Here is a 50,897-nt window from a genome sequence, read left to right as displayed (position 1 = left end):
GCGGAGGACAACGCCCTCTTACGTGAGGGCATGGTCCTGCTGCTGACCAGCAATGGCCATGACGTGGTGGCGACCTGCGCCGCCGGACCCGAGGTGATGCCCGCGCTGCGCGAGCACCGGCCGGACGCGGCGGTGCTCGACGTACGGCTGCCGCCGACCTTCCGCGACGAGGGACTGCGCGCGGCGGTACAGGCCCGCAGCGAACTGCCGGACCTGCCGATCCTGGTGCTCTCCCAGTATGTCGAACAGACATACGCGGCCGAGCTGTTGGCCCAGGGCGCGCGCGGCATCGGCTATCTGCTCAAGGACCGGGTCGGGCGGGTGGAGCAGTTCCTTGAGGCGCTGGAGCGCATCACCACCGGCGGGACGGCCCTCGACCCCGAGGTCGTCACCGAGATCCTCAGCCAGAAGGCCGCCGCGCGACCGCTGCGAGCACTGACGCCACGTGAGCACGAGGTGCTGGAGATGATGGCGCAGGGGCTGGCCAACGGAGCCATCGCGGAGCGGCTGGTGATCACCGAACGGGCGGTGAGCAAACATATCCGAGGTGTCTTCGACAAGCTCGGACTCCCGCCCGAGGGCGGCAATGTGCACCGCCGCGTACTGGCCGTACTGGCGTATCTGGGCAATAACGCACCGGAGAACTCCATGTAGCGCGAGGGAAGAACCGCGCGAGGGAAGGACCGCGCGAAGGAAGGGCCGCGCGAAGGAAGGACCGCGCGAAGGAAGGACCGCGCGAGGGAGGGACCGAGGGATCACGCCGCGGGCAGCGGAAAACCCCGGGCATCCGGAGACGGGGGAAGACTCCGGAACGCCCGGGGCGGGATTCCACACTGCCACGACGGGGGAATGAACAGCCGCGGGAATCCCGGCTTATGGGTGCGCCTGTATCTCGGCCGCCGTATCTCAGCCGAACGAGATGCAGGTCTTGCGGATAATATTGATCCGTTTGGTGGTCTCCGAGATGACTTCGCCCACCGAGTCGGGATCACGGCCGCCGGGATCGACGCTGCGTAATTCCTTCGCCGCCTCACGGAGCTTCTCGTCGTCGGTGTCCTCCGCCAACTGGGCGATCTCGTCGGCGAGATCGTCGAGTTCCTTCTCCGCCGCCTCCGGGTCCTTCGTATCGGAGAAGTTCGAGGACTTGGCGAGGATCTTCTCGCACGCGTCGCCGCGGCTCTTGGCGTTCTCCGCCCCCTCGCACGCGGCCATGCCGAGCATCGCGGGTACGAGGACGAGGGCGGCGAGCACCGCCCTGGTCGTGGTCCGCCGCGATCCGCGCCCCGGTCGCCGCCGGCCGGGGTCACGACCGGCGTACGCGCCGCCGCCCGCTGTGGTCTGGGCTGTGTCCGCCATGGAAGTGCTCCCACTCGTGCCCGTCGTATCGCGGTCGAGCCGCGCCGTCTGCCTCCATCGTGTCGGGCGACGGGGTTCAGGTCAGTACACCGCGTACCCGGACCGGGGTGGCACCTGCACCACCATCGCGGGTTCAGCGCGCCGCGCGAACGCCCTGACACCCGTCCCCAGCAGGGCAGTTACGCCCAGGCTTAAAGGTCTGCCGGACGCCGTCGGGCGGTGAGACCATGCGGCCATGTCCCACCCCCGCCCCCATCCCGACCCCGGCGAAGGTGACGTACCGTGCCTCAGAACCGACCATCCGCACCTCGGCGCGCACCGCGCTGGGTGGTGTCAAGGCCGCCGCGGCCCGCGGCGGACCTCCGGCTGTTCTGCTTCCCGTACGCCGGTGGCGGCTCCAGTATCTTCCGTTCCTGGGCAGGGCACCTGGACGGGGGTGTGGAGGTGTGTCCGGTGCTGCTCCCCGGCCGTGAGGAGCGGTTCAGCGAGCCGCCGCACACCCGGGTGACGGAGCTGGTGCCGCTGCTGGCCGACCGGCTGGCCGGCTGGTTCGACAAGCCGTTCGCGTTCTTCGGCCACAGCATGGGCGGCGAGATCGCGTTCGCGCTCGCCGAGTATCTGTGCGCGCGGGGGCCGGCACGCCCCGTGCATGTCTTCGTCTCAGGATGCGCACCGCTCCCGGGGCCCGTCCTGCGGCACACCTTGCCCGACCCCGAACTGCTCGCGGAGATAAGGGAGATGAACGGGGCTCCGGCGGAGTTCCTGAACAACCCCGAGCTGATTGAGCTCATGCTGCCCACGCTGCGGGCGGACTTCACCCTGGCGGAGAACGCGGTGCCCGATTCCGCCGCGGTGCTGCCGGTGCCGCTCACCGCGTTCGCGGGGACGGACGATCCGGAGGCGGGTCCGCGGGAGGCCAAGGCGTGGTCGCGGCATGCCGGCGGGACGTTCGAGCTGTACGAGTTGGCGGGCGATCACTTCTTCCTGCATGACGCGGGCCCGCTGCTCGACATCGTCGGACGGGTGCTCAGCTCAGACTCGGGTCCTGGGAGTCATGGCGCTGGCCCTGGGAGTCATGGCGCCGGTCCTGGGACTCACGGCTCCCGTTCTCGAAGCCACGGCCGGAGCGCTCCAGACACTCGCTGATCACCTCGGGACCGGCTCCGGCGACCATGTCGACGACGCCCCCGTCCCGCAGGAACACCACGGCGTCGGCGCGCGCGGCCACCGCCGGCGCCGAGGTCGACATCACCGCCGCGACGCCATGTCCCCGCACAGCCCGGCGCAGCGCCGTCCCGGACTCCTCCGTCGCCTCGTCGGCGAGCAGCAGACGCGGCCCGAGCGCGACCGCCGCCGCGACGGAGCCCGCCCCGCCGGGCTCGGGCACCCAGGACACCAGCGGTCCGCTCCGGTCCCCGCTCCCGGCGCCGCGGCGCACCACTCCGGAGGACGGCTGGATCTCGCCGGAAAGGCACCTCAGCAGCGTGGTCTTACCGGCGCTGCCCTCCCCCATTACCGCGAGAAATACGCCTTGTCTCACGACCAGGCTGACATTCCGCAGGGCATAAACGACCCGAGGTCTCGTTTCGTAAACCATCGTGACATTTTCGAGGGCGACAACTTCGGACACGCGTTCGATTGATTCACTCGAATCCACGTGCATCATCGAAAATCTCCCCTTTATCGCGCTTCACGGCGAAGTGGACCCGCACCCCGCATCTGCCCGCCGGCGCATCACATACGGCCAAGATACCGATACCGGGCAAGGGCGGAACAGGGGGGTCCGCAAGCGAATTGAGGGTACAGCCACCTCACCCAAGAATGTAGTGCGTGCACCCGTGACAACGCGAAGAAGTCGAATTACCGGCACTATCGGCCACGCGCCATTCGCCGCTCAACCTTTCGGCCCGCATAACGCGTCCGATAAAAGCTCCCACGCCCCGAAGCTCCGCCGGGGGACAGGGCCGGCCGGCCGCGCGCACGGCTCGGCCGGCCGTACGCGGGGCCCGCCGGGACGTGACGACCCATCAGGGGGCGCACCGGGCGGCAGGGCACCGCGGGGCCCGGCGCGGTGATCATTACGATCCGGTCTCGGGATACCCCCCAGGTCTTGCCATCTCTTCGTGTAATCGATTCCAATCCTCCGTGTAATCGATTCCACGAGGAGGTGGACCGACGATGGCGGGCATCAAGGATGTCGCGGCCGAGGCGGGCGTGTCCGTCGCCACGGTGTCGCGGGTACTCAACGACCATCCGTCGGTCAGCCCCACGTCCCGCGCCCGGGTGCTCGCCGCGGTCACCGCGCTGGGCTACCGGCCCAACGCCGTCGCCCGGTCCCTGCGCACCGACCGGACCCGCACGCTCGGTCTGGTCATCAGCGATGTGCTCAATCCGTACTTCACCTCGCTGGCCCGCGCGGTCGAGGAGGAGGCGCGGACGCTCGGCTACAGCGTGATCATCGGAAACGCCGACGAGCGGCCGGAGTTGCAGGACCACCACGTCCGTACGCTGCTCGACCGCCGGATCGACGGACTGCTCGTGTCGCCCACCGACCGCGGTTCACCGCTGATACGCGACGCGGTGCGTGCCGCGACCCCGCTCGTCTTCGTGGACCGCTGGATCCCGGGCGTCGAGGTGCCCGTCGTACGGTCGGACGGCCGCGCCGCCATCCGCGATCTGGTCGCCCATCTGCTGCGGGTCGGCCATCGCAGGCTCGCGATCATCGCGGGCCCCGCGACCACCACCACCGGCAGCGAACGCGTCGACGCCTTCCGTACCGCGCTGGCCGGGCACGGGCTCGCGCTGCCCGACGCGTATATCGGCCAGGGCGACTTCCAGGCCGAGAGCGGACGCCGGGCCGCCGAGCGCTTCCTCGATCTGCCCGAGCCGCCCGACGCCGTGTTCGCGGCGGACAATCTGATGGCCCTCGGCGCGCTCGACGCGATCCGCGCCCGGGGGCTGAGCGTGCCCGACGACATCGCGCTCGCGGCCTTCGACGACATCCCGTGGTTCGTGCACACGGATCCGCCGATCACGGCCATCGCGCAGCCGACGGACGAGCTGGGCCGGGCCGCCGTACGGGCGCTGGCCGAGCGCATCGCGGGCCGGGTCCCGCCGTCCGTCACACTCCCCGCCCGGCTGGTCGTACGCCGCTCCTGTGGTGCGGGGTCCCCACCGGCCCCCCGGCGGCCGGACCCCTCGGAACGCGCACCGGCGCGACCCGCACCGTCGGAACGCTCACCGGCGGAACGCGGACCGTCAGCACAGGGCCCGTCGGCCCCGAACCCGTCAGTACGAACGCGAAGGAGCGACCCGTGAGTCATCCGGACGAGTTGCTGCGTGTCGAAGGGATACGCAAGACCTTTCCCGGCGTTATCGCGCTCGACAGCGTCGACTTCGATCTGCGCCGCGGCGAAGTGCATGTCCTGCTCGGCGAGAACGGCGCCGGCAAGAGCACCCTGATCAAGATGCTCTCCGGTGCCTACCGGCCGGACGCCGGACGCGTGGTCGTCGGCGGGCAGGAAGTCCGTATCCACGGCGCGCAGGACGCCGAACGGCTGGGAATCGCCACCATCTACCAGGAGTTCAACCTGGTCCCCGATCTGACCGTGGCCGAGAACATCTTCCTGGGCCGCCAGCCGCGCCGCTTCGGTCTGATCGACCGCAAGAGGATGGAGTCCGACGCGGCCGAGCTGCTCAAGCGCGTGGGAGTCAGCACCCCGCCGGGCACCAAGGTGCGTGAACTGGGCATCGCCCGGCTCCAGATGGTCGAGATCGCCAAGGCGCTCAGCCTGGACGCCCGGGTGCTGGTCATGGACGAGCCGACGGCCGTACTGACCTCCGACGAGGTCGACAAGCTCTTCCGGATCGTGCGCGCGCTGCGCGAGGACGGTGTGGGCATCGTCTTCATCACCCACCACCTGGAGGAGATCGCGGCGCTCGGCGACCGGGTCACTGTCCTGCGGGACGGCCGCAGCGTCGGGCAGGTGCCCGCGTCGACCCCCGAGGACGAACTCGTCCGTCTCATGGTGGGCCGCGACATCGACCAGCAGTATCCGCGCCGGGCCGCGGAGACCGGCACCGCCCTGCTGTCCGTCACCGGACTGACCAGGGAGGGCGTCTTCCGTGACGTGGACTTCGAGGTACGCGCCGGTGAGGTCGTCGGTATCGCCGGGCTGGTGGGCGCGGGCCGTACGGAGGTCGTACGAGCGGTCTTCGGCGCGGACCACTACGACACGGGCTCGGTACGGGTGGCGGGCGCCGCGCTGCCGCGCCATGACGTCAGCGCGGCGATGGCCGCCGGGATCGGGCTGGTGCCGGAGGACCGCAAGGGCCAGGGCCTGCTGCTCGACGCGTCCGTGGAGGAGAATCTCGGGCTGGTCACCCTGCGTTCGGCGACTCGCGCCGGGCTGGTGGACCGCGCGTCGCAGCGCACCGCCGCCGCTCGGATCGCCGGTCAGCTCGGCGTCCGGATGGCGGGGCTCGACCAGCGGGTGCGCACCCTGTCCGGCGGCAACCAGCAGAAGGTCGTCATCGGGAAATGGCTGCTGGCCGAGGTCAAGGTGCTGATCCTCGACGAGCCGACGCGCGGTATCGATGTCGGCGCGAAGGTCGAGATCTACGAACTCATCAATGACCTCACGGCCGCCGGTCACGCCGTGCTGATGGTCTCCAGCGATCTGCCCGAGGTGCTGGGCATGAGCGACCGGGTGCTGGTGATGGCCGAGGGGCGGATCGCCGGTGAACTCACGGCGGACGAAGCGACACAGGACGCGGTGATGGCACTGGCCGTCGGCGCCGCGCGCCCGTCAGGACCGGAACCCGGGACCGACGCGGACGACGAGGAAGAAGGGGTGGAGGGCTCCCGTGGCCACTGACACGCTCAAGAACAAGACAGACGGCGGTGGCGGTGGCGGAAGCGCCCGGTCGGTCCGCCGGCTCCTGCTCGACAATGGCGCGCTGAGCGCCCTGGTCGTACTGGTGGTGGCGATGTCGCTGCTGTCGGGCGACTTCCTGACCACCCAGAACCTGCTCAATGTCGGTGTGCAGGCGGCCGTGACCGCGATCCTCGCGTTCGGTGTCACCTTCGTCATCGTCACCGCGGGCATCGATCTCTCGGTCGGCTCGGTGGCGGCGCTCTCGGCGACCGTCCTGGCCTGGTCGGCGACGTCGGAGGGGGTGCCGGTGTGGCTGGCCGTCGTGCTCGCCGTGGGCACCGGCATCGCGTGCGGGCTCGTCAACGGCGCGCTCGTCTCGTACGGCAAACTGCCGCCGTTCATCGCCACATTGGCGATGCTCTCGGTGGGCCGCGGTCTGTCGCTGGTGATCTCGCAGGGCAGCCCGATCGCCTTCCCCGGCTCCGTCTCGCGGATCGGGGACACGCTCGGCGGCTGGCTGCCGGTGCCGGTCCTCGTGATGGTGGCGATGGGGCTGATCACGGCCCTGATCCTGGGCCGTACATATCTGGGCCGCTCGATGTACGCGATCGGCGGCAACGAGGAGGCGGCGCGGCTGTCCGGGCTCCGCGTCAAGCGGCAGAAGGTCGCCGTCTACGCGCTGTCGGGGCTGTTCGCCGCGGTCGCCGGTATCGTCCTGGCCTCCCGGCTCTCCTCGGCGCAGCCGCAGGCCGCGCAGGGGTACGAACTCGACGCCATCGCCGCGGTCGTCATCGGTGGCGCCAGCCTGGCGGGCGGTGTCGGCAAGGCGTCCGGCACTCTCATCGGCGCGCTGATCCTGGCGGTGCTGCGCAACGGTCTCAACCTGCTGTCGGTGTCGGCGTTCTGGCAGCAGGTCGTCATCGGTGTCGTCATCGCGCTCGCGGTGCTGCTCGACACGGTGCGCTCCCGCGCGGGGGCGTCGGCCACGTCCTCCGGCGCGTCCGCTACGGGGGGCGCGGGCGGGCCTGGCCGCAAGGGCGCGAGAGCGGTGACGTACACGGTCGCGGCGGTGCTGGTGGCCGCCGTCATCGGTGGTGTCTCCTTCTGGAACAACGGCTCCTCCGGCGGCGGGACCAAGGTGGGGCTCTCCCTCTCCACCCTCAACAACCCCTTCTTCGTCCAGCTGAAGGCGGGCGCGGAGGCCGAGGCGAAGGCCAAGGGCGTCGACCTCACCGTCACCGACGCGCAGAACGACGCCTCCCAACAGGCCAACCAGATCCAGAACTTCACCAGCGGCGCCCTGTCGTCGGTGATCGTCAACCCGGTCGACTCGGACGCGGCGGGACCATCCGTACGCGCCGCCAACAAGGCCGGCATCCCGGTGATCGCCGCCGACCGCGGTGTCAACAAGGCGGACATCGCCACCCTGGTCGCCTCCGACAATGTCGCGGGCGGCCGGCAGGCGGCGAAGACGCTGGCCGACAAGCTGGGCGGCAAGGGACAGATCGTGGTCCTCCAGGGCACAGCGGGCACCTCCGCCAGCCGTGAGCGCGGCCAGGGCTTCGCCGAGGGCATCAAGGCGTACCCCGGCATCACGGTCGTCGCGCGGCAGCCCGCCGACTTCGACCGCACCAAGGGGCTCGATGTGATGACCAATATGCTCCAGGCGCACAGCGGGGTGAACGGGGTCTTCGCCGAGAACGACGAGATGGCTCTCGGAGCGATCAAGGCACTCGGGGCCAAGGCGGGTACGTCGATCCCGGTCGTCGGCTTCGACGGCACACCCGACGGTCTGAAGGCGGTCGAGGCGGGCACGCTCTACGCCTCGGTGGCCCAGCAGCCGGCCGAACTGGGCAGGCTCGCCGTCCTCAACGCGATCAAGGCCGCACAGGGGGACGGGATCGCCTCGACGGTGAAGGTGCCGGTCAAGGTGGTCACCGCGGAGAATGTCGCCGACTTCTCCTGACCACTCGACGGCCTCTCGACGGCCACTCGACGGCCACTCGACGGCCTCCCGACCACTACAGCCAAAGAGACGGAAAGACTGTGATGTACGACTACGACCTGCTGGTCGTGGGGTCGGCCAACGCCGATCTGGTGATCGGTGTCGAGCGGCGCCCCGGCCCCGGTGAGACGGTGCTCGGCTCGGATCTGTCCGTCCATCCGGGCGGCAAGGGCGCGAACCAGGCGGTCGCCGCCGCCCGCCTCGGCGCCCGTACGGCGCTGCTGGCCCGGGTCGGCGATGACGCGCACGGGCGGCTGCTGCTCGACTCGCAGCGCTCGGCGGGTGTCGACACGGCCGGGGTACTGTCCGGCGGCGCGCCCACCGGGGTCGCGCTGATCACGGTCGATCCGTCCGGGGACAACAGCATCGTGGTGTCGCCGGGCGCCAACGCCCGGCTGTCTCCGGCGGACATCCGGGGCGCGTCGGGTCTGCTGCGGGCGTCGCGTGTGGTCTCCGCGCAGCTGGAGATCCCGCTGGAGACGGTCGGGGAGGTGGTGGCGGGTATGGCGCCGGGCAGCAGGTTCGTCCTGAATCCCTCTCCCCCGGTGCCCCTGCCGGCCGGCATCCTGGCGGCCTGCGACCCCTTGATCGTGAACGAGCATGAGGCGCGGGTGGTGCTCGGCGCGTCGGCCGGTGCCGGCGGTGACGACCCGGAGGAGTGGGCGAGGGGCCTGCTCGCGCTGGGGCCACGCTCCGTGGTGATCACGCTGGGCGCGCGGGGCGCGCTGGTGGCGGACGACCGTACGACGACGCTCGTGCCGTCCGTACGCGTGCGCGCCGTGGACACAACGGGGGCGGGCGACGCGTTCACCGCGGCGCTGGCCTGGCGGCTCGGCGCCGGTGAGAGCCTGGCCGGGGCCGCCGCCTACGCGGTGCGGGTGGGTGCGGCGGCGGTGACCAAGGAGGGGGCGCAGGTGTCGTTCCCCACGGCGGCGGAGGTGGCGTCGCTCACCGGAGCGGAACAGGGTGTGTCCGGGTGAAGAAGTCCGGGATCCTGAACCGTCATCTCGCGGGCGCCCTGGCGGAGCTCGGCCACGGGGACGGTGTCCTGGTCTGCGATGTGGGGATGCCCCTGCCCGCGGGCCCGCGGGTGGTGGATCTGGCGTTCCGGGCCGGGGTGCCGCGGTTCGCGGAGGTGCTCGACGGTCTGCTCGCGGAGCTGGTCGTGGAGGGCGCGACGGCGGCCCACGAGGTCCGGGAGGCGAATCCGGAGGCGGCGCGGCTGCTGACGGCACTGCCCGGTCTCGTCTTCGTCCCGCACACGGAGCTGAAGGAGCTGTCGGCGGACGCGCGTCTGGTCGTACGTACCGGGGAGGCGCGGCCGTACGCGAATGTGCTGCTGCGCTGCGGGGTGTTCTTCTGAGCCGCGTCGCATGGCTTCGATGCCGGGGCCCCGTCTCGACAGGGACCGGTCAGGAGATATCTTGATGTCGAGCAATGTTGCAGACGTGGAGCGGAGCACCCGGTGACTGACTCGACCATCATCTACACACACACCGACGAGGCCCCGGCCTTGGCGACGTATTCCTTCTTGCCTGTGGTCGAGGCGTATGCCTCGACGGCCGGGGTCACCGTGGAGAGCCGTGACATCTCTCTGGCGGGGCGGATCATCGCGGGCTTCCCCGAGCGTCTTGAGGAGGGCCAGCGGATCGATGACGCGCTCGCCGAGCTCGGTGAGCTGGCCAAGACGCCCGGTGCGAACATCATCAAGCTGCCGAACATCTCGGCCTCGATCCCGCAGCTGAAGGCCGCGATCGCCGAGCTTCAGCGGCAGGGCTACGCGCTGCCGGACTACCCGGACGACCCGAAGACCGACGAGGACCGCGACGTCCGCGCGCGCTACGACAAGGTCAAGGGCAGCGCCGTCAACCCGGTCCTGCGCGAGGGCAACTCCGACCGCCGCGCCCCCGCCTCGGTCAAGAACTACGCCAAGGCGCACCCGCACCGTATGGGCGCGTGGACGGCCGACTCGAAGACGAACGTCGCGCACATGGACGCCGACGACTTCCGCTCCAGCGAGAAGTCCGTGGTCATCGCCGAGCCGGGCTCCCTCCGTATCGAACTGACGGGTGACGACGGCAGCACCACGGTCCTGCGCGAGTCGGTGCCCGTGCTCGCGGGCGAGGTCGTGGACGCGTCGGTGATGCGGGTGGCGGCGCTGCGCGAGTTCCTCGGGGCCCAGATCAGCCGGGCCAAGGCCGAGGACGTGCTGTTCTCCGTGCATCTGAAGGCCACGATGATGAAGGTCTCCGACCCGATCATCTTCGGCCATGTCGTTCGGGCGTTCTTCCCGAAGACGTTCGCCGAGTACGGCGAGGCGTTCGCCGCGGCCGGTCTGACCCCCAACGACGGCCTCGGCGGCATCCTGGGCGGTCTCGACTCCCTGTCCGACGGCGCGGCGATCAAGGCGTCCTTCGAGGCCGAGCTCGCCGACGGCCCCGCGCTGGCGATGGTCGACTCCGACCGGGGCATCACGAATCTGCACGTACCGAGCGATGTCATCGTCGACGCCTCCATGCCGGCCATGATCCGCACCTCCGGTCATATGTGGGGTCCTGACGGCCAGGAGGCCGACACCCTCGCGGTCATCCCCGACAGCAGCTACGCCGGTATCTACCAGGTCGTCGTGGACGACTGCCGCGCACACGGCGCGTACGACCCGTCGACGATGGGCTCGGTGTCGAACGTCGGTCTGATGGCGCAGAAGGCCGAGGAGTACGGCAGCCACGACAAGACCTTCGAGATCCCCACCACCGGCACGGTGCGTGTCCTCGACGGCTCCGGCGATGTCGTACTGGAGCATGTGGTGAGCGCGGGCGACATCTGGCGCATGTGCCAGGCCAAGGACCTGCCGATCAGGGACTGGGTCAAGCTCGCCGTCACCCGCGCCCGCGCGACCGGCGTCCCGGCGGTCTTCTGGCTCGACGAGGGCCGCGCGCACGACGCGAATCTCATCGCGAAGGTCAGGACCTACCTCGCCGAGCACGACACCGAGGGCCTGCGCATCGAGATCATGTCGCCGGTCGAGGCCACCGCGTTCTCCCTGGAGCGCATCCGCCGGGGCGAGGACACGATCTCCGTCACCGGCAATGTGCTGCGCGACTACCTCACCGACCTGTTCCCCATCCTCGAACTCGGCACGAGCGCGAAGATGCTCTCCGTCGTCCCGCTCATGAACGGCGGCGGGCTGTTCGAGACCGGTGCCGGCGGCTCCGCGCCCAAGCACGTCCAGCAGCTCGTCAAGGAGAACTACCTGCGCTGGGACAGCCTGGGTGAGTTCCTCGCGCTCGCGGTCAGCTTCGAGCACCTCGCGCAGACGACGGACAACGCGCGCGCCCAGGTGCTCGCGGACACCCTCGACCGTGCCACGGCCACCTTCCTGAACGAGGACAAGTCGCCCAGCCGCCGTCTCGGTGGCATCGACAACCGCGGCAGCCACTTCTACCTGGCGCTCTACTGGGCGCAGGAGCTGGCGAAGCAGACCGACGACGGGCGGCTCGCCGAGGCGTTCGCGCCTCTCGCCAAGACGCTGGCCGAGCAGGAGAGCACCATCGTCGACGAGCTGATCGCCGTACAGGGCGAGCCGGCGGACATCGGCGGCTACTACCAGCCCGACCCGGCCAAGGCCGCGGCCGTCATGCGCCCGTCGGCCACGTTCACCCGGGCCCTCGCGCTCCTCGGCTGACGCCACGGCGTACCCGCCTACCGGTTCCGCCCCGTCCGACCTCCTCGTCGGCCGGGGCGGCGCCGTCTTCGGCGCTGCTCGGTGAAGCGCACCGGACCCGGCCCGCCGGGACACCCCGCCCTCAGTGCCCGTGACCGCCGTCGGCCTCTTCCCCGGCCGGCGAGGAGGTCGGCTCGGCGCCGGGGGCGGTCTGGGCGGTTTGGGCGGTGACGGTGAAGGCGGCCGTGCGGACGGTTCCCCGGTGCTTGAAGTCCAGGAAGAGACGGTAGGTGCCGGCGCTGGGTGCGGTGGCGGTGAAGGACACGTCGGGGCCGGGTCCGGTCTCACCGTCGCCGGGCTCGCCGTTGGGATGGACGTGCAGATAGGCCAGGTCTCCGGAGCGCAGGGCGACCAGATGGCCGTAGGCGCCGAGATACGGTTCGAGGTCCGTGACCGGCCGGCCCGCCTCGGTGACCTTGAGATTCAGTTCGCCGGCCGTCCCCGGACGCAGGGAGCCGGTGAGTGTGACGGTGTAGCCGTCGATGGTGGCGGTGGCCGAAGGGGCGGGGACCGGGGCGGGGCGGTAGTCGCCCGCGACCGCGAGATCTGCGCCGAGCGTGAGGTTCTTCGCCCCCTTGGCGGCGGGAGTGAAGTCCGCGAAGAGACGGTAGCCACCGGCGGCGGGGAGGTTCGCCGGCGTGCTCCAGGCGCCGTCGGCCGCCCGGGTGGGATGCAGATGCCGGTAGGCGGTCAGGTCCCGGGAGGCGAGGATCAGATGGAGTTCCTTGTCGTGCTCACGCTGGAAGGCGGTGACCTGGCGGCCCGCGCTGTCACGTATGACGAAGCGCAGTTCGGTGGTGCGGGCCGCGGGGACGCGGGGCGTCCTGAGGTCGAGGGTGTAGCCGCCCTCCGAGACCCGTAGGCCGCCCACCGGCGCGTCATCACCGCTCCCCGGCGCCTGCCCTCCCCCGTCGGGCGTGTCGGCGTGTTCCGCGTGCGGCGGCGCCGCGGACTCCGGATCCGTCGAAACCGGCGTGACCACATTCCCGACCCCGTACGCCGCACCGAAGGTCGCGGCGAGCGCGGCGGTGTAGGTGGCGATCCTCAACGCGGTGTTCATGGTGCTCTCCTCTGATCGTTCGGCGAAGGTCCAGCGATGATCCGACTGGCCGATTGCATCCAGCGTATACCCCCTAGGGGTACATGCAAGCCGTACGTCGCCCCTTGTCATGAATACGGGGTGGGGGTATACATGACCAGGTCATCCACGATACCCCTCCAGGGTATCCGAACGATCTGTCCTCCGGGAGGAACCATGTCCGACTGCTGTACGCCTGACGGCAGTTGCTCGACCAATACGGCCCAGGGCGGGACGACTGTTGTCACCGACAGCCGCACGACCGTCTACGCGGTCACCGGAATGAGCTGTGGCCACTGCGAGTCCACGCTCACCAAGGTCATCGGTGAACTGGACGATGTCCTGCGCGTCGACGTGGACGTCGCCGCCGGCCGCGTCGGCGTCACCACGGCCGGCGAGCCCGACGACGCCGAGATCGCGAGGGTGGTCGACAGCGCCGGGTACGAGGTCACCGGCCGGGCCGGCTGACCTGCCACTGACGCTGCCGGGCCCGTACGCGTACGGGCCCGGCGGCGTCAGTGAGTCAAAGGACGGGATGGTCGACGATGGTCAACGGGAGAGTCGCAGCACACTCCCCTCGCCGTTGGCCGAGAGGAAGAGGGAGCCGTCCGGGCCGAGCGCCAGACCCGCGAACTGGCGTGGCGGGCCAGGCACTCCGGGGACGGGGTGGCGGGTGGTGCGGGTGATGCCGGGCGGCAGGCCGACCGCGAGGTTCTCGGCGTCGATCCCGCTCTCCCCCGTGACGAGCGAGATCGACCGCAGCCGCCGGTGCGCCGTCTCCACCGTGAACAGTTCGTCGTCGCGGACGACCAGGCCCTGCGGCGCGCCGAGTCCGTCCGCGATCGTCACCGCTTCGCCGTTGTCGAGCCGGAGCACCGCGCCGAGGCGGTCGTCACTGACGTAACAGCGCCCCTCTCCGTCGAAGGCCACGTCCACGGGGTGTTCGAGCCCCGCGGCGAGCACGGTGACGGTGTCGGTCCCGTCGATCCGCAGGATCCGGCCGCCGCCGGTCTCGGCGACCACGAGCGAGCCGTCAGGCGCGACCGCGATGCCGGTGGGCTCGCTCAGTCCGGTCGTCCGTACCCGCGTGGTCTTCTCCACGGGGTCGTAGGTACGGACCTCACCGAGCTGCGAGGTGAGGTGCAGGACTCCGTCGGCCGCGGTGATGCCGTGGACGAAGGGCCGCAGATCGTGGGTGACGATGCCGCCGGACGCGTTCGTGTGGGCGTCAGCGTTCGTGTGGACGTCGGCGTTCCCGTTCGCGCCCGCGCTCGTGCTCGTGCTCGCGTCCTCTTCGGGGCCGTCCGGGCTCGCCAGACGGAAGTGGTCGGCCGCGTACACCGTCCCGCAGAGATCGACCGTCACACCGAAGGGACCGTCGAGTCCGCGGGGCACGATCTCCCGGATCCGGCCGTCGGTGTGCATCTCCGTGACCCCGCCGCTCGCGTAGCTGGAGACGAACATCCGGTTCTCGTCGTCGAACGCCGCGTTGTCCAGCCCCGCGACACCGGAGACGACGATCGACCGCGCTCCGGTGCGGAGATCGATACGGGTCACGATGCCCGCCACACCGCGCGACAGCACCACCAGGACACCGCCCTGGTCGAACCGGACCGCGACCGGGTCGTCCACGTCCTCCGCGACCAGCTCGGGCCCACCGCCGTCGGGGGATATCCGCCACACCTCATTGGCGATCATGTGCGGGTAGTAGAGCAGCCCGTCCGGACCGAGCTGCATCGCGTTGCCCCAGGCCAGTCCGTCCGTGAGCACCGTCGGCTCGCCACCGTCGGGGAACAGCTCCATCAGACGGCCGTTGCTGCGCATCTCGTTGACGAAGAGGCGATTTCCCACGCAGGTGATGCCGTTGGGCATCTTCATCGCGTCGGAGACCAGGGTGAACTCGCCCGTGCGGTCCCGGCGCCAGACCCTGCCGGGCGTGATGTCGGCGATATACATCGAGCCGTCCGCGCCGAAGGCGAGATCGTCCGGCGCCTGGACCGGGCTGTCCATGGGCACCACCACGTCGACGATCCCCGAGGCGGGATCCACGGCGCTGATCTGTCCGGCGATGAACTGCGCCACGTACAAGCGCCCGTCGGGCCCGAAGGTGACACCGTTCGAACCCCACAGCCGGTTCGGCGGGTTCAGCCTCGTCGGGTTCCAGCGCTCGCTCGTGGTCTGCCAGTGGCCGGTGCTGTCGAACCGGCTGGGCCGCCTCATCGCTCCCTCTCCGTTGACGGTGTGGTCACTGGACGATCACCTCGCCCATGTCGCCGTCCGTGCGCCAGCGTTTGATCAGCTCGTAGAACTCGATCGGCCCTCCGCCGTACGACTCGCTCCGCTTGCTCGGCATGCCCTCGTTGTTGTAGTAGCCCGGGGTGCACTCGGCGAACAACGCTTGTGTGTCCAGCGCCCTGGCCCGGATCGTGGCGACCCAGTCGGCCTGCGCCTCGGCGGTCGGCTCGATGTACCGCGCCTGGCGCTTGCCCGCCTCGGTGATGACCTCGGCGATATGGACCGCCTGCTCGTCGAGGACATGGACGAAGTTCACGGAGACCGCGTTCTGCAGGGCACCGAGATGGAAGAAGTTGGGGAAGCCGTGGCTGTAGAAACCGTGGAGAGTCCGCGGACCGTCCTTCCAGGACTCGGCCAGGGTGACACCGTCCCGGCCATGTACGTTGAGTCCGGCCCGCTCGGCCGGCGGGCCGCCGATGTCGAATCCGGTCGCGAAGATCACGCAGTCGACCTCGTACTCGACGCCGCCGACCACAAGACCGCTCTCGGTGATGCGCTCGACGCCGCGCCCGGCCGTGTCGACCAGTGTGACATTGGCCCGGTTGAACGTGGGCAGGTAGGTGTCGCTGAACGTGGGGCGCTTGCACATGTAGCGGTACCACGGCTTGAGCGCCTCAGCCGTCGTCCGGTTCTCGATGACGGCGTCCACCCGGGCACGTATCTCGTTCATCTTCCTGAAGTCGGCCAACTCGGCCATGAGACCGCGCTGTTCGGGGGGAAGGTCGTCACCGCCGCTGGCCCCGGGCACGAGGCTCTGGAGCAGCCGGGCGCTGGTGGTCCAGCCGTCGGACACCAGATCCACGTCCGCTCCGCCACCGGCGACCTGGGTCAGGAAGTTCTCCTGGCGGCGCCGCTGCCAGCCGGGGGTCAGTGTCTTGGCCCACTCGGGATCCGTGGGGCGGTTGTCACGGATATCGACCGAGGACGGCGTGCGCTGGAACACATAGAGATGCTCGGCGTCGCGCCCCAGGTGCGGCACGCACTGGATGGCGGTCGCGCCCGTACCGATGACCGCGACCTTCTTGTCGGCGAGCTTGTGCAGATCGCCGTTCGCGTCACCACCGGTGTAGGCGTAGTCCCAGCGGCTCGTATGGAACGTATGCCCCTGGAAAGTCTCGATGCCCGGGATGCCGGGGAGCTTCGGCCGGCTGAACGGTCCGCTGGAGACGACCACATAGCGCGCCCGCATACGGTCGCCGCGGTCGGTACGGATGATCCACTCGAACTCGGCCTCGTCCCAGCGGAGTTCGGTCACCTCGGTCTGGAAGCAGACATCACGGTACAGCTCGAACCGCCGCCCGATCGCCCGCGCGTGCTGCCTGATCTCCTCGCCCGGCGCGTACTTCCACTTCGGTACATAGCCGACTTCTTCGAGCAGCGGCATATAGATGTACGACTCGATGTCGCAGTGGATCCCCGGATACCGGTTCCAGTACCACGTTCCGCCGAAGTCCCCGGCCTTCTCGATCACCCGGATGTCCCGCACGCCCGCCTGGCGCAGCCGGGCGCCGGCGACCAGGCCGCCGAACCCGCCACCGATGATCGCGACCTCGACCCGGTCGTCGAGGGGCGCCCGGTCGGGCGCGGGCTCCGCGTACGGATCGTCCACGTAATAGCCGAACTCCCCTGTGGTGCTCCGGTATTGCATTCTTCCGTCGGGGCGGATCCGGCGGTCGCGCTCGGCTCGGTAACGGGCGCGCAGGGAGTCCGGGTCGAATCCGAGCGCCACCGGGTCGAGCCGGGGGTCCTCGGATGAGGCGTGGGGGGTGGGCATACGTGTCCTCTCAGGGGTTCTTGGACCGCTGCTGTGGTGTGAGCTGTGCTGTGGCATGAGCTGTGTTGTTATGCGGGCCGTGCGGTTGTGTCGGCCGTGCGGTTGCCGGTGGCGGTGTCAGGCCGTCCCGTCCTCACGTCTCCAGCAGCCGGATCGCCGCCGCCGGGCACAGGCCGGCGGCCTCGCGCACCCCCTCGTGGGTGTCGGTGCCGGGGTCACTCGCCAACAGGACCACCACGCCGTCGTCGTCCCTCTGGTCGAACACCTCGGGGGCGCTCATGACACACAGGCCCGCCGAAACACACTTCGGTTCGTCCACTTCCACACGCATGGTCGATTCCTCGTTCTCCATGTCGTCGCCTCGTTGCGGTGTTGCGGTGTTGCGTTCGTCGCGGTGTCGCGGTGTCGCGTGGCTCTCACCAGGTGACGGGCAGTGAGCGCACGCCGTAGGTGGTCCCGCTCTCCTCGAACTCGATCCGGTCGAACGCGGTGGCCAGGCGCAGGGTGGGAACGCGCCGGTAGAGCGTGCCGTAGACGACCTGGAGTTCCACCCGGGCGAGCGACTGGCCCAGGCACTGGTGGGGGCCGAAGCCGAACGCGTTGTGCAGACGGGCATTGCGGGTGAGGTCCAGCCGTTCGGCCTCGGGGAAGGCCGCCGAGTCCCAGTTCGCGGCGGAGATCTCCACCACGACCCCCTCCCCCGCGCGGATGACCCGGCCGCCGATCTCGATGTCCTCGCGGGCGACCCGGCGCAGACCGGAGTGGACGATGGAGAGATAGCGCAGCAGTTCCTCCACCGCGCCCGCGACGACCTTCGGGTCCTCGGTGTCGCGCAACACGGCCAGCTGCTCAGGGTTTTCCAGCAGGGCGAGGGTTCCGAGGCTGATCATGGTCGCGGTTGTCTCATGTCCCGCGATGAGCATCGCGACGCCCATATGGACCGCTTCGCTCCGGGTCATCTCGCCGGCCGTGACCCGGGCGGCCATCTCCGACATCGCGTCCTCGCCGGGAGCGGTGAGCTTCTCGGTGAGCAGCTCGTCCAGATATGCGGAGAGCGCGCCGCTCGCGGCCCGGGCCTCTTCCGGCGGCACGTCGCGGTCGAGTGCGACGCTGCTGTTGCGCTGGAAGAACTCGTGGTCCTCGTACCGCACTCCGAGCAGCTCGCTGATCACCAGCGACGGCACGGGCAGCGCCAGCGCGGTCAGGAGGTCGGCGGGCTTCGGTCCGGCCAGGATGTCGTCGATCAGATCGTCGACGATCTTCTGAATGGCGGGCCGCAGCGCCTCGACCCGCTTGAGCAGGAGCGGACCGTTGACCATCCGGCGCAGCCGGGTGTGCTCGGGGGCGTCCGTGTTGGTGATGAGCTTCGGGGTGACCTTCGCGATGTCCGCCCGATACGCGGTCACATGCGGGAAGGCGCCGAACGTGTCGTCGTTGCTGAGACGGGGATCGGTGAGGATGGCGCGCTGGTGGGCATGTCCGGTGATGAGCCAGGGCGTACTGCCGTCCCAGATCCGGACCTTCGTGACCGGCGTCTCGTCCCGAAGCTCCTCAAGGCCGGGCGGCGGGGCGAACGGGCAGCCCGCCGCCCTGGGCATCGGAAATTCCGGAATGCCCTGCTCCGTTTCTTCCTCGGGGTCTGTCAGTGTGTCGGCCATGTCACTCCTCGGTGGGGGCTCCGTCGGAACGGAGAACGGGGAAGGTGGCGGGACGCCTTGATGGACATATGCAACCGGAGTGCACTGACACCTTCCGGTCAATTACCTGACAGCAAGCTGACGTGAGGACGATCACACGCCCAGATCCGTGGAACGGACGGCGCTCCGGGCCGGCCGGACAACGCGCCGGGCCGGTGAGGTGCGCTCCGCGTCCGTCGGTCAGCGGCCCAGCAGGTAGCCGAATCCCCTGCGGGTATGGATCAGTTGGGGCTCCTCCTGGTCGACCTTGTGCCGGAGGCGGGAGATGAGCTTCTCGATGGCGTTGTCGGCGCGGCCGTCGCCCCAGACATGCCGGCAGATCTGTTCCTTCGTCAGCACCTGATCGGCGTTGACGAGCAGATGACGCAGCAGCCGGTACTCGGCGGGGGTGAGGTCGAGCGCCCGCGGCCCGCGCCACGCCTGGCAGGTGGCGTCGTTCAGGACGAGGTCGCCGTAGCACGGGCCCCGGCGCGCGGGACCTCGCCCGTGGCCACGGCCGCGCAGTAACACCTGTGCCCTGGCGAGGACTTCGGCGATCCGGAACGGCATGGTGACATAGTCCTCCCGGCCGGGGCCCAGTTCGGGAAGGAGGCTGTCCAGGTACTCGCACATGGTCAGGAAGAGCACCGGTGGGCGGTCGGTGACGGGGCGGCGCCCGCGGGCGAGGGCGTTCAGATCGGGCAGCGTCGTATCGAGGACCACCAGATCGAACCGGTGTCGCGTGATCCGTTCCATGCCCTCGGCGCCGGTACGCGCCGCCGTGACCCGGTAACCCGCCAGTTCCAGAGTGGTCGTGAGCAGGTCGGAGGTCTCCGGATCACCGACGATGACCACGACGTGCTGCCCGTCCCCACGAACCGCCGACGGCTTCTCGCCGACGCCCCGGCGCACCGGGCTCACGCCCCGTGTGTCGCGCACGCTCCGCATCTCGCTCACGCCCCGCATCTCGCTCACCCCGCACATTCCGTACATGGAAGGACCACCTCGCGTAAGGCTCACGCTTCACATCCGAACGGCAGAGCCGGGGCCCCAGGGCCGCGGCGTCAGGCAGGGCGCTCGGGATGGACAGCGGCTTCGGCGTCGGCATAGCCGAGGAAGTCGTCGACCATCCGATGGAACAGGGCGGCGAGCTGCCGCAGGTCCTGGGGCGACCAGTCCTCCAGGGCCGCCTGCATCCCCCGGCGACTCGCCTCGCGGATACGGTCGATCACCTGCCGCCCGACCGGGGTGAGCTGGATACGTTGCGCGCGACCGTCCTCCGGGTCCGGGACGCGGGTCACGTACCCCGACCGCTCCAGCTGTTGCACCTGCCGGGTGACATGCGATGCCTCCACGGCCAGCCGGGTCGCCAGCTCGCCGGGGCGCAGGGGTTCGGTGTCGGCGATCTGCCGCAGCAGCGCCACGGCGGCCCGGTCCAGTGACACCCCGGCCTGGACCATGAGGCGGTCGTGCTGCCGGACCCTGCTGGACAGATAGGCGATGCGGCTCAGCGCCCGCTCGATCTCGATGACATCGGCCGAGGCCGCGGCCGTGCCAACTGCTGGCGGTGACTTGGACATCCATACACTTTACCATCTATTTGCCTGACTCAAGCAACTTCACATTCGCTTGCTTGACTCAAGTAACTCATACATGCTTGCCTTACTCAAGCAATCCGTGATCCATCGCCCACCACGCCGGGGACCGGCCGGCCCGGTCTTCCAGCACGCAGGAGTTCTCCTATGACAGACACCACCGCGACGGTGGCCGAGCAGGGCCCGGACCGTACCGGTCCGGGTTCGGCGGGTTCGCCCGCGGCACCGTCCGCGCCGGGCCTCACGCTGGCCGCCCTGGGCGTTGCCGGACTGGTCGTATCCCTCCAGCAGACGCTCGTCCTGCCGTTGCTGCCCAGGCTGATGCGGACCTTCGACATCTCGGTGTCCTCGGTCGCCTGGGTGTTCACCGCGACGCTGCTGGCCGGGGCGGTCGCCACCCCGCTGCTGTCGCGGTTCGGCGACATGTACGGCAAGAAGAAGATGATCACGCTGACGATGGCGCTGCTGGTCGTCGGCTCGGTGGTCTGCGCGCTCTCCGACTCGCTCGGCGTGATGATCGCGGGCCGCGCGCTCCAGGGCGCGGCGGCGACGGTGATCCCGCTGGCCATCGGCATGATCCGGGACACGTTCCCGCGTGAGAAGGTGACGTCCGCCATCGGTGTCGTCAGCGCCACCCTCGGCGTGGGCGGCGCCCTCGGCATGCTCGTCACCGGAGTCGTCGCCGACCGCACCGAAAGCCACCACCCGGTGTTCTGGATCTCCGCCGCGATGGCCGCCGTCGGCTTGGCGTTCGTCGTCCTGTTCACCAGGGAAGCGGGCAAGCGCACCGGCGGACGACCCGATCTGCTCGGCGCCGCCACTCTCGCGGCGTGGCTCGTCATGCTGCTGCTGGCGATCAGTCAGGGCAACGCGTGGGGCTGGACGGACCGGCGGATCATCGGGCTGTTCATCGGGATCGCGATTCTGCTCCCGTTCTGGGTCTTCCTCCAACTGCGGTCCCGGGAGCCCCTGGTCCAGCTGCGTCTGCTGGCGGGGCCCAAGTCGCTCCAGGCGAACCTGGCTTCCCTGCTGCTCGGCTTCGCGATGTTCGCCGGTTTCACCCTCGTCTCCAACTTCATCCAGACGCCCGAGGACCAGGTCGGGTACGGCCTGAGCGGCTCGGTGCTCGATGTCGGGCTGTACATGCTGCCCAGCACGGTGACCATGCTCCTGTTCTCCGCGCTCGCCGGACGGTTCGAGGCGCGGCTCGGAGCGGCCTGGACGCTGGCCGTCGGCTCGTTCATCGGCGGACTCAGCTATGTGTGGCTGGCTCTCAACCACGGCAGCGCCGCCGATGTCATGATCTTCAGCGGTATCCAGGGCATCGGCTTCGGTATCGCCTACGCGGCTCTGGGCACCCTCGCCGTTCAGCACGTTCCGCTGGAGCAGAGCGGAATCGCCAGCGGTATCAACACCCTTGTCCGCACGGTCGGCGGCAGTGTGGCGAGCGCGGCGACGGCGTCCATTCTCACCGCCGATGTCATCAGGAACACGTCCGTACCGACCGTGGACGCCTACGTGCTCTGCTTCGTCATCGCCGCCGTCACCGCGGGCCTGGGCGCGGTCACCGCCGCCTCGCACGGTCTGCGGTACCGCGCTTCCGCCTGACCGCGTCCGGGCGGATCGAGGCGCCCCCGGGCCCGGCCTCCGGGCGAACGACGCCACTTCGGACTTGTTCGTCCGGGCCACCCATCGACACAGCCGTACGCGGATCCGCGTGGCAGATCCGCGTACGGCCGAAGGAGTACGCATGAGCAGCACCGGTTTTGCGGGACGCAGCGTCGTTGTCACCGGAGCGGGATCGGGAATCGGCAGGGCAACGGCGCTGCGATTCGCCGAGGAGGGCGCGAACGTACTGGTCGCGGATCTCAACGGGGAGACCGCCCAGCGGACCGTCGAGGCGGTGAGGACCGCGGGAGGCGTCGCCCGCGCGGTCGTCGGCGATCTCGGCGAGCAGCGGGTGGTGGACGAGATAGTCGCCACGGCCACGGGTGCCTACGGCGGCTTGGACGTGCTGGTGAACAACGCGGGCATCATGGACCGCATGTCGGCCCTCGCGGACACCGAGGACGCCGAATGGGAGCGCGTCATCCGGGTCAATCTGACGGCGCCCTTCATGCTGACCCGTGCCGCGCTGCCGCACATGCTGGAACGGGGACGCGGCGCGATCGTCTTCACGGCGTCCGAGGCCGGTCTGCGCGGCAGCGCGGCAGGCGCCGCCTACACCGCCGCCAAGCACGGCATCATCGGCCTGACGAAGTCCCTGGCCGTGATGTACCGGAACAACGGAATCCGCGCCAACGCCATCGCCCCGGGCGCGACGTCGACCAATATCCAGGTCGACGCCGAGACGTCGGCACATGGCCCGAGCGTGATCGCTTCCTATCCGGGCCTCTCCGGCCGGGTGGCCGACGCCGCGGAGCAGGCCGCCGCCATCCTCTTCCTCGCGTCGGACGCCGCGGGCAACATCAACGGCGCCGTCCTGCCCGTCGACAACGGCTGGTCGGCCGTCTGAGGCCGGGGCCTCGGCACAGTCGGCGTCAGGGGCGTCGCCGGCGCTGAACGCACCCTCAACTATCGGCCAGTTCTTCCTTGTTGAGGACAAAGCATGGACGGTCCGGGGCGCTGTCCCTACCCTGGGCGTCGTTCTCGCGCGGAAGTCCGCGTGAAGCGCGGCGTAACTCACTCCGCCGCCGCACCGCCGGTACGTGTACGAACTCCACTCCGCGGACGCGGGGCCGCCCCGGCCCCCGCCCGCTCGCAGCTTCCCAGCAGGAGGACGAGTGCAGCCACACGAGTACCAGAGCCCCCGCACCGGTCGACGCAGACCACGGACCCTCACCGGGTTTCTCCTCGCCGCCCTCATCACAGGAGGTCTCGTGGCACCCGCGGTCGGCGCGGAGGCCAGGGCCCCCGCGGAACTGCCGCCCCAGGAACCCGGCGTCACCCTCCGTGTCTTCGACATCCAGTCCCCGCTCAGCGAACTCTGCGACCTGAAACCGGCGCAGACCCCCAATGTCGACAAGCTGATTCCCACGGTCGACTGGTCCTCCACCGAGGGCTTCGGCTTCACGGACAACTTCGTGTCGCAGATCATCGGCAACATCGCCGTCCCCGCCGACGGTGCCTATACCTTCCGGCTGATCAGCGATGACGGCTCTCGCCTCTTCATCGGCGACCAGCGGGTCATCGATCACGACGGGCTGCACGGCGCCGAACCCAAGGACGGTGAGATCACCCTCACCGAGGGCTATCACGCGCTCCGCGTCGACCACTTCGACCGCGGCGGCGAGCAGCAGGTGACCCTCCAGTGGAAGCCGCCGGGTGCCACCGACTTCAGCCTCGTCCCGAACTCCGTGCTCAGCACCGACGCGGGCGTGGTCCGTGTCACCGCCCCCGGGCGCAAGGAGTGCGAGGGTACCTACGACACCCCCGGCGACGGGCTTCCGCTGACGTCGGTCCATCCCGGCTACACCCTCACCGACCTGCGCCCGGCGGGCTTCGAGCCGCAGGTCTCCGCCATGGACTGGCTGCCGGACGGCCGGCTCGCCGTGACCACCTGGGGCGGCAGCAACAACACCGTGGGAGAGGCGTACATCCTCGACCATGTCACGGGGGACACCGGCCCGGAGAAGGTCACGTACAAGAAGATCGCCGGCGGGCTGAAAGAGCCGATGGGCGTCAAGTACGTCGACGGAAAGCTGTATGTGTCGGAGAAGCACCAGCTGACCGAGTTGTCCGACACAAATGGTGACGATGTCACCGACACGACCCGCAAGGTCGCGTCCTGGCCGTTCGGCGGCAACTTCCATGAATTCGCCTTCGGTCTGCTCTACAAGGACGGGAACTTCTATCTGAATCTCTCGGTCGCCATCAACTACGGCGGTGCGACGACCGATCCGCAGCCGGCCGCGAACCGGGGCACCACCGTCAAGGTCAACAAGGCGACGGGAGAAGTCAGTTATCTGGCCGGCGGTCTGCGCACCCCGAACGGGATCGGGTGGGGTCCGGAGGGCGATCTCTTCGTCACCGACAATCAGGGCGGCTGGCTGCCCGCCTCGAAGCTCGTCCATGTGAAGCAGGGCCGGTTCTTCAACCACTACACCAACCCGGACGGCCCGTTCGACGACCGCGCGGTCACCAAGCCGGTGCTCTGGCTGCCGCAGAACGAGATAGCCAACTCGCCCTCCACGCCGATGCTGATCGACAAGGGGACCTTCGCCGGTCAGCTGCTCTTCGGTGATGTCACCTACGGCGGACTCCAACGCGCCGATCTGGAGAAGGTGGACGGCGAGTACCAGGGCGCGGTGTTCCGCCATACGCAGGGCCTGGAGGCGGGCATCACCCGGATCAGCACGGGGCCGGACGGCGCGATCTACGCGGGCGGCCTCGGCGCCGACGGGAACTGGGGCCAGGAGGGGAAACTCCGCTTCGGCCTCCAGAAACTCGCCCCGAACGGCGCGAACGCCTTCGACATCAAGACCATGCGCGCCACCCGCGACGGCTTCGAACTCACCTATACGAAGCCGCTGTCGGAGGAGACCGCCGCCCAACTGGCGACCGGCTACTTCGTGGAGCAGTGGCGTTACGTACCCACACCGGCGTACGGCGGCCCCAAGGTGGACGAGGAGCGTCTGCCCGTCGCCTCCGCCCGGGTCTCCGAGGACCGTCGCACGGTCCGGCTCACCATCCCCGGACTCAAGACCGACCGGGTGGTGCACGTACGCTCGCCGCGCCCGTTCGCCTCGGCCGACGGCGAGCAGCTGTGGTCCACCGAGGCCTGGTACACCCTGAACGCGCGGCCCGGCCCCGAGGCACCCGTCACGTCGTACGACGCCGAGTCCGGGCGCCTCTCCGGTGGCGCGGACATCGACACCGAGCACGCCGGCTACACGGGCGGCGGCTTCGTCGACGGCTTCGGCACCCAGGGCGCCACCGCCACCTTCGACATCGAGGTCCCCGCGAAGGGCACCTACGATGTGAGCCTGCGCTACGCCAATGGCCCCAATCCCTTCGCCGGCACCAAGACGATCAGCGCCGACGTCAACGGCGGGCAGCCACGGCAGATCAGTCTGCCCGCCACCGGCGCCTGGAACCGGTGGTCCTCCTCGACCGAGCGATTCGCGCTGAAGAAGGGCCGTAACACCCTCACCTACACCTACCGGCCCGAGGACACCGGCCATGTCAACCTGGACATGATCGAGGTGCGCAGACCCGGCAGCCGTATCGATCTGTTCTCCGGCGGCAGCATCTCCACCGCCTGGCAGCACACCGACGGGCGCGCCGTCGAATGGCCACGTACCGCCGAGAACTCCGTCGAAGTGTGCTGTGGCGACATCCGTACCAAACAGTCCTTCGGCGACTTCAAGCTGCACGCCGAGTTCCGGGTACCGAAGCTGCCGCCCGACGTCACCGGGCAGGATCGCGGCAACAGCGGTATCTACCTCCAGGAGCGGTACGAGATCCAGATCCTGGACTCGTTCGGTGTGCGGAAACTGGCCGTGAACGAGGCCGGCGCGATCTACAACAAGGTCGCCGCGAGCGTGAACGCCGGTACCGCGCCGGAGACTTGGCAGACGTACGACATCGTCTTCCGCGCGGCCCGTTTCGACGCCGCGGGCAAGAAGACGGAGGACGCCAGGATCACGGTGGTGTGGAACGGCACCACGGTCCATGACAACGTCGCCGTGGACGGCCCCACCGGCAGCGGCGACGCGGAATCGGCCGCGGCGGGCGCGATCCGGCTCCAGGACCACGGCAACAAGGTCCGGTTCAGAAACGTGTGGATCGAACCGCTGGGCTGACCGCTCGCCCGACCGCAGGACCGACCGTCCCGACGCCTCCTCCGCCGGAAACGACCGGGGGAGGCGTCAGGTCCGGATCGCCGGGGCCGTCCGGTCAGGCCAACGCCCGTGCCAGCCGGCGGTCGACCTGCGAGGGCGACATGGCGTGCTCGGTCGCGAGGATCCCCGCCCCGATGACCGCGGCGTTCTCGCCCGTGCGGCTCGGCTCGATCCGCAGCACTCGCGTGGCCAGTGGATGCGAGCGCCGGTACACCGCTTCCCTTACCCCGGCGAGGAGTTGGTCGTGTACGGCGGCCAGGGCGCCGCCGAGCACGACCGTGTCCGGATTGAAGAAGTTGACCAGTCCGGCCAGGACCTCACCGACCGCCCGGCCCGCCTCGCGCACCATGCGTACGGCGTCCCGGTTGCCGGAGGCCACCAGCCGCACCACATCACTGCCCGACGCCGCGTCCAGACCGAGACCGGCCAGTTTCGCCGCGAGCGCCGCCCCGCCCGCCACCGCCTCCAGACACCCGGTGTTGCCGCACCGGCACGGCTCCCCCTCGTCCCCGACCCGGATATGTCCGATGTCGCCCGCGCTGCCCTGAGCGCCGCGATGGAGCCGGCCGTCGGCCACGATGCCGCAGCCGATGCCCGTACCGACCTTGATGTAGAGGAGGTAGCGGGTGTCCGGAAACGCGCGGCGCTGCTCGGCCAGCGCCATCACATTCACATCGTTGTCGACCAGCGCCCGCACCCCGAAGCGCGAGGCGAAGAACTCCGGGATCGGATACTGGTGCCAGCCCGGCATGATCGGCGGATCGATGGGGCGGCCGGTCGAGAATTCGACGGGTCCCGGCACCCCGACCCCGATCGAGCGCAGTGTGCGCGGATCCCGCCGCGTCTCCTTCAGCAGCGCCTGCAGCGCCCGCTCCACCCTGCGCAGTACCGATTCCGGGCCGTCCGCGATCGACAGCGGTTCCTTGTGCGTGGCCAGCATCGCCCCACCGATGTCCGTCAGAGCCACCGCGCAGTGCGAGGCGCCGAGGTCCACACCGGCCACCAGGTGTCCTGCGGTGCGCAGTTGGAGCCGGCGCGGCGGGCGGCCTCCGGTCGAGTCGCCGGGCGCGGGGGCGGATTCGTCGACCAGTCCGTGCGCGATCAGCGCGTCCACCCGCTGGGAGACGGTGGAACGGGCCAGTCCGGTGATCCGCGCGATGTCCGCGCGCGTCGCCACGGCTCCGGAACTGATCAGCGCCAGCACCTCGCCGGGCGTATAGGTGGCGGAACCGCTGTGATCCGACGGCGCAGACATGCCAGTCACCCTAGGCACGACTTTCGCTGCTCACAAGGCATCCAGTGTTCGCCCGTCGGCACAAGTGCCGGTCAACTCATCAATAAACAAAGCCTCTTGGGCTCTTGACAGGTCAAAGGTGAGTCACGACTCTGCACAACAGACCGCTGACCGAGGAGCCGGCTGATGCTGACGATGCAGGGCGTGTCCAAGAGCTTCCTGGGGGTGCGTGTGCTCCACGACGTGGGGCTCGACCTCGAACGGGGCGAAGTCCATGCCCTGGTGGGTGAGAACGGCGCCGGCAAGTCCACACTGATGAAGATCCTCGCCGGCGAGCACATCCCCGACACCGGCACCATCACGATCGACGGCACCGCGCACACGTTCACCCATCCGGCGCAGGCGCAGGCCGCCGGAATCGGCATCATCCACCAGGAGTTCGCGCTCCTCCCCCACCGCACCGTCGCCGAGAACGTCTTCCTCGGCCGTGAACCGGTCCGCCGCGGACGCGTGGACCGCACGGCCATGGAGCGTCGTACGGCCGAACTCCTCGCCGGGATCGACGAAACCGGTATCACCCCGCGCACGCTCGTCCGGGAACTGTCCGTGGCGCGCCAGCAGACCGTCGAGATCGCCAAGGCGCTCGCCTCCGACGTCCGTGTCCTCGTCATGGACGAACCCACCGCGCCCCTCGCCGACCACGAGAGCGAACTCCTGGCCGGGCTCGTGCGCGCACTCGCCGCGCGCGGCCTCGGGATTCTCTATATCTCGCACCGTCTGCCGGAGGTCTTCGACCTCTCGGGGCGCATCACCGTCCTGAAGGACGGCCGCCGTGTCACCACACTGCGCACCGCCGAGACGAACGCCGACGAGGTCGTACGGAGCATGGTCGGGCGGGAGCTGACCGCCTATTACCCGCCGCGTGCCCGCCCGGAGGAGATCGGGGCGGAGCGGCTCACGGTCACCGGCGGCGGCAATGACCGTATTCATGACATGAACCTGACACTACGCGCGGGCGAGGTCGTCGGGGTCGCCGGCCTCCAGGGATCGGGACGTACCTCACTGGCGCGTGCCCTGTTCGGCGCGGCCCCCTTCACCAGGGGCGTCATGACCGTGGGCGGCGGACCGCTGCGCCCCCGCCGGCCGCGCCAGGCCATCCGCGCCGGCATCGCGCTGGTCACCGAGGACCGCAAGACGGAGGGACTCGCGCTGCACCAGTCGGTGCGGGACAACGCGCTGCTCGTCACCCGGGCCGTCGCCCCGCGCGGCGGGCCGCCACCGCCGAAGAGCGGCGAGATCACCGCGCTCCTGGAGCGCGTGCGTCTCCAGGCGCGTGGTGAGGACCAGCAGGCGCTGTATCTCTCGGGCGGCAACCAGCAGAAGGTCGTCATCGCCAAGTGGCTCGCGGCCCGGCCCCAGGTGCTCCTGTTCGACGAGCCGACCCGAGGCGTCGATGTCGGCGCCAAGGCCGCCATCCACACCCTGGTGCGTGAACTCGCCCGTGAGGGACTCGCCGTACTGATCATCTCCTCGGAACTCCCCGAGCTGATCGGCATGAGCGACCGGCTCCTCGTGATGTCCGAGGGCCGTCTCGTGGGCGAACTGCCCGCGGGCGCGGACGAGGAGAGCATCATGCGGCTCGCCACCAGCGGGCGCGGGGGCGGACGGGAGGAGGCCGCGTGACCGCGACCGAACGCGGACCGCTCGCCGCGCACCGAGCCGGTGTCCGCCCGCGGGGAGTCCGGCTCGGCGATCCCGTCGTCGGTGTCTGGCTCGCGGCGCTGGCCGTCACACTCCTCGGCTGGATCGTCGTCGCCGCGCGCGGCGGGGATTTCCTCACCACCACCAACGTGGTCGCGATCCTGCAGAACAGCGTCGCCCTCGGGCTCGTCGCCGTCGGTCAGTCCGCTGTCATCCTCACCGGCTCCCTGGATCTGTCGGTGGCCTACCTCATCAGCCTCGGCACCCTCGTCGCCGCCGAGACCATGGCGAGCGGCGGTGTGGTGACGGCCGTGATCGCCGTCCTCGCGCTGTCGGCCGCCGTCGGGCTCGCCAACGGACTCATCGTCACGGGCCTGAAGGTCAACGCGTTCATCGCGACACTCGGCACGGCGTTCATCCTGCGCGGCTGGATCGAGGACAACTACACCGGCCCCGCCGGGAAGGTACCGGCCTCCTTCCAGCATCTCGGCTACGACCGTGTCGGTCCGGTCCCCGTATCGGTGTTCCTCCTCGCGGCGGTGGCCGGCGCGGTGTGGTTCCTCACCCGCCGCACCCGCCTGGGCCATCACATGTACGCGACCGGGGGCGACGAGCACGCCGCGAGGCTCTCGGGCGTCCGCACCCGGCGCACCGTCGTCATCGCGCACATCATCTGCTCCCTGTGCGTCGGCGCGGCGGCGCTGTTCCTCGCGGCGCGGCTGGGCGCGGGGGCGCCCTGGGCGGGTACGGAGGCCCGCTACGACCTGGAGTCGATCGCCGCGGTGGTGCTCGGCGGCACCGCGCTGGCAGGCGGACGCGGCGGGGTGGCGGGGACCCTCGGCGGTGTCCTCGTGCTCGCCGTTCTCGACAGTGTCTTCAACCAGCTGGCCGTCGACCCGTTCTTCAAGAACGTGGTCCGCGGTGTCGTCATCATCGCGGCCGTCGCCCTCTACGCCAGGCCCCGCCGTGCCGCGAAGGGAAGGCAGACCGCATGACCACGGCAACCGTCACCCACCACGGCAAGCGCCTCGTACGGGCACTGGGCACGGGCACCCCCGTCTTCGTGCTCCTCGCCGTGCTGCTCGCCGCGCTGGCCCTCACCGATCCCGGCTTCTACGAACCCGACCGCTTCCTCTCCTTCGTCAAGCGCGCCGCGCCTCTCGTGATCCTCGCCGCCGGCCAGTATCTGGTCATCGTCTGCGGCGAGTTCGACCTCTCCGTAGGGGCGATCGTCACCGCGGGTGTGGTGGTCGCCGCCGAGCTGTACGGCTCGTTCCCCGGCGCCTCCTGGCCGCTCGTGACCGCCCTGCTGCTCGTCGCGGGCGGGGTGGCCGGACTCGTCAGCGGACTGATCACCACAGCCCTGCGGGTGCCGTCGTTCATCACCACCCTCGGCATGATGCTGATCCTCGAAGGCGCGGTGTTCTTCTGGACCGGCGGCTCACCACAGGGCGCCCTGCCCACCGCCTTCCGTCAGCTCGGGCGGGGCGCCGCGTTCGGCTGGCTGCCCTGGGCGGTGATCGTCTGCCTTGTCGTCGGCGCCGCCGCCGTGCTGCTGATGCGCTCGGACTTCGGCCGTACGCTCGTCGCCACCGGTGACAGCGAACGCGCCGCGGCCCTCGCCGGGGTGCGGGTCGCCCGCGCCCGGATCATCGCCTTCGTCCTCTCCGGGGTCGCCGCGGCCATCGCCGCCGTCCTTGTCGGCGGCTTCTCGGGGGTCTCCGCCCAGGCGGGCCGGGGCTACGAGTTCGAGGCCATCACGGCCGTGGTCCTCGGCGGTGTGGTGCTCGGCGGCGGGCGGGGCTCCGTCGTGGCCGCCATGGCCGGCGCCTTCTCGCTCCAGGCGCTGTTCACCCTGCTCAACCTCCAGGGCGTCTCCGGCGCGCTGGAGTCGACCGTTCAAGGATGCATCGTCATCGCCGCCGTCGGTCTGGGAGCCGCCGACTGGTCCCGGCTGCGACGCCGACGTACGAACCCCTCGGGAGGACAAGCCTCATGACAGCGATCCGCCCCCCGCGCGGAGGCACGCTCCGCGACCGCGCCCTCACCTCGGCCGCCACCCTGCTCGTGGCGGGTCTCCTCGCTTCCTGTACGAGCGACACGCCCCCGGACTCACCGGCCGCCCCCGGCAGCGCCTCCGCTTCCGCGTCCGACTCCGGCAGCGGCGAGCAGTCGGAGTTCTTCGAACAGGCGGAGTACGACCGTCAGTTGGCCCTCGCGAAGGAAGAGCCGCAGGGCCCGGCGGGCAAGCCGTGGGAACAGATGCTCAGCCCCGAACTCATCGACACCGCGCGCTACAAGAAGCAGGGGGCGGGCGGTATCCACCTCTGCTTCTCCAACGCCGGTGTCTTCAACCCCTGGCGCCAGGTCGGTCTGAAGAACATGACGGCGGAGGTCGAACTGCACAAGGAGATCACCGAGTTCACCGTCCTCGACGCGCAGGGCAAGGACGACAAGCAGATCTCCGACATCCAGGAGCTGACCGGCAAGGGCTGCGACGCCCTGATCGTCTCCCCGAACACCACCGCCACCCTCACGCCGGCCGTCGAGCAGGCCTGCGCCAAGGTGCCGGTCATCGTCTTCGACCGCGGTGTGGAGACGGACTGCGCGGTCACGTTCATCAACCCGGTCGGAGGCTACGGGTACGGAGCGGTCGCCGCCGACTTCCTCGTCGAGAAGGTCAAGCCCAAGGGCAAGATCCTCGCCCTGCGCATCTCGCCCGGTGTGGATGTGCTGGAGACCCGCTGGTCGGCCGCGAAGGTCGCCTTCGACAAGAGCGGACTCGACGTCGTCGACGTGAAGTTCACCGACGGTGACCCCGCCAAGGCCAAGGCGGTCGTCACGGACGCGCTGACCCGGCACGGCTCCATCGACGGCGTGTGGATGGACTCCGGCGCGACGGCCGTCGCCGCGGTGGAGGCGTTCGAGGACGCCGGTCAGGACGTACCGCCCATCACCGGTGAGGACCAGCAGGACTTCCTCCAGGCGTGGCAGGAGAAGAAGCTCACCGCGATCGCCCCCACGTATCCGACCTTCCAGTGGCGTACCCCGGTCATCGCGGCCATGAGGATTCTTCAGGGGCAGCAGGTCCCCAAGGAGTGGAAGCTCCCGCAGCCCTCCATCACGGAGGACAACCTCGACACGTACCTCGAACCGGGCATGCCGCCGCTGCACTACGCGATGTGCGGCTGCGCCGATCTGCCCGGGTTCCCCAAGGACTGGGGAGGCAAGTGATGACGCGCTTCCCGCTCGGCGCCAACCCGTGGATCTGGCACTCCCCCGTCGGGGGCGGCGCCCTGTCGGAGGTCCTGCCAAGGCTCGCCGGCTGGGGATTCGACTGCGTCGAGCTGCCACTCGAACAGACCGGGGACTGGGAGCCGGCGGCCACCGCCAAGCTGCTGGACACGACCGGGCTCGCCCCGGCGGCCGTGATCGCGGTCATGCCCCCGGACCGGAATCTCGTACGGACCGATCCGGGCACCGTACGGGCCACCCAGGACTATCTGCTGCGGTGCGTCGACGCGGCCCACGCGGTGGCGGCCCCCGTCGTGGCGGGCCCGGTGTATACGGCTGTCGGGCGTACCTGGCGCATGACCCCCGCCGAACGGGCCGCCGCCTACGCGGAGTTCAGGGAACACATCGCGCCCGTCACCGACCACGCGCGCGCCGCGGGGGTACGGATCGGGGTCGAGCCGCTCAACCGGTACGAGACCGCTCTGCTCAACACCGTCGGCCAGACCCTCACCGCCCTGGACGGCCTCGACCCCTCGGTCATCGGGGTCGCCCTCGACACGTACCACCAGAACATCGAGGAACGCACACTGCCCGGCGCCGTCCGGGAGGCCGGCTCCCGTATCGTCCATGTCCAGGTGTGTGCCAATGACCGCGGCACGCCCGGTGCCGACCATCTCGACTGGGCCGGGTTCCTCACCGCCCTGGACGGTGGCGGCTACCGGGGCGCTCTGTGCGTCGAGTCGTTCACCGCGCACAACGACGCGATCGCCGTCGCCGCGTCCGTGTGGCGCCCGCTCGCCCCCACCCAGGACGGGATCGCCACCGAGGGCCTCGCCTTCCTCCGCCGGGCCCTGGCAGCGCACACCCTCTGATCGGTACCGCACCCGCACACCGAACTCCCCCAGAGAGGACCGGTAATGAGCCGTCATGCTCGCGGCATAAGAAGGGCGGTCATCGCGTCGGCAAGCGCGCTACTGCTCGGGCTCGCCGCGATTCCCGCCGCCGCCACCACCTCCGCGACCAACGAGGAACCCGCCTTCCGTGCCCTGCTCTTCACCCGCGCCGTGGGGTATGTCCACGGTTCCATCCCCGCGGGCATCAAGATGTTCGAGGAGGAGGCGGCCGAGAACAACTTCGAGATCGTCCAGAGCGCCGATCCGGCCGTCTTCGACGACGAGAGACTGAAGGACTTCGACGCCATCGTCATGCTGCAGAACTCCGGCATGGTCTGGGACACCGACGCACAGCGCGACGCGATGGAGAAGTACGTACGGAGCGGCAAGGGTGTCGTCGCCGTCCACAACACCCTCGACATGGGCGTCGAGGAACAGTTCCCGTGGTGGGACGAGACCATCAACGGCGGCGTCCATATGCCGGCCCACTCACCGGGCGTACTCCAGGGAACCGCCAAGGTCGCCGACCGCGTCCACCCCTCCACGAAGGGCCTGCCCGAGCGCTGGGAGCGCCCCGAGGAGTGGTACAACTTCGACCGCAACCCCCGCGGCGACGTGCATGTCCTGGTCACCGCGGACGAGACGACCTACGACCCGGGCGGCTCCGCGATGGGCGCCGACCACCCCATCTCCTGGTGTCGCAACACCCAGGGCGGCAAGGTCTGGGCCACCGCGATGGGACACGACACCCCGGCCTACAGCGAGGCGTTCTTCCGGGACCATGTCATCGGCGGACTGAAGTGGGCCGCGGGCACCGAGGCGGGCGACTGCGGGGGCACCGTCTGGAGCGGCTACGAGAAGGTCACCCTCGACGACAACACCGCCGATCCGATGGAGCTCGATGTCGCCAAGGACGGCCGTGTCTTCTATGTCCAGCGGGGCGGCGAGGTGAAGATCTTCGACCCCGAAGCCCACTCCACCGTCACGGCGGGCAAGCTGGACGTCTACACCGGCGGCGAGGACGGCCTGATCGGCATGGAGCTCGATCCGGACTTCCGAAGGAACGGCTGGATCTATCTGTACCACTCCCCCGCCGGAGCCACGAAGGACATCAACCGTCTCTCCCGCTTCACCATCAAGGGCAACACACTCGACCCGGCCAGCGAGAAGAAGCTCCTCGATGTGCCCGCCTACCGGGACCGCACCTTCCCCGAGCCCGGACACACCGGCGGCGCCGTCGAGTTCGGCCCGGACGGCACGCTCTATCTCGGCGTCGGCGACGACGTACCGCCCAACCTCGACCCCGACTGGCAGGGGTACGCGCCGATCGACTGGCGCCCGGGCAAGGAGATGCTCGACGCCGCGCGCACCGCGGGTAACACCAACGACCTGCGCGGCAAGATCCTGCGCATCAAGCCCACCAAGAGCGGTGGCTACACCATCCCGAAGGGCAATCTCTTCAAGCCCGGCACCAAGAAGACCCGCCCCGAGATCTACGCGATGGGCTTCCGCAACCCGTTCCGCTTCACCGTCGACCAGAAGACCGGATACGTCCATGTGTCCGACTACGGCCCGGACCGCGGGGCCCCCACCACCGCGAGAGGGCCGGAGGGCCTGGTCGAGTACAACGTCATCAAGAAGCCGGGCAACTTCGGCTGGCCGTTCTGCCACGGCGACAACCAGGCGTACGCGCCGTACAACCCGGACACCAAGGAAGTCGGCGCCAAGTTCGACTGCGCGAACCCGACGAACCCCTCGCCCAACAACACCGGGCTCAGCACACTGCCGGACCTGACACAGCCGGAGATCTGGTACGGCTACGGCGCCTCCGAGAAGTTCCCCGAGGTGGGCGAGGGCGGCTCTGCCCCGATGAGCGGTCCGGTCTACCGGTACGACAGCGAGAACCCCTCCCCGACGAAGTTCCCCGCCTACTTCGACGGAGCCGGCTTCTTCTACGAGTGGGCGCGCAACTACGTCAAGGAGATCCGGTTCGACAAGGACGCGAAGCTCCTCAAGATCAACGACTTCCTGTCGTCGGCGAAGTTCAACAAGCCGATGGACATGACCTTCGGCCCCGACGGTTCGCTGTACGTCCTCGAATGGGGCAGTTCCTTCGGCGGCGGCAACAACGACTCGGGCCTGTACCGCATCGACTACGCCCAGGGGCAGCGCATCCCGGTCGCCAAGGCCACGGCCTCCGTCACGAACGGGCCCCTGCCGCTCGACGTCGCCTTCTCCAGCGAGGGCAGCGCGGACCCGGACGGTGACGCGCTGACATACGCGTGGGACTTCGACGGCAACGGCACCTACGACTCCACCGAGGCGTCCCCCACTCACACGTACACCACCGCGGGGGACTTCACCGCCCAGCTCAAGGTCACCGACTCCACCGGCAAGTCGGGCTACGCCAACATCCCCGTCACCGCGGGCAACACCGCGCCGAAGGTGACCATCGACTTCCCGGTGAACGGCAAACTCATCACGTTCGGCGACAAGATCCCCTACAAGGTGACGGTCACCGATCCGGAGGACGGGCCGGTCGACTGCTCCAAGGTCACCGTCAACCCGGCCCTCGGCCATGACGACCACGAGCACCCGACCACCGACATCCCGGGCTGCGAGGGCACCGTGGACACCGGTGACCTGGGCGGCCATCCCGAAGGCGCGGACCTCACCTACGTACTCAACGCCAAGTACACCGACCAGGGCGCCGCGGGAGCCTCCGCGCTCACCGGCTACGGCCGCGCCGTCCTCCAGCCGAAGCACAAGCAGGCCGAGTACTACGACGCGCAGTCCGGCACACGCGTGGTCTCCCAGGCCGGCGCCGAGAACGGCAAGCGCGTCGGCGACATCAGCGACGGCGACTGGATCGCCTTCGACCCGATGAGCGTCGAGGGCGTCAGCGGTGTCAGCTACGCGCTGTCGTCGCCGTACGGCGTCGGCGCGATCGAGCTCCGGGCGGACGCTCCCGACGGGAAGCTCCTCGCCACCACCCCCGTCCCCAACACCGGTGGCTGGGACACCTACAGGGCCACTCCGGCCGTGCCGGTCGAGGCGCTCGCGGGCGCCCACCGGCTGTATCTGGTGTTCACGTCCCCGCAGGACAACTCGTTCGACGTGGACGCGGTGGAGTTCATCAGCCCGTAGGGCGCCGGTACAGCAGGCGCCGCGCGCCCGGTGAGTCCACCGGGCGCGCGGCGCGCTCTGTCGTCGTGCGTTCGGATCGGTCCGGGTCAGTTCGAGTGGGCGGAGGCGGACGGGTCGAGCGGGCCGTTCCTGCCGCGGAGGACGGCGTATCCGACACCGATGCCGACCGCGACGGGCCATTCGAGTACGCCCACCACACCCATCGCTCCAAGACCCAGGTAGAGCGGCAGCCCGCCCTTGGCCGGCAGCACCTCGCGGGCCACCGCCACGGGGACCATCGCCGCCTTGACCGCGTCGTCGGTGACGCGGTTGAAGGAGGGGACAGTGACGGTGAAGGTGTGCCGGCCGTCGCTCGCCGAGCTCTTGGCACGCTTCGTGGTCGCCGCTTCCTTCGCGGTCTTGGGGCCGGCGCCGCTCCCGCGGCTCCGGTGTGTCGCGGCGGCCGGAGCGCCCGCCGACCCCGCGGCCCGTTTCGCCTTGGCTGTAGAGCGCGACGCCTTCGTGCTCGCCGCTCGCTTCCCCGTCGCAGTGGGCGTGGTCACCATTCTCACATCCGCACTTGGGTAGAGATAACCGCATTCGCACCTTCTGGGAGAAAGCCTACCCGCACGTTCGGGTGGCCTGCGAGCCGAGCCGGAGCCGGATGGCCCGCCCAACGCGCGGGCGCACAGCGGCCGGGTCACGATGGGTCGGGTTCGAGCCGAAACGGGTTCCTGCCGGGAGATGGGTGCCGATGCCGTCGCTGTCAGAGGTACACCTGCCGGATATGGGCCTGCCGCGCGTACGGCTGCCGGAGCTCCCCTCACCGGCGACGGTGGCCGGTGCCGTGGCGGGCGGAATTACCGCCTGCGCACGCGGTACGGCGAACGCCGCCGCCGCGCTGGCCGGTCTCGGCCGGCGCGATGTGTGGACGGGCGAGGACCACAGCCACATCGAGGTACGGGGGGTGCAGGGGCCGCGCGGGATGTGGGTGGCCCGAGCCGTCGAGGGCGCGCTCGAAGGACACCCGGGCGTGCTGTGGGCGCGGGTGAACGCGCCCTCCGAGCGGGTCGTGGTGGCGCTGGCCTCACCGCCGCCGCCCCAGCACGAGCTGATCCGGCTCATCGCGGAGGCCGAGGAGCACGGGTCCGCTGGGGCGGCCGAGCCGGACGAGCCCGGCGAGCTGGACGAGTGGACCCCTGAGCCCCACCACCCGTCCGAGGGAGCGCACCGGCGGCAGTCCCTCCCGGCTCTGGCCGCCGACGCCACGGGTCTGCTGCTCACCGCCGTGACGAGCCTGTCGCCGTGGACGCCGCTGCCGGCCGAGGTCGGCGCGCTGGCCGCGGCCGTACAGCAGCACCCCCGGCTGCGGAAGTGGACCACGAAGGGACTGACCGGGCAGGAACAGGCGGAGTCGCTGGTGCCCGTGCTCAGCGCGCTGGCCCAGGGCGTGGCCACCCGCGGTGAAGGGCTCGTCCTGGATGTGGCCCAGCGGGTGGCGCAGTGGCGGGAGGCCAACGCGTACCGCACGGCATGGGCCGAGGCCGAGGAGCGCCTGGTGCGCGGGCCCGATCACGCGACGGCCGAGCCGATCGTGGTGGAACGGCCGGGCCCCGCACGCCAGGACGTCACCTCCCGCTACGCGGAGCGGGCCATGGGGCTGGGTGTACTGGCCGGTGGCGCGGCCCTGCCGTACGCCGGTCCGCGACGCGCCCTGGCGGTCGCGCTGTCCGCCGTGCCGAGGGCGCCGGGGGCGGGCCGGGAGGGGTTCGCGACCAGCCTCGGCAGGTTTCTGGCGCTGCGCGGTGTCGTGGCCATGGACCGCGGCGCGCTGCGCCGGCTCGGCCAGGTCGACACCGTGGTCCTGGACGAGGAGGCGCTGCGCAGCGGTGGGCACGAGCTGACCGACGCGGCGCTGCTCGCCGGCGCGGAGCCCGAGCAGGTCGCCGACCGCCTCTTCGCGCTGTTCGATCCGGCGGCCCCCCGGCGCGTACACAGCGATGACGGCTGGGTGCTCGGCCCGCTGGAGGAGCTGGAACTCACGGAGCGCACCGGGCGGCAGGCCGCGGGGCGGCTGAGGAAACAGGGCAGCGAGTACGTACTCGGTCTGGCCGAGGGGCACCGGTTGCGTGCCGTGGCGGGGGTGGCCGCGCAGACGCTGCCGGGCGCGCAGGCGCTGGCGGCGGCGGCCCGCCGGGCCGGCATCCGCGTGGTGCTGGCCGGGGACCGGGCGGACTACGCCCCAGGGCCTGTACGGCGGATCTCCGCGGGCCCGCAGGGGTCCGCCGGACAGGCCCTGGGCTTCGCCGACGCGGTGGTGCCCGGGGGCGGTCGCCTGGTGGCGTCCGTACGGGGGTTGCAGGCCGATGGCGCGGTGGTGCTCCTGGTGTCGGGCAACCGCCGGGCGCTGGGCGCCTCCGACTGCGGGCTGGGGGTGTATCGCGAAGAGGACCCGCCGGCCTGGGGTGCCCACTTGCTGCTCGGTTCCGACCTGGAGTCGGCGGCGCTGATCCTGACCGGTGTGGGAACGGCCCGGCAGGTCGACCGGGACAGCGGCGTGCTGGCCGCGGGGGGCAGCGGAGTCGGCGCGGTCGCGGCCTTGCACGCCCCTCCGGCGCACGCGTGCGCTCGCGGCCAGGCCGTGAGCAATTCCGCGGGCGCGGTCGCCTTCGGCCTCGGTGTGTGGCGTGCCCGGCAGTTGCTGTCCCGCCCGATCATCCCGGCCGCGTCGACCGTCCCCTGGCATCTGATGCCCTCGGCGGTGGTGCTGGACAGGCTCGGCACGACCATCGACGGTCTGACCTCCGAGGAGGCCGCCGCCCGGGGCAAGGGCTCGCCGGGCGCGGGCGAGCCGCTGCGGGTGAGCCTCCCGTCCGCGTTCATCGATGAGCTGGCCAATCCGCTGACGCCGGTGCTGGCGGCCGGGACGGCGCTGGCCGCCGCGATGGGATCGCGTACGGACGCGGCGCTCGTGGCGGCGGTCACCGCGACCTCCGCCTTGGTGGGCGGCGTCCAGCGGGTGCGGACCGAACGAGCCCTGGCCGGGCTGACCGCGCGCTCCGCGATCGGCACACGGGTGCGAAGGGCGGGCGCCGAGAGGCTGGTCACGGCCGAAGACCTGGTGCCTGGCGATGTCATCGTGCTGCGGCCGGAGGATGTGGTTCCCGCCGACTGCCGGCTGCTGACGGTCGAGGGCCTCGAAATGGACGAGTCCTCGCTGACCGGGGAGTCGCTGCCCGTCGCCAAGGACCCCATGCCCGCGGTGGCCTCACAGATCACCGAGCGGACCTCGATGCTCTACGAGGGCACCACCGTCTCCGCGGGCGAGGCCACCGCGGTCGTCGTGGCCACCGGCGCGGCCACAGAGGTCGGGCGCAGCATCGCCACCGCCCGGCTGGCGGCCCCGGTGACCGGGGTCGAGGCGCGTCTGACGTCGCTGACCAAGGCCAGCCTGCCGGTCGCGATCGGCTCCGCCGCCGCGGTGGCCGGAGCCGGGCTGCTGCATGGCCACCGTCTGTCGGACGGCCTCGCGTCGGCCGTCAACCTGGCCATCGCCTCCGTACCCGAGGGGCTTCCGTTCCTGGTCAACGCGGCCCAACTGGCCGCCGCCAGACGGCTGGCCGACCATGGGGCACTGGTGCGCAACCCCCGTACGATCGAGGCTCTCGGCCGCGCCGACGTGCTGTGTTTCGACAAGACCGGCACTCTCACGGAGGGAAACCTTCAGCTCTCCGCCATCAGTGACGGCGAGCGGTCGCTGCCCATCGAGCGGCTGCCCGTCCCGCACAAAGAGGTTCTCGCCGCCGCGCTGCGCGCCACCCCGCCCGCCCGGCAGGCCGAGCCCATGGCCCACCAGACCGACCGGGCGGTGGTGGCGGGCGCCCGCAAGGCGCGTGTGTCCGTCAACCGTGGCGCCTCCCGCTGGCGGCGCACCGACACCTTGCCGTTCGATCCGTCCCGCGCGTACCACGCCACGGCGGGCCGTACGCCGCGCGGCCCGCTGCTGAGCGTCAAGGGCGCGCCGGAGAACATTCTCAAGCGCTGCCACTCCCTGCGCGTGGCCGGTCGGGCGACCCCGCTCGACGGTGCCACGCGCGAGGAACTCGAAGCGGATGTGGAGGAGTTGGCGAGCGAGGGGCGTCGCGTGCTCGCCGTGGCCGAACGGAGGCTGCGCGCGGACGAGGATCTCTCCGACGACGCCGTGAACGACCTCGTGTTCCTCGGCTTCATCATCCTGGCCGACCAGCTGCGCTCCGGGGCGGCCCCGGCCACCGCCCGGTTGCGGCAGGCCGGGGTGCAGACGGTGATGCTCACGGGTGACCACCCCGCCACCGCCGAGGCCATCGCGGCCCATGTCATCGGCGCGGAGGCGCGGATTGTCTGTACGGGGCCCGAACTGGACGAGCTGGACGACGCCCGACTCGACGCCCTGCTGCCGACGGTGGACGTCATCGCGCGGTGCGGCCCGCACCACAAGGTCCGTATCGTCCAGGCCTACCAACGCCTCGGCAAGGTCGTGGCGATGACCGGTGACGGCGCCAACGACGCACCCGCCATCCGGCTCGCCGATGTCGGGATCGCGCTCGGCCAGCGTGGCACCCCCGCCGCCACGGCCGCGGCCGACCTGGTCATCGGCGACGACCGGCTGGAGACCATCGTCATCGCCCTGACCGAGGGCCGCGCCATGTGGACCTCGGTCAGGACCGCGCTCGCCATCCTCATCGGCGGCAACCTCGGCGAGATCGCCTTCAGTGTGCTGGCCTCGGCCTTCACCGGCACCGCGCCGTTGAGCGCCCGCCAGATCATGCTCGTCAACCTGCTCACCGACCTCGCTCCCGCGCTCGCCATCGCCGTACGCCGGCCCAGCGAGGACACCGGGGAACAGTTGCTCCAAGAGGGCCCCCAGCAGTCGCTGGGGACCGCGCTCAGCCAGGAGATGGCGCTGCGCGGCATCACCACCTCCCTGGGCGCGGGCCTCGCCTGGGGCACCGCCCGTCTCACCGGCACCAGACGCCGGGCGAGCACGGTCGGCCTCGCCTCCGTGGTGGGCACCCAGCTCGCCCAGACCCTCAACAGCGGTGGCGTGGACCGCAACGTGCTCACGGCGGCGCTCGGCTCGGCGGCCGTGCTGGTGGGCATCATCCAGACCCCGGGCATCAGCCAGTTCTTCGGCTGCACACCGCTCGGCCCGATCGCGTGGGGCATCACCCTCGCGTCGATCACCACGGCCACGCTCCTGCACACGACTCTGCCCCCGCTGGCCGAACGTCTCGCCGGAACGGGCTGGTTGGCCGCGACGACCGGGGAACGACCACAGGACTCGGCCGCCACGGCATCGCCCGGACCCCTCGAAGCCGTGCCGGCGCTGCTGGAGCAGTTCCTCCGCTCCGTTCGCCTCGTGGACGGCCCGCTGCCTGCCCGGAGATCCGCCGACCACGCGTCGGACGACCGTGATCGGCCGGGGAAGCTCACCCTGTGACGTCGAGCGAGCCGCTCTCGGTCCACCGCCCCGTGTAACCGGAGTCCGTGAACGAGCCCCGGTGGCTGGCAGCCGGCTCGTAGCAGCCGTCGCACAGTCGGTCGAAGGGCAGCGCGGTGCCCGCGGCCCAGATCTGCCCGGTACCGCCCGTGGGCAGCACTCGTCCCTCCGCGTCGCGGACCGTCACACGGACCCGGGGCACGGCGGCACCCATGCCGACATGGCCCGCCGGGTTCCGCGCGTCCGCCGTGCAGTCGACCGCCGTCCAGGGCAGGGCGCCGTCGCGGGGCGAGAACTCCGCCAGCAGCCGTGTGAAGGGCATCAGTTCGGCATGGCGCGCCACGAGCCCGGCCGGCAACGGACCACCGGTGATCAGGACCGTGCCCGGCCGCTCCCGCGCACCCGGCCGGGATTCCGCCAGCACCGCGTCGTATTCCTCCGGTCCGTACACCGCGGCCGTACCCGGACCGCGGAGGTGGGGCACGGCCTCGATCGCACCCGGGGGAGCTCCGTGAAACCTGCTTCCCGCCGCGACCGCCCACCACATCGCGAGCAGGGCCCTGACGCCGCCCGGCTCCTGACGCACCGTCACGCCACGGGTGGGCCGGCCGGCCCGGCGCAGCCGGGCACCGACCGCGAACAGCCAGGCCCGGTGGTCGACGAGATGCCCTGTCACACCGTCGTCGGCGCCGAGTTCGGTCAAGAGGTAGGCGACATCGGCCGGGCCCGACCGCGGCAGCGAACCGTCCACCCGGAGGGGCGTGATCTTCGCCCACGTCCGCTCGTCGTCCAGCACCATCGCGGGAAGCGACCACCGCTCCTTGGTGGCACCGCTGCACAGTACGAGCGTGGCGCCGCTCAGACAGGCGATCCGCGCGAGGGAGGCGTCATCGAGCCCCCGTGGCACCGGAACGCACACCGCGCCCAGCTTGAGCACGGCCAACTGGGCCACCAGCGCCTGGGCGTGGTCCGAGCAGTGAACGAGTACGGGGTCGCCGAGTTGCACCCCGTAGCGCAGCAGCGCCGAGGCGAGGCGGCCCGAGCCGCTCTCCGCCGATTCGTAGGTGAGTACGCGACCGCCGTCGGCGACGACCACCTCGTGGGGGCGCCTGGCCGCGGCGAGACCGAACAGCCCGTCCAGGGTGCCCGAATGCGCGGCGCCCTCCCTGAGTCCGGTCAGGACCGCGCGGCCCCCGCCGCGCCGAGTCGCATCGGGTGTACCCGCGATGGTCGTGGTCGCTGTGCTCACTCAGGGCCCCCAGGAATGACGTGCTCGCTTCGTCGGAAGGGAGGCCCGGAATCCGGCGGATCAGTGATTCCCGCCCCAGGCGCCCCGCCCAGTGTCGCGGTGCCGGTCTGGGCAACTTCTTAAGACAATGTGCATTCCCGGGCACTTAAGGGGCTGTCCGGTCGAGGCGGAGGTCAGGGGCGCGTGGCCGTCGCCAGCCAGACGGCGCCGCGCACCCGGACACCGTCCGGGGTTTCGTACGGCCGGAGCGCGGCCCTCACCCGCTCGCGGGCATCGCTGACGACCTTCTCGTCCAGCCCGTCGAGGTTGAAGCGGACCGGTCCCATCGCGAAGTAGAAATCCACGGCCTCGTCGGCGTCTCGCCCCCAGTCGACGAGCCCCTCGACGGCGTCCACCCTCACCCCGGTGAATCCCGCGGCCGTGAGCACTTCATGGACACGAGCGGGGTCGGAGAGCGACACCATGCCCCGCTGCGCGGGAGAGGGCCGGCTGATGAGCGCGTTCACCGGCGCGAAGATCCGGGCCGATTCCCCGTCGGGGGAGGGCAGTTGTGGGCAGATGAAGGCGAGCCGGCCGCCGGGCCGCAGCGCGCCGCCGATATTGCCGAACGCGGCGACATGGTCGGCGAAGAACATGACCCCGCCCCGGCTGACGGCGACGTGGTAGTGGCCGGAGGGGAAGGCGTGAACCTGCGCGTCGCCCTGCTCGAAGACCGCGTTGGCGACGCCTTCCTCGGCGGCGACGGCCCGCGCCCGCTCCACCATGGGGGCGGAGATATCGATCCCCACGGCCTGCCCCGCGGTCGCCCTGCGGGCAGCGAGGCGGGTGGTCTGGCCCGTGCCGCATCCGATGTCGAGCACGCGATCGCGCTCACCGATCGCGGCTGCCTCGAACAGCGCGTCGTTGAATCCGCCGTTCAACGAGTCGTAGCGGTCGGGGTTGTCGGCCCAGTGTGCTCCCTCGTGGCCGTTCCACGCGTCTGCTTGCTGGCTGTTGGCGATCGGCTGCATGGACACTCCACGGCTCTGATTCAACTAGAGTTGCTCTCCAGTCTCCAACTCCAGAGATAGAGCGCGGTCGTGGGTGACGTCAAGCCGGCCGGGGTCAGACGCCGATCAGTTCGAAGGCTATGGCCGGGATACCACCGAACCGCTCGCCGAACGTCCGTACCTTCCTCTCCAGAAACGCACGGGCGTCCGCCATGGGATGGTCCGGGCCCAGATAGTCGAGATAGGACCGATGAGCCTCCAGGGCGGCCACGCCCTGGTCCAGGAAGCCCGTCACATCGACGGCGTGGTCGGCGAGTGGGGAGCCGCCGACGGCGGCGTACCGGACGCCCTTCCAGGGTTCCAGCCCGTCCTCGGCGAGTTCGGGGAAGATCCAGCGGTTGCCGGCGTCACCCGCCGCGTCCAGCAGGGCGCGGCCCACATGACGGTGGTCCGGGGAGTTCCAGTCGCCGCCCCGCCATCGCTCATGGAAGTTGAGCGTGACCAGGATGTCCGGACGATGCCGTCGGATGGCGGCGGCGATGTCGCGGCGCAGCGGCAGACCGTACTCGATGACGCCGTCCCGGTGATCGAGGAACTCGACCGCCTTCACACCGACGAGGGCGGCGGCCCGCAACTCCTCCTGTTCCCGGACACGTGCCGCCTCCTGGGGATCCACGGTGTCCATGCCGGCCTGCCCGCGTGTCACCATCAGGTAGACCACCTCGCGGCCCGCGGCGGTCCAGGCCGCCACGGCACACGCCGGGCCGTACTCCAGGTCGTCGGGGTGGGCGACCACGGCCAGCGCGCGCTGCCAGTCGTCGGGCATCGGGGCGTACGGTTCGGGCACGGGCGGTTCAGCCCTTCTCCGCGGCGGGGGTCCACACCGGCTCGTACTCCGCGTGGTCGATGCCGCGCTCCCAGACGGCGTCGAACGCCTCGGTGCACCTCTTCGCCAGGGCCGGGTCCTCGGTCAGTTCGTGCGGTCCCCACGAGCCGTCGCCTGCGAAGTGCGTGAAACGGACCAGCCGGCCGTCGAACACCCAGAAGTCGTTGCCCGGCAGCAGCAGGTCGGACACCTGACGGCGGGGCAGCCAGCGCACCTTCTCGCCGGCCGGGACGTTGACGATGGTCGTCGTCTCCCACTCGTAGCGTATGAAGTCCGTGACCGGCTCCGAGACGATCCGCAACCGCCGCCAGTCGACACCGCGGCCCACGGTCTCCTGCACGAGCTCGACCCAGTCGAGATGCCGGTCGTATTCGATGGGCTTACCGGCCTGCCAGTCCACGAAAAGCGCGCCTTGGGGGGTGTACATGTCGCGCATCTCAAGATGGACAGCCGAATGTTTCGCCTGGCCGATGAGTTCCTTGAAAGCGGGCAGATTACTGGACATGACTGACTCCTCTGGATGAGCCGGAAGGAAATGGCCGGGTCGAAGGCTCATTGTCGTGGCGTGGTGGTGGGCACAGCGTCGCGCAGATTGCTCTCTTCGGAATCGGAGACGCGTGTGCGCACGGCCCAGCGCACGGCCGGACCGCTGAGCGCCAGGGAGACCATGAAGAGGGCCGCGAGCAGCAGCCAGCCGGCCAGGCCGAGCCGGTCCGGCACGGTCGTCACGAGGACGGGGCCCGCGATCACCGCCAGGGCGTCGCCGGTGGCGAAGACCCCGCCGTACTGCCCCTGGGCGTTGTCGGGCGCCAGCTCGTACCGCAGACCCCAGCGGGCCGCCTCCCCCCAGATCTCGCCGAGCGTGAAGAGTACGGTGGCGATGGCGAGCACCGCGGCGGCGGCCCACCCCGGGATGCCGCCGGACAGGGCCGCTGCCGCGCACGCGACCGCGAGCACCAGGAACGCCCATCGTTGCAGGCGGCTCGCGCCGGGCACCGTGTCGGCGTCACGGGCGACATACACCTGCAGGAACACCACCATCAGCGTGTTGATGAGCATCAGCCACGCCGCCATCGCCCGCGGCGCGTCGGTATGGGTCACCAGCCACAGGGGGATGCCGAGCGCGAGCACGGTCGGACCGATCCTGGCGAGCCCGGACACCTGGGCGACCAGGATGTACGGCAGGTCACGCACCGCCGAGGGCCCGCCGTTCCGACGTGGCCTCCTGGGCTGCCGGGGCACCCGCGGCAACCGCATGTACAGGCCTGACACGACCACCATGGCGACCGCGTTGCCCCAGAACAGGGCGAGGTAGACATCGGGCGAGTCGACGGCGATGACGAAGCCGGCCGCCAACGAGGCCAGCGCGAAACCTCCGTTGAACACGGATCGCATATAGGCCGACAGTTTCACCCGCCCTTCCTTGCCCATGACCCCCGACACCAGTGCGCCGCGCGCCACATGGCCGGTCTGCTCGGCGGTGCCCAGCAGCGCCGCCATGACCACGTACATGGGGAAGGAGTGGACGAACGCCGCTGAGATCAGCATCGCCGCCTTGCACAGCGCGAGCACGGCGGTCGTGCCGCGTGGCCCGAAGCGGTCGGCCAGGAAGCCGACCGGGACACCCAGCACGAGGGCCATCACACCGGCTGTCGACAGGCCGATGCCCACCTGCCCCGGGGACAGTCCCACCACCCGGACGAAGTAGACGGCACCGCCCGCCATGTACAGGCCGTTGCCGAGACTCGCCACGGCTGTGCACAGCACTAGGAGCCGCCCCGGTCCTGGGTCCGGTAACAGCTTGGACCAGATCGAGGTACGGCCCCGCCGAATCCGCTCGGCATCGGTCATGTGCAGGCTCCCGCCCGAAATGAGGATTGACGACCTGTCAGGACGCGGGCATGATCGAAAATTCTGTGACGGCCGCGTCGAAAGGGATTTTCATGCCACATTCGTTCGTCCCCATCGGTACCGTCCGCGGATCGCGGCAGGAATCCGTCGAGGACAACTGGGGAAGCGTCGAATGCCGCATTGAATTCGATCCGGAGGAATTGGAGGCGGACGCGACGCTCGGGCTGGGCGACTACTCTCATATCGAGGTCGTGTTCCTCTTTCACCGGATCGACCGGGTCTGCCGGGGAACGCAACACCCGCGTGGAAATCCGTCGTGGTCCCGAACGGGCATACTCGCCCAGCGCGCGCCGAACCGGCCCAATCACCTCGGTGTCACCATCTGTGAACTGCTGGCGGTCGACGGTCTCACGCTCTCCGTCCGCGGTCTCGACGCGCTCGACGGCAGCCCGGTGCTCGATGTCAAGCCCTGTCTCCCGGAGTTCGCGCCGCGCGGCGAGGTCCGTGTACCGCGCTGGTCCACCGAATTGATGAGCCACTACTTCTGAGCTCCCCGGCCTCTCCACCGTCGGTGCCGCCTGTGTCGTACGTGTGGTCATCGCGTCCCTACGTCGGTTCGTGCCGGGCAGGGATCCCCGGCGGATCGGCGGGCACGTGAGCGACCAGGTCCGTGCGCCCCGAGGCGATCAGCGTGTTGATCTCGTCCGCCGAGAGGTCCACCGCCGAGAGCAGCGCCACCGGGAGGTTTCCGGCGAACGTCAGCTCCTCGGCGCGCCTGGTGCGGGCGATACGGCCCGTTCCGGGCTGGGCGGGTACGGCGAGGAAGTCGAAGCCTCGCGCCGCGGCGTCGACCGCGACGGCGGCCGGATCCCCGGCCGTCGACCCGTCCGGGGCGGACGCCGGGACCAGCAGTCCCACCGCCCGGGCACCCGCGGCCTTCACCACGCGCGGATCGGTCGCGCCGTCCACGACCGGGCAGCGCACGGCACCGTCCGCCGTGCGCAGGATCAGTCCGCCCGGCTTCTCCCAGGAGCCGTCCGCCTCCGCGACACGGCTCTCCAGGAGCAGCCCCCCGATGGTGAGCGGCACATCACGGGGCTCGGCGTCGGTGGGACGGCCCGCGAGCCGGTGCACGGTCCCTGCCACGAACTCCGGGTCGCGGTGGCGCAGCCGGTCGAAGGTGTTCACCGGCCGCCGGCTGCGCAGAGCGAAGACCGTGCGGTGGCCGTTCGTCCGGTCGCGCCGGCAGAGTGTCTCGAACCACTCCACGCTCTCGCGGGCCTCGGCCTGCGCCGCCGCGATCACCGTTCGGCGGGTGCGCGCGTAGGTGTCGAGCGCCTCGGTGACCGTGGTCCCCTCGGCGAGCGCGCCGGCGAGGCACAGCGCGTCGTCGATCGCCAGTGTGGTCCCGGAGCCGGTGGAGAAGTGCACGGTGTGCGCCGCGTCGCCGATGAGCACGGACCGCCCGTCGTGCCAGCGCTCGTTGACGATGGTGCGGAACGGCTGCCAGCCCGATGTCTGGGCGTGCAGCGGCGCACCGCGCAGCTCGTCGGTGAAGATCGCGGCGAGCCGCTTCTCGACCTCGGGGAGCGGCCGGTCGTCGAGCCCGTGCCCGGCCAGGGTGGCGGGGTCCGCCTCGACGATGAATGTGCTCTCGTCGGCGGCGTGCGGATAGGAGTGCACGATCAGCAGCCCCGGACGGAGGTCCTTGAGGACGAACGAGGGCTCACACACGACGGGCGCGGCGGCCCACAGGAACCGGGTACGCCCGGCGGTGACGGTCGTGCCGAACGTCCGGGCCCGGGAGCGGCGTAACCGGCTGCCCGCCCCGTCGGCGAGGACGATCACATCGGGCGCGTCCCGCCCCTCCGGTATCGAGGTGACGGTCCGGCGGATCAGGCGCACCCGCGGCATGTCGGCCGCCAGTCCGCGCACATGGCGGTGGAAGGTCCGGCGACGCAGTCCCACCATGCCGTAGGCACCCGACCAGATGCGCTCGTCACCGCAGAGCGTCAGGGTGCGGTGCCAGCTGCCCCTGGCCGTCGCCGGCAGCGCGAAGGCGCGCGGGAAGACGCGCTGGACGTGCTCCATGAAGTCGGTGGACATGACGATTCCGGCGCCCGGTCCCCGGCTGTCCCGGTCGTAGAGATCGATGGTGATGTCCGGTCGTAGGCGCGAGAGTTCCAGGGTGAAGAACGCCCCCGCCGCCCCCGCCCCGACGACCGCCACATGGCGCGGCGGCCGACCGGTCATCGGGGCGACCCGTCCCAGTGGAAGCGTTCGCCGCGCGCGAGCGCCGCGCCCCGCGACGCCGCCATCATCTCGCCGCTGGCCACCTTCATGATGGTCATGAACTCACCGAACTCGGGCTCCGGGGCGGCCAGGCCGGCGCCGGCCCGGGCCATCAGCTCCAGCCAGCGCAGCCGGTGCTCCCGCGCGATGAGGACATGGCTGTGCGCCTGATGCAGACGCGGTTCCCAGGCCGCCGTCAGGTCGTTGTCGCCGTACATCCTGACGAAGTGCGCGGCGAGGCGATCGGCGTGCTCCGCCCAGTCGGGCACCGGGAACAGCGGCGCCAGCACCTCGTCCTCGGATACGAGTTCGTAGAAGCGGGCGGTCAGAGCCCGGAAGAACGGCTCTCCGCCGATCGCGGCGTAGAAGTCCTCGACTCTGCGGTCGACCTGTGACGGGGTCATCCGGTCACCGGACCTGAGCCCCTGGTCGGCTACGAGCAACACCTTGCCGTCGTGTTGTGGTATGGGTTGTGGCGGCACGGAAATCTCCTCCTCAGTCGAGCAACAGCGCTGCCGCGGACAGTGTGTTGACAGTGCATCCGCGGAGCTTCTTCGCCTGGAGCGTGCCGAGGCCGTAGGCCATCGACGTAATGCCCAGCCGCGGGGCGAGTTCGGCGGGCCGGTAGAACATCGTGGCGAAGTAGGTGAACGAGGCGTCCTGGCGGTCGTAGTCGGTGCCGCTCATCAGAACCGTCCACCGTGCCCCGTCGCGGACAAGGAGGCTGAACGAGAGGAGGGCGTCGTCCTGCCGCGCCTCCACCACCATGACGTTCCGCGGGCCGAAGTGCTCGCGGAGGTGCCGCAGTGAGCCGGCCTCACGCTCCGCGTCCGGGGTCCCTCCGTATTTGGTCACGATCTGCGCGCGCAGCCGCACCAGTTCCGGCTCCTGGTCCCGGACGGCGCGCTCGCTGATCACCACGCCGCGGAGCGCGATGTCCCGCAGCTCACGGCGCACGGCGAAGCGGCGCTTGCGCGGCAGCCCGGCCACGTATCCGTCGAAGTCCGACCAGGTGACGTCCATGTCACAGCGGTCGACCATCGGGACCACGTCGAAACCGCGCGTGCGCAGGGCGTCCAGGAACTCCGGGAAGTCGGGTCTCAGGAACAGCGCCGCGATGCTGCGCATGCCCTGGTCCCGGCACCAGTCGACGAGCCCGTCGACATAGGCCCGCACCGCCGCGGGATCGTGTGCGCCCGGTCCGACGGGGGCGGTCTCGTAGTTCGGGAACATCAACAGGCAGCAGGGAAAGACCTCTTCGGGTGCGAGCCCCTGCCAGGGGTGCGGTCCGTGCTCGGCCACGCCCTCGTCGACGGACCCGCCGGAGAGCACTCGGTGGGGGTCGAACCGCACATGGCCGGTCGGCCGGTCGACGGGACCGCCGACGAGCGCCACGGACGGTCCCCGGTCGCCGGAGAGCTCCAGTGTGCGCGCGCCCCCGGGGATCCGTCCCTCGGCGAGCGTGATCCAGCGTCGGCTCAGTGTCACCGGAGCGCCGACGCCCAGGAACTCGTCCCAGTCGTCCGCCACCCCCGTCCGCACCGCGAAGGTGCCGGGGGAAGGCCGCACGACGGCGGTGGCTGCCGGTGGATCATCCATCTGCGTCACGGCGGTCATTCCTTCGGTTGTCTCTGTGCCGCCTCTGCCTCCGGCGCGGGGCCCGGGTGTGCCGGGCCCCGCGCCTGGGGCGTGTCTTCAAAGTAGCGCCGTCCGCCCGGAGGGCGGGCCCGGCGGCGTCCG

At 70.5% G+C, this 50,897-nt stretch carries 39 protein-coding genes; 20 read left to right on the top strand and 19 right to left on the bottom strand.

Features of this window, described 5'->3' with window-relative positions:
• Positions 1-654: response regulator transcription factor (locus tag AB0M67_RS39960; RefSeq protein ID WP_365752957.1), on the top strand; the 654-nt coding region annotated here is incomplete at its 5' end.
• Between the two features lie 252 nt (positions 655-906).
• On the opposite strand, the gene AB0M67_RS39955 is transcribed toward AB0M67_RS39960, so the two are convergent.
• Positions 907-1,356 carry a hypothetical protein gene (locus tag AB0M67_RS39955; RefSeq protein ID WP_365752955.1) on the bottom strand — a complete coding sequence of 150 codons (450 nt, stop codon included), beginning with the start codon at positions 1,354-1,356 and terminating at the stop codon, positions 907-909.
• A 282-nt stretch (positions 1,357-1,638) separates the two neighbouring features.
• Here AB0M67_RS39955 and AB0M67_RS39950 point away from each other — a divergent pair, with 282 nt between their 5' ends.
• Positions 1,639-2,502 (top strand): thioesterase domain-containing protein, encoded by an 864-nt coding sequence (locus tag AB0M67_RS39950; RefSeq protein WP_365752953.1) that lies wholly within the window; start codon positions 1,639-1,641, stop codon positions 2,500-2,502.
• On the opposite strand, the gene AB0M67_RS39945 is transcribed toward AB0M67_RS39950, so the two are convergent.
• Positions 2,384-2,953, bottom strand: coding sequence for an ATP-binding cassette domain-containing protein (locus tag AB0M67_RS39945; RefSeq protein WP_365752951.1), 570 nt, complete (start codon positions 2,951-2,953; stop codon positions 2,384-2,386). The two genes, AB0M67_RS39950 and AB0M67_RS39945, sit on opposite strands and share 119 nt — an antisense overlap.
• A 581-nt stretch (positions 2,954-3,534) precedes the next feature.
• On the opposite strand from AB0M67_RS39945, the gene AB0M67_RS39940 reads away from it, so the two are divergent.
• From AB0M67_RS39940 to AB0M67_RS39915, 6 genes are all read left to right on the top strand, one after another.
• The gene (locus tag AB0M67_RS39940) at positions 3,535-4,674 is read left to right on the top strand and encodes a substrate-binding domain-containing protein (protein ID WP_365752949.1); all 1,140 of its coding nucleotides are present in this window, start codon (positions 3,535-3,537) and stop codon (positions 4,672-4,674) included.
• Complete coding sequence (locus AB0M67_RS39935) at positions 4,671-6,233, top strand: sugar ABC transporter ATP-binding protein (protein ID WP_365752947.1); 1,563 nt, start codon at positions 4,671-4,673, stop codon at positions 6,231-6,233. Before AB0M67_RS39940 ends, AB0M67_RS39935 begins: the two co-directional genes overlap by 4 nt.
• On the top strand, positions 6,223-8,199 hold the full coding sequence (locus tag AB0M67_RS39930; RefSeq protein WP_365752945.1) for a substrate-binding domain-containing protein: 1,977 nt from the start codon (positions 6,223-6,225) through the stop codon (positions 8,197-8,199). The genes AB0M67_RS39935 and AB0M67_RS39930 overlap by 11 nt, the downstream gene beginning before the upstream one ends.
• 83 nt (positions 8,200-8,282) lie before the next feature.
• Positions 8,283-9,218 (top strand): ribokinase, encoded by a 936-nt coding sequence (locus tag AB0M67_RS39925; RefSeq protein WP_365752943.1) that lies wholly within the window; start codon positions 8,283-8,285, stop codon positions 9,216-9,218.
• The gene (gene rbsD, locus AB0M67_RS39920; RefSeq protein WP_365752941.1) at positions 9,215-9,601 is read left to right on the top strand and encodes a D-ribose pyranase; all 387 of its coding nucleotides are present in this window, start codon (positions 9,215-9,217) and stop codon (positions 9,599-9,601) included. Before AB0M67_RS39925 ends, rbsD begins: the two co-directional genes overlap by 4 nt.
• A 102-nt stretch (positions 9,602-9,703) precedes the next feature.
• Positions 9,704-11,923, top strand: coding sequence for an NADP-dependent isocitrate dehydrogenase (locus AB0M67_RS39915; protein WP_365752939.1), 2,220 nt, complete (start codon positions 9,704-9,706; stop codon positions 11,921-11,923).
• Between the two features lie 121 nt (positions 11,924-12,044).
• Here AB0M67_RS39915 and AB0M67_RS39910 read toward each other — a convergent pair whose 3' ends face one another.
• Entirely contained in the window at positions 12,045-13,022 is a 978-nt protein-coding gene (locus tag AB0M67_RS39910) for a hypothetical protein (protein WP_365752937.1), read from the bottom strand.
• A gap of 195 nt (positions 13,023-13,217) precedes the next feature.
• Between AB0M67_RS39910 and AB0M67_RS39905 the strand changes: the two genes are divergently transcribed.
• Positions 13,218-13,508, top strand: coding sequence for a heavy-metal-associated domain-containing protein (locus tag AB0M67_RS39905; protein ID WP_365752935.1), 291 nt, complete (start codon positions 13,218-13,220; stop codon positions 13,506-13,508).
• A gap of 81 nt (positions 13,509-13,589) precedes the next feature.
• Here AB0M67_RS39905 and AB0M67_RS39900 read toward each other — a convergent pair whose 3' ends face one another.
• The 6 genes from AB0M67_RS39900 to AB0M67_RS39875 form a co-directional block, all read right to left on the bottom strand.
• Positions 13,590-15,260 (bottom strand): hypothetical protein, encoded by a 1,671-nt coding sequence (locus AB0M67_RS39900; RefSeq protein ID WP_365752933.1) that lies wholly within the window; start codon positions 15,258-15,260, stop codon positions 13,590-13,592.
• Positions 15,261-15,285: 25 nt separating this feature from the next.
• Positions 15,286-17,109 (bottom strand): NAD(P)/FAD-dependent oxidoreductase, encoded by a 1,824-nt coding sequence (locus tag AB0M67_RS39895; RefSeq protein WP_365752931.1) that lies wholly within the window; start codon positions 17,107-17,109, stop codon positions 15,286-15,288.
• Between the two features lie 133 nt (positions 17,110-17,242).
• Complete coding sequence (locus AB0M67_RS39890) at positions 17,243-17,440, bottom strand: ferredoxin (protein ID WP_365752929.1); 198 nt, start codon at positions 17,438-17,440, stop codon at positions 17,243-17,245.
• Positions 17,441-17,525: 85 nt separating this feature from the next.
• Complete coding sequence (locus AB0M67_RS39885; RefSeq protein WP_365752927.1) at positions 17,526-18,767, bottom strand: cytochrome P450; 1,242 nt, start codon at positions 18,765-18,767, stop codon at positions 17,526-17,528.
• Between the two features lie 219 nt (positions 18,768-18,986).
• Entirely contained in the window at positions 18,987-19,733 is a 747-nt protein-coding gene (locus AB0M67_RS39880; protein ID WP_365752961.1) for a response regulator transcription factor, read from the bottom strand.
• Positions 19,734-19,849: 116 nt separating this feature from the next.
• Positions 19,850-20,365: a MarR family transcriptional regulator gene (locus tag AB0M67_RS39875; RefSeq protein ID WP_365752925.1), complete on the bottom strand. Its 516-nt coding sequence runs from the start codon at positions 20,363-20,365 to the stop codon at positions 19,850-19,852.
• A gap of 162 nt (positions 20,366-20,527) precedes the next feature.
• Here AB0M67_RS39875 and AB0M67_RS39870 point away from each other — a divergent pair, with 162 nt between their 5' ends.
• From AB0M67_RS39870 to AB0M67_RS39860, 3 genes are all read left to right on the top strand, one after another.
• Positions 20,528-21,988, top strand: a complete 1,461-nt coding sequence (locus AB0M67_RS39870) for an MFS transporter (protein ID WP_365752923.1) — start codon at positions 20,528-20,530, stop codon at positions 21,986-21,988.
• Between the two features lie 142 nt (positions 21,989-22,130).
• The gene (locus AB0M67_RS39865; RefSeq protein ID WP_365752921.1) at positions 22,131-22,895 is read left to right on the top strand and encodes an SDR family NAD(P)-dependent oxidoreductase; all 765 of its coding nucleotides are present in this window, start codon (positions 22,131-22,133) and stop codon (positions 22,893-22,895) included.
• Positions 22,896-23,259: 364 nt separating this feature from the next.
• Positions 23,260-26,184: a family 16 glycoside hydrolase gene (locus tag AB0M67_RS39860; RefSeq protein ID WP_365752919.1), complete on the top strand. Its 2,925-nt coding sequence runs from the start codon at positions 23,260-23,262 to the stop codon at positions 26,182-26,184.
• Positions 26,185-26,278: 94 nt separating this feature from the next.
• Here the strand turns inward: AB0M67_RS39860 and AB0M67_RS39855 are convergent, their stop codons facing one another.
• Positions 26,279-27,478: an ROK family transcriptional regulator gene (locus tag AB0M67_RS39855; protein WP_365752917.1), complete on the bottom strand. Its 1,200-nt coding sequence runs from the start codon at positions 27,476-27,478 to the stop codon at positions 26,279-26,281.
• Between the two features lie 165 nt (positions 27,479-27,643).
• Between AB0M67_RS39855 and AB0M67_RS39850 the strand changes: the two genes are divergently transcribed.
• Genes AB0M67_RS39850 through AB0M67_RS39825 form a run of 6 tightly spaced genes read left to right on the top strand, consistent with a single transcriptional unit; the run spans position 27,644 to position 36,432 of the window.
• The gene (locus AB0M67_RS39850) at positions 27,644-29,140 is read left to right on the top strand and encodes a sugar ABC transporter ATP-binding protein (RefSeq protein ID WP_365752915.1); all 1,497 of its coding nucleotides are present in this window, start codon (positions 27,644-27,646) and stop codon (positions 29,138-29,140) included.
• On the top strand, positions 29,137-30,153 hold the full coding sequence (locus AB0M67_RS39845; RefSeq protein ID WP_365752913.1) for an ABC transporter permease: 1,017 nt from the start codon (positions 29,137-29,139) through the stop codon (positions 30,151-30,153). Before AB0M67_RS39850 ends, AB0M67_RS39845 begins: the two co-directional genes overlap by 4 nt.
• Positions 30,150-31,157, top strand: a complete 1,008-nt coding sequence (locus AB0M67_RS39840; protein WP_365752910.1) for an ABC transporter permease — start codon at positions 30,150-30,152, stop codon at positions 31,155-31,157. Before AB0M67_RS39845 ends, AB0M67_RS39840 begins: the two co-directional genes overlap by 4 nt.
• Complete coding sequence (locus AB0M67_RS39835; RefSeq protein WP_365752908.1) at positions 31,154-32,392, top strand: ABC transporter substrate-binding protein; 1,239 nt, start codon at positions 31,154-31,156, stop codon at positions 32,390-32,392. The genes AB0M67_RS39840 and AB0M67_RS39835 overlap by 4 nt, the downstream gene beginning before the upstream one ends.
• On the top strand, positions 32,392-33,264 hold the full coding sequence (locus AB0M67_RS39830; RefSeq protein ID WP_365752906.1) for a sugar phosphate isomerase/epimerase family protein: 873 nt from the start codon (positions 32,392-32,394) through the stop codon (positions 33,262-33,264). The genes AB0M67_RS39835 and AB0M67_RS39830 overlap by 1 nt, the downstream gene beginning before the upstream one ends.
• A 45-nt stretch (positions 33,265-33,309) precedes the next feature.
• Positions 33,310-36,432, top strand: a complete 3,123-nt coding sequence (locus tag AB0M67_RS39825) for a ThuA domain-containing protein (RefSeq protein WP_365752904.1) — start codon at positions 33,310-33,312, stop codon at positions 36,430-36,432.
• A gap of 86 nt (positions 36,433-36,518) precedes the next feature.
• Here AB0M67_RS39825 and AB0M67_RS39820 read toward each other — a convergent pair whose 3' ends face one another.
• On the bottom strand, positions 36,519-36,974 hold the full coding sequence (locus AB0M67_RS39820) for a hypothetical protein (RefSeq protein ID WP_365752902.1): 456 nt from the start codon (positions 36,972-36,974) through the stop codon (positions 36,519-36,521).
• Positions 36,975-37,165: 191 nt separating this feature from the next.
• Between AB0M67_RS39820 and AB0M67_RS39815 the strand changes: the two genes are divergently transcribed.
• Positions 37,166-41,890: a cation-transporting P-type ATPase gene (locus AB0M67_RS39815; RefSeq protein WP_365752900.1), complete on the top strand. Its 4,725-nt coding sequence runs from the start codon at positions 37,166-37,168 to the stop codon at positions 41,888-41,890.
• Here AB0M67_RS39815 and AB0M67_RS39810 read toward each other — a convergent pair.
• The 5 genes from AB0M67_RS39810 to AB0M67_RS39790 all read right to left on the bottom strand — a co-directional run bounded on the left by AB0M67_RS39810 (position 41,880) and on the right by AB0M67_RS39790 (position 46,865).
• Positions 41,880-43,139: an AMP-binding protein gene (locus AB0M67_RS39810; RefSeq protein WP_365752898.1), complete on the bottom strand. Its 1,260-nt coding sequence runs from the start codon at positions 43,137-43,139 to the stop codon at positions 41,880-41,882. The genes AB0M67_RS39815 and AB0M67_RS39810 overlap by 11 nt on opposite strands.
• A gap of 173 nt (positions 43,140-43,312) precedes the next feature.
• Positions 43,313-44,149 (bottom strand): class I SAM-dependent methyltransferase, encoded by an 837-nt coding sequence (locus AB0M67_RS39805; protein WP_365752896.1) that lies wholly within the window; start codon positions 44,147-44,149, stop codon positions 43,313-43,315.
• 94 nt (positions 44,150-44,243) lie between these two features.
• Entirely contained in the window at positions 44,244-44,954 is a 711-nt protein-coding gene (locus AB0M67_RS39800; RefSeq protein WP_365752959.1) for a PIG-L deacetylase family protein, read from the bottom strand.
• Positions 44,955-44,982: 28 nt separating this feature from the next.
• The gene (locus tag AB0M67_RS39795; protein ID WP_365752894.1) at positions 44,983-45,519 is read right to left on the bottom strand and encodes a DUF6879 family protein; all 537 of its coding nucleotides are present in this window, start codon (positions 45,517-45,519) and stop codon (positions 44,983-44,985) included.
• Between the two features lie 47 nt (positions 45,520-45,566).
• On the bottom strand, positions 45,567-46,865 hold the full coding sequence (locus tag AB0M67_RS39790) for an MFS transporter (protein ID WP_365752892.1): 1,299 nt from the start codon (positions 46,863-46,865) through the stop codon (positions 45,567-45,569).
• Between the two features lie 26 nt (positions 46,866-46,891).
• Between AB0M67_RS39790 and AB0M67_RS39785 the strand changes: the two genes are divergently transcribed.
• On the top strand, positions 46,892-47,413 hold the full coding sequence (locus tag AB0M67_RS39785; RefSeq protein WP_365752891.1) for a TrmO family methyltransferase: 522 nt from the start codon (positions 46,892-46,894) through the stop codon (positions 47,411-47,413).
• 58 nt (positions 47,414-47,471) lie between these two features.
• Here AB0M67_RS39785 and AB0M67_RS39780 read toward each other — a convergent pair whose 3' ends face one another.
• Genes AB0M67_RS39780 through AB0M67_RS39770 form a run of 3 tightly spaced genes read right to left on the bottom strand, consistent with a single transcriptional unit; the run spans position 47,472 to position 50,765 of the window.
• A complete protein-coding gene (locus tag AB0M67_RS39780) occupies positions 47,472-49,118 on the bottom strand; it encodes an FAD-dependent monooxygenase (RefSeq protein WP_365752889.1) in 1,647 nt (548 codons plus the stop codon).
• On the bottom strand, positions 49,115-49,639 hold the full coding sequence (locus AB0M67_RS39775) for a hypothetical protein (RefSeq protein ID WP_365752888.1): 525 nt from the start codon (positions 49,637-49,639) through the stop codon (positions 49,115-49,117). Before AB0M67_RS39775 ends, AB0M67_RS39780 begins: the two co-directional genes overlap by 4 nt.
• A 13-nt stretch (positions 49,640-49,652) precedes the next feature.
• Positions 49,653-50,765 carry a hypothetical protein gene (locus AB0M67_RS39770; protein ID WP_365752886.1) on the bottom strand — a complete coding sequence of 371 codons (1,113 nt, stop codon included), beginning with the start codon at positions 50,763-50,765 and terminating at the stop codon, positions 49,653-49,655.
• Between the last annotated feature and the right edge of the window lie 132 nt (positions 50,766-50,897).

The sequence above is a fragment of the Streptomyces sp. NPDC051662 genome (assembly GCF_040681655.1).
Lineage (GTDB): Bacteria > Actinomycetota > Actinomycetes > Streptomycetales > Streptomycetaceae > Streptomyces.
Note: the sequence above shows the minus strand (reverse complement) of the source record. Positions and strands in the feature narration are given on the sequence as shown.

What these genes read in the sequence shown, in the direction of transcription:
- AB0M67_RS39830 (WP_365752906.1), top strand. Translation starts at nt 32,392, where the DNA reads ATGACGCGCTTCCCGCTCGGCGCCAACCCGTGGATCTGGCACTCCCCC.
- AB0M67_RS39855 (WP_365752917.1), bottom strand. Translation starts at nt 27,478, where the DNA reads ATGTCTGCGCCGTCGGATCACAGCGGTTCCGCCACCTATACGCCCGGC.
- AB0M67_RS39885 (WP_365752927.1), bottom strand. Translation starts at nt 18,767, where the DNA reads ATGGCCGACACACTGACAGACCCCGAGGAAGAAACGGAGCAGGGCATT.
- AB0M67_RS39905 (WP_365752935.1), top strand. Translation starts at nt 13,218, where the DNA reads ATGTCCGACTGCTGTACGCCTGACGGCAGTTGCTCGACCAATACGGCC.
- AB0M67_RS39945 (WP_365752951.1), bottom strand. Translation starts at nt 2,953, where the DNA reads ATGGTTTACGAAACGAGACCTCGGGTCGTTTATGCCCTGCGGAATGTC.
- AB0M67_RS39925 (WP_365752943.1), top strand. Translation starts at nt 8,283, where the DNA reads ATGTACGACTACGACCTGCTGGTCGTGGGGTCGGCCAACGCCGATCTG.
- AB0M67_RS39870 (WP_365752923.1), top strand. Translation starts at nt 20,528, where the DNA reads ATGACAGACACCACCGCGACGGTGGCCGAGCAGGGCCCGGACCGTACC.
- AB0M67_RS39865 (WP_365752921.1), top strand. Translation starts at nt 22,131, where the DNA reads ATGAGCAGCACCGGTTTTGCGGGACGCAGCGTCGTTGTCACCGGAGCG.
- AB0M67_RS39815 (WP_365752900.1), top strand. Translation starts at nt 37,166, where the DNA reads ATGCCGTCGCTGTCAGAGGTACACCTGCCGGATATGGGCCTGCCGCGC.
- AB0M67_RS39955 (WP_365752955.1), bottom strand. Translation starts at nt 1,356, where the DNA reads ATGGCGGACACAGCCCAGACCACAGCGGGCGGCGGCGCGTACGCCGGT.
- AB0M67_RS39805 (WP_365752896.1), bottom strand. Translation starts at nt 44,149, where the DNA reads ATGCAGCCGATCGCCAACAGCCAGCAAGCAGACGCGTGGAACGGCCAC.
- AB0M67_RS39880 (WP_365752961.1), bottom strand. Translation starts at nt 19,733, where the DNA reads ATGCGGAGCGTGCGCGACACACGGGGCGTGAGCCCGGTGCGCCGGGGC.
- AB0M67_RS39835 (WP_365752908.1), top strand. Translation starts at nt 31,154, where the DNA reads ATGACAGCGATCCGCCCCCCGCGCGGAGGCACGCTCCGCGACCGCGCC.
- AB0M67_RS39940 (WP_365752949.1), top strand. Translation starts at nt 3,535, where the DNA reads ATGGCGGGCATCAAGGATGTCGCGGCCGAGGCGGGCGTGTCCGTCGCC.
- AB0M67_RS39875 (WP_365752925.1), bottom strand. Translation starts at nt 20,365, where the DNA reads ATGTCCAAGTCACCGCCAGCAGTTGGCACGGCCGCGGCCTCGGCCGAT.
- AB0M67_RS39910 (WP_365752937.1), bottom strand. Translation starts at nt 13,022, where the DNA reads ATGAACACCGCGTTGAGGATCGCCACCTACACCGCCGCGCTCGCCGCG.
- AB0M67_RS39825 (WP_365752904.1), top strand. Translation starts at nt 33,310, where the DNA reads ATGAGCCGTCATGCTCGCGGCATAAGAAGGGCGGTCATCGCGTCGGCA.
- AB0M67_RS39780 (WP_365752889.1), bottom strand. Translation starts at nt 49,118, where the DNA reads ATGACCGGTCGGCCGCCGCGCCATGTGGCGGTCGTCGGGGCGGGGGCG.
- AB0M67_RS39840 (WP_365752910.1), top strand. Translation starts at nt 30,150, where the DNA reads ATGACCACGGCAACCGTCACCCACCACGGCAAGCGCCTCGTACGGGCA.
- AB0M67_RS39795 (WP_365752894.1), bottom strand. Translation starts at nt 45,519, where the DNA reads ATGTCCAGTAATCTGCCCGCTTTCAAGGAACTCATCGGCCAGGCGAAA.
- AB0M67_RS39895 (WP_365752931.1), bottom strand. Translation starts at nt 17,109, where the DNA reads ATGCCCACCCCCCACGCCTCATCCGAGGACCCCCGGCTCGACCCGGTG.
- AB0M67_RS39790 (WP_365752892.1), bottom strand. Translation starts at nt 46,865, where the DNA reads ATGACCGATGCCGAGCGGATTCGGCGGGGCCGTACCTCGATCTGGTCC.
- AB0M67_RS39900 (WP_365752933.1), bottom strand. Translation starts at nt 15,260, where the DNA reads ATGAGGCGGCCCAGCCGGTTCGACAGCACCGGCCACTGGCAGACCACG.
- AB0M67_RS39800 (WP_365752959.1), bottom strand. Translation starts at nt 44,954, where the DNA reads ATGCCCGACGACTGGCAGCGCGCGCTGGCCGTGGTCGCCCACCCCGAC.
- AB0M67_RS39850 (WP_365752915.1), top strand. Translation starts at nt 27,644, where the DNA reads ATGCTGACGATGCAGGGCGTGTCCAAGAGCTTCCTGGGGGTGCGTGTG.
- AB0M67_RS39890 (WP_365752929.1), bottom strand. Translation starts at nt 17,440, where the DNA reads ATGCGTGTGGAAGTGGACGAACCGAAGTGTGTTTCGGCGGGCCTGTGT.